Genomic DNA, 54380 nt, shown 5'->3' with positions numbered 1-54380 from the left:
CCGCGACCGGATGTCGCCCCGGTGAGCCCGCCTGCCCCCAGCGCGGGCAACGCCGGCGTGGGCCTGGAGCGTCGTCCCGACGAAGAGGTGCTGGAAGAGGAATACCAGCGCCGCCGCAAACGCCGCCAGCCCAGCGATGGCACGCCGGAGGGCGAGGCGCTGGAAGAGTTGGAGCAGGTCGAGGAGCTGGGCGAAGTGCGGGATGCTCCGCGCAAGGGCCTGTGGATCGATATCGAGGTCTGACGCCCCGGCCCGGGGTAAGCTGGACGAGTTCCCGATCACGCCGAGTCCCGCATGCTGTTCGACGATGCCCCCATTCACTTGCCCGATGCCGAGTTGCGCCTGCTGTCCGACTGGTGCCCGCCGCGGCGTGCTGCTCAGTGGTTCGAACAACTGGTCGCCGAGACGCCCTGGGAGCAGCCATGCGTGCGCCTGCACGGGCGCGACTACCCGGTGCCGCGGCTGGTCAACTGGTACGGCGATCCCGAGGCTTTCTATGCCTACTCCGGCCTGACCCACGTGCCGCTACCCTGGACGCCGCTGCTGACGGAGATCCGCGCACGGGTGGAAGAGGCGGCCGGGCAGCGCTTCAACGGCGTGCTGCTCAACTACTACCGCGACGGCCAGGATTCGATGGGCTGGCACAGCGACGACGAACCGGCACTGGGCCGCAACCCGGTGGTGGCGTCATTGAATCTCGGTGGCGCGCGGCGCTTCGACCTGCGGCGCAAGGGGCGACACACAATCGAACATTCCATCGAGCTGTCCGGCGGTTCGCTGCTGGTCATGTCCGGCGCGACGCAGCATTATTGGCAACATCAGGTCGCCAAGACGCGCCATGCGGTCGCGCCGCGCCTGAATCTGACTTTCCGCCTGGTGCATGCCCTGCCATGAGCAATGACGAAAAACTGATCGACTTCGCCTCCGAGCGCGACAAGCGCATCCACGACGTGCACGAAAAGCGTTTGCAGGACGTGCGCAAGGCCTTCGAGAACGCGCTGCCGCTGAGCAAGGCGCGCAAGAAGGGCAAGAGCAAGCCGAAGAAACGCTGATTTTTCCTGCCCCTACCCACCCCTTTTTCGTCAGAAACACCGTCTCGCGCGGCTTCCCGCCGCACCTACCCCTTTCGCTAAGTTGACCTGCGTCAGTGCTCCGGCCCTCGCCGGAAAGCGCCTTGTCGACCATTGATCCAGGTCAATTTGCCCTGTCCGGCCGCCGGTAATCTGCACACATCCCCAGACGATGTAGGCAAATAGGAGGCCAGCATCATGTTCATCGACGAAGTGGTTCTCGCAGGCATCGTTACCGTAGGACTCATGGTTCTGTTCTTCGGCGGGGTCGGATATTTCATCTGGAAGGACTCGCACAAGCGCGGTTGACCTTCCAGATACACAGAGCACGCAAGGCACTTCGGGCGACTTAGGTCGCCCGTTTTTTTTGCCTGCGCGAAAGTCGGAATGACATATTGTTAGCTTGCTAATAATATCCGGGCAGCGATAGTGCCATTCCCGTTGCGGGCTATCTTTAAGCGATAGATCCGAAGCCTTTCGAGAGACTGCGTGCGACCTACGCTACAGGCATTTCTTGCGCCGGATACGCTGGCGCTGAAGTTCGCGATCAAGACCCTCCTGGCTGGCGGCCTGGCGCTTTGGTGCGCCTTCCGTTTCGACCTCGAGCAGCCACAGTGGGCGCTGATGACGGTGTTCATCGTGTCCCAGCCGTTGTCGGGCATGGTAGTGGCCAAGGGGCTGTTCCGCCTGATCGGCACGCTGGCCGGCACCGCCATGTCGGTGGTCATCATGGCCTTGTTCGCCCAGACCCCCTGGCTTTTCCTGCTGGCCGTATCGGTGTGGCTCGGCCTGTGTACCGCCGCTTCGACGACCCTGCGCAACCACATGTCCTATGCCTTCGTGCTCTCGGGCTATACGGTGGCGATCATCGGCCTGCCGGCGATCAGCCATCCGCTGGGGGTGTTCGACCAGGCCGTGGCGCGTTCCACGGAAATCTGCCTGGGCATCCTCTGCGCCTCGGCGGTCAGCGCCATCCTCTGGCCGCGCCGGGTCGAGGCCAACCTGGACAAGCAGGCGCGGGCCACCTGGCTTGCCGGGATGCAGGCCGCACGCAGCGAAATCGACGCCGATGCGCGGGAAATCAGGGGCCTGCTGCAGGCGCTGGGCAAGATCGTCGAGGTGGACGTGCAGCGCGACCACGCCTGGTTCGAGGGGTATCGCGGGCGCATGCGGTCGCGGGCGCTGCGCATCCTGTCCCGCGATCTGCTCAGCCTGTTGCGCACTGCACGTGGCGTGGCCCGCCAGCGCAGCGTGCTGGACGAGGGCGACAAGGCGCGGCTGCAACCCTGGATCGATGAACTGCAAGCGCTGTTGCAGGACCCGCAGGTCGAGCCGATGAAGATGCTGGGCGCGCGGCTGGAGCAGGCGGGCACCGACGACACCCGGTCCAATGACCTGCGCTACTGCCTGACCCGCTGTGCCCTGTTGCTGCGCAAGGCCGTGGACGCCGAGCACACCATGCGCTCGGTTGCTTCGGGCGCGGTGGATGAGCGAACGACCGGTACGCTGTCCTGGCACCGCGATGGGCTGATGGCGCTGTTCTACGGATTGCGCAGTGCCCTGGCGCTGCTCGGCATGTCGGCCTTCTGGATGGCCACCGCATGGCCCGCCGCCACCGGTGGAATGCTGCTGGCGGCGGTGATCTGCAGCCTGTTCGCCAACCGCGACAACGCCGTTGCCATTGGCCTGGGCTTCCTGCGCGGCATTCTCTATGCGATACCCGCCGCCGCGGTGGTCACCCAGTGGCTGCTGCCGCAATGGAATGGCTTCCCCTTGCTCTGCATGGCCCTGGGCGTGCCGCTGTTCTTCGCCTTGCTGGGCATGGCCACGCCGGCATTGGCCGGCACCGCCACGTCGTTCTCGATCCACTTCATCACCCTGGTGGCGCCGAGCAATGTGATGAAGTACGACCTGGCCAGCCTGCTCAATTCCGCACAGGGCATCGTCATCGGCGTGGGCTTCGCGGTCGTGGTGTTCCGCCTGTTGACCCTGCCGGCGGACTGGCTGAACCGCCGCCTGATCCAGGCCACCTGTGTCGATCTCGGGCGGCTGACCCGGCGGCCGATCGCGGAGGCGGAGAACTGGTTCGGTGGCCGCATGGCCGACCGCCTGATTCGCCTCGCGCGGCACTACACCCTGCTGCCGAAAGCCGAGCAGCGGCGCTGGCAGGACGGCCTGCTGGCGCTGGACCTGGGCAACGAGCTGATCCACATGCGCGCCTGTCTCAATGGCGCCCAGGGTGTGCTGCGCAAGTCGCGCGACCAGTTCCTCGGCGCGCTTGCCAGCGTGCTGGAGCAAGGGCCGGGCATCGGCCGCGAGCAGCGCCTGGAATCGCTCTGCGAACCGCTGGAACAGGCCCTGGCGCGTGATCGCCAGGGCGACAGCGAACCCAATCGCCTGGCCCGCGCCGCCCTGGCGCAATTGCGCCACACTTGGCGGCAGTGGTGTCGACTGGAGGAATCGCATGGGCCTGCATGAGGTCGGCTGGGGCGGTGTCTACCTCAGCCCGCTGTTCATCTACGCCGTGCTGGCCCTGGGCCTGACCGTGGTACTGCGCCTGCTGCTGCAGGCTACGCCCTTCGGCCGCTGGATCTGGCACGAAGCGTTGTTCGATTGCTCGTTGTTCGTGTTGATTCTCTGCGGCGTCACCTGGGCGCTGAGTGGGATCCCTTGAGAGGAGACGTTGCATGCGCGGATTCCTTCGCGTAGCCATCACCCTGATTCTGGTCGCTGCCGCGGTGCTCGCCGGCACCTGGCTATGGCGTTACTACATGCTGTCGCCCTGGACCCGCGATGCGCGGGTACGCGCCGACGTGGTGGTGATCGCCCCGGACGTTTCCGGGTGGGTCACCGACCTTGCGGTGCAGGACAACCAGCAGGTGAAAGCCGGCGACCTGATCATGCGCATCGACCGCGAGCGCTACGCCGCCAACCTCGAGCAGGCCAAGGCACAGGCCGAAACCCGGCACCAGCAGTACCTGCTGCGCCAGAGCGAAGCGTCGCGGCGCAATCGTCTGGGTATCGCCGCGATCAGCGCCGAAGACAAGGAAACCGCGCAGATCAACGCCGCCATCGCCAAGAGCGAGTACGACGAGGCGCTGGCCCAGGTGCGCCTGGCCGAGCTGAACCTCACCCGCAGCGAGATGCGTGCCCCGCGCGACGGACAGGTGACCAACCTGCGCCTGGCCCAGGGCAACTATGCTCAGGCCGGCCAGCCGGCGATGGCGTTGGTGGACCAGAAGTCCTTCTACGTCACCGCCTACTTCGAGGAGACCAAGCTACCCGGCATCCGCGTCGGCCAGCCGGCGAAGGTCGTGCTGATGAGCGGCGACACCCCCATCGACGGCACCGTGCAAAGCATCAGCAGCGGCATCACCGACCGCAATGCCATTCCTGACAGCCAGTTGCTGGCCAACGTCGAGCCGACCTTCAACTGGGTACGCCTGGCCCAGCGCATTCCGGTGCGCATCCATCTCGACAGGGTTCCCGAAGGCGTGCACCTGAGCGCCGGGATGACCGCCAGCGTCACCGTGAAGGAACGCTGAGGGGCGCGTCGTCCGACTCGCGCTGCAGCCAGCAGGACAGCACGGCGCAGAGCACCGAGAGCGCCACCAGGCCGATACCGACCCAGGGCGTCCAAGCGATGCCCGCGAGGCTGATCACCGCGCCGCCCAGTGCAGCGCCGAGGGCTACGCCCAGGTGCATGGCCGAGGTGTTCAGCGCCACCCCGGCGCTGCCGCTGGCCGGGTCGCTGGCCAGCAGGTAGCTCTGCACCGCCGGCGAGATCATCCAACTGATGGTGCTCCAGACCATCAGCGCCGCCAGCAGCATCCAGGGGTGCCCGAGGCTCAGCGGGATCGCCAGCATCGCCAGGGCAAACAGGATCGGTACCACGATCAAGGCGCGGCGATGGCCGAGGCGGTCGCTCAGCCAGCCGCCGAGGTAGCCGCCGCCAATGGCCGCAAGGCCGATCAGCAAGAGGGTCAGGGCGATGCGCTGGCTGTCGGTGATCCCGGCCACCTGCTGGAACCAGGGCGTGATGTAGGCGAACAGGGTGAAGTGCCCGCCCAGCAGCAGGATCGACACCAGTTGCGCCAGGTTCAGCGAGGGGCTGCGCAGCTGGCGCTTGTACGCCGCGCCATTGGCCGGGCTGACGAGGGCGCGGCGGGGCAGGGCGAGACGCAGCAGTGCGGCCAGCGGCAGCGAATAGAGGGCGATGGCGGCGAAGATCCAGCGCCAGCCGAACCATTCATTCACCAGCACGCCGGCCGGCACGCCGAACACCAGCGAGCCGCTGATACCCATGAAGATCAGGCCGATGGCGCGCCCGCGCTGGGTCGGCGGCGCCAGCTCCACCGCCAGCAGGCTGGCCTGCATGATCAACAGCCCGCAACAGGCGGCCATACCGATGCGCATCAGCAGCAGAGGGACGTAACCGGGGCTGAGCGCCGCGCCGGCGTTGAAGGCGGCGAACACCAGCAGGGTGATCACCAGCAGGCGGCGGCAGTCGGCGCCACGGGTGAACCAGCCGAGCAGCGGCGCGGCGATGGCGAAGCTCAGGGAGAACAGGCTGGTGAGCTGGCCGGCCAGGCTGAGGGAAACGCCCAGGTCATCGGCGAGTGACGGCAGGATGCCGGTGAGGATGGCCTCGGCGAGGCCCGCGGCGAAGGTGCAGAGGGACAGCAACAGCAGTCGAAGGTCCATGATGGCTCCGATTCCCGGTAATGGGGTTTCGGGCGGAGGGCCTTCGGTTATCCCGGATGGATTGAAAAATGACCAGGGCAGGGTAGTTGAGGTGAAAACTGTATACAAGTTTCCGGGGCCGGCGGCCAGCCCCGGAGTCGATCTCGGAACCTGTTCAAGGTCTTGCCGGGCGCAGCATGAGCAAGCGCAGGCAGACGTTGAATAGATTCTCAGCCGATGGTGATCGGCGGCAGGGCAGGCAGTTCGATGTTGAGCTTCTCGGTGGGTGCCAGCACTTCGGCCTCGCCTTTGACCACGGCCTTGCCATCCTGGTTGAGCACCACGGTGCCGATGCGTACGCGGTTCTTCGGCAGCTTTTCCAGCACTTCCAGCTCTACCGTCAGTTCGTCACCGAGCTTCACCGGGCGGGTGAACGTCAGATTCTGGCCGAGGTAGATAGTGCCCGGGCCGGGCAGGGTGGTGGCGATCGCCGCGCTGATCAGCGCGCCAGTGAGCATGCCGTGGGCGATGCGTTCCTTGAACTGGGTGGTGGCGGCGTAGTCGGCGTCCAGGTGCACCGGGTTGCGGTCGCCGGAGACCTCGGCAAACAGCTGGATGTCGCGCTCGCCGACGTTGCGTCGGAAGTTGGCCTTCTGGCCGACTTCGAGTTCTTCATAGGGGACGTTCTGGACCTGGGTCATAGGGGCTCCTCGGATTTCTCGACTTGCGAGACGGGGCAGTGCGCCGCCAGCCAGTCGATCAGGTTGCGGGTGATCTCGTCGCGGTTGCTCTCGTTGAACAGCTCGTGACGAGCGTCGGGATAGATCTTCAGTTGGACGTCGCGTACCCCGGCCCGGGTTATCGCCTGGGCGAGGTCGCGCAGGCGCTTGCCCTGGCTGACCGGGTCGCGCTCGCCACCGATCACCAGTACCGGCAGGTCGCTGCGGATGCGCGACAGGTGCTCCAGCGGCGTGATGTCGGCCAGGCCGCCGAGCAGGTCCAGCCATAGCTGATTGCTGCAGCGGAAGCCGCAGAGCGGGTCGGCGACGTATTTGTCGACTTCGGCGGGATCGCGGCTGAGCCAGTCGAAGGCGGTACGGTTGGGTTTGAAGGCTTTGTTGAACGAGCCGAAGGAGAGGAAGTCGATCAGCGCGCTGCGCCCCAGAGGGCCCTGGCGCCAGCGCTCGAAGCGGGCGATCAGGCGGGCGCTCTTGTACAGCGCCACTGGCTGGTAATTGGAGCCGGACAGCACTGCCGCCTTCACGCTGGCGCTGTGCTGCATCAGGTAGGCGCTGCCGATGTAGCTGCCCATGCTGTGGCCGAGCAGGACGATGGGCAGGTCCGGATGCTCCTCGCGCACATGCTGGTTCAGCGTGTGCAGGTCGCCGATCACCTTGCCCCAGCCGCCGCGGTCGGCGTAGTGGCCGAGTTCGCTGTTCTCGGCGGTGCGGCCGTGGCCGCGCTGGTCGATGGCGTAGAGGTGATAGCCGGCGGCGTTCAGCGCCAGGGCCAGGCGCTCGTAGCGGCCGGCATGTTCGGCCATGCCGTGGGACAGCATCAGAGCCCCGCGGAACTGACCTTCCGGTGCCCAGTGGCGGGTGTACAGCGGTGTCTCGTCGCTGGCGGTCAGCCAGTAGGCGGCGTAAGGCATGGGTCCTTCCCGTTGTTGTACGAATTATCGTCGAGCGAAGGTGAGACACGGCGATCGTCGCCGAAGCTGCGCAGTGTACAGCGCCGTGCGCATCTGCCCAGGCGATTTTTGCCCAGGTTCGCCCGTGGACATCTTCTGTAAGGATTGTGTCGGCTGGCCTAGGCTTCCCGCGACGTCAGGTGCTCCGTGGTATCCCTGCGCGGCAGTAGGCGGTGGCGCAAGATTCATGCAGTCAATGACACTCGCCGGAGTCTTTGCGCTGACCGGGGGAACTGTTAGCTTCCGTCAAATGACCGCAATGGCGGTTTGGTTTCGCTCAGGTACGAGGATAAGAATAAATGCAACCTGATTTCTGGAACGACAAACGCCCGGCCGGCGTGCCCAGCGACATTGATCTGACGGCCTACAAGTCCGTGGTCGAAGTGTTCGAGCGCTCCTGCAAGAAGTTCGCCGACCGTCCGGCGTTCAGCAACCTGGGCGTGACCCTGACCTATGCCGAGCTGGACCGCCTGTCCGCTGCTTTCGGCGCGTACCTGCAGAAGCACACCGACCTCAAGCCCGGTGACCGCATCGCCGTGCAGATGCCCAACATCCTGCAATACCCGATCGCGGTGTTCGGCGCCCTGCGCGCCGGGCTGGTGGTGGTCAACACCAACCCGCTGTACACCGCGCGCGAGATGCGCCACCAGTTCAAGGACTCCGGCGCCCGCGCGCTGGTCTACGTGAACCTGTTCGGCAAGCTGGTGCAGGAAGTGCTGCCCGACACGGGGCTCGAATACCTGATCGAGGCGCGCATGGGCGACCTGCTGTCGCCGCTCAAGGGGCTCCTGGTCAACACCGTGGTCAAGCACGTGAAGAAGATGGTGCCGGAGTACAGCCTGCCCCAGGCCGTCTCCTTCAAGGACGCCCTGCGCCAGGGCCGTGGCCACGGGCTGCAGCCGGTCAAGGCCGGTCTCGACGACATCGCCGTGCTGCAATACACCGGCGGCACCACCGGCGTGGCCAAGGGCGCCATGCTCACCCACGGCAACCTGGTGGCGAACATGCAGCAGGTGCACGCCTGCCTGCAGCAGCACGGCCCGGACGGCAAGCCGCTGATGCAGGTCGGCAACGAGGTGATGATCGCGCCGCTGCCGCTGTACCACATCTATGCCTTCACCGCGAACTGCATGTGCATGATGGTCAACGGCAACCACAACGTACTGATCACCAACCCGCGCGACATCCCCGGCTTCATCAAGGAACTGAAGAAGTGGCGCTTCTCCGCGCTGCTGGGGCTGAACACCCTGTTCGTCGCCCTGATGGATCGCCCGGAGTTCAAGGAACTCGACTTCTCCAACCTGAAGGTCACCAACTCCGGCGGCACCGCGCTGGTCACCGCTACCGCCGAGCGCTGGAAGGCCATGACCGGTTGTTCCGTGGTCGAAGGCTACGGCCTCACCGAAACTTCCCCGGTGGTCAGCACCAACCCCTACGGCGACCAGGCGCGCCTGGGCACCGTCGGCATCCCGGTGCCGGGTACCGCGCTGAAGGTGATCGATGACAACGGCAATGACCTCGGCCTGGGCGAGCGGGGCGAGCTGTGCGTGAAGGGCCCGCAGGTGATGAAGGGCTACTGGCAGCGCCCGGAAGCCACCGCCGAGGTGCTGGACGCCGAAGGCTGGCTGCGTACTGGCGACATCGCGGTGATCGATCAGGACGGCTTCGTCCGTATTGTCGACCGCAAGAAGGACCTGATCATCGTCTCCGGCTTCAACGTCTACCCCAACGAGATCGAGGACGTGGTCATGGCCCACCCGAAGGTCGCCAACTGCGCGGCGGTCGGCGTGCCGGACGAGAAGTCCGGCGAGGCGGTGAAACTGTTCGTCGTGCCGCGCGAGGGCGGGGTGACGGTGGAGGAGCTCAAGGCCTACTGCAAGGAGAATTTCACCGGCTACAAGGTGCCCAAGCACATCGTGCTCAAGGACGCCCTGCCGATGACGCCGGTGGGCAAGATCCTGCGTCGGGAGCTGCGCGAAACGGCTTGAGGCGAGCGTGAACGAAAAGGGGGGCTGATCCAGAATCAGCCCCCTTTTTTATTGCCGGTTGTCAGCCAGAGCCGGTCAACCGCCACAGCCGCCACAGCAGCTATTCTTCTTGCGCAGGATCTCGTAGAGATCGTCCTTGAGCTGCAGCTTCTGTTTCTTCAGCGCCTCGATGGTGTCGTGCGAGGCAGGGGTGATGCCGGCTTCCATGTTCTTGATCTCCTGATCGAGATCGTTGTGGCTATGGAAGAGCTTGGCGAAATGCGGGTCTTCGGCTTTGAGGCGAGTAATCTTTTCACGGAATTCGGGAAACATGAGGGTTCTCCAGGCGAGTGCAAAAGTACTCTGCGTGATCTGCACCTGGCCGGTGTTGAGGTAGATCATTTCCGGAAGATGATTTCGCAAGTACCTGGCGGATGATTCGTTCACCGGCCCGCAAGCGCCGACGAATGTCCTTGCTCTTCACCCGGTGGGCAGGATCGGCATCGGGAACTGCGCGAAACCGCCTGGTCGGACTCCGCCGATCCACCTCCGTGACGGGACCGCTCTGGCGATCAGTCCCCGTTCTTTTTTCCGGTTTCATCTCCCTGAAACCTGCCTTGTCTGACAATCCAACAAGCCTGTAGCCCCTCTGGGGCGGGCTTTTCCGACGAGTGGGCGGTTAGTGACCGAAATGACTGCTTTTGGTCATTTTTCTGACTGACAAGGCCGTGTTTGGTGCTGGTCGCGTTTTCTCAAAGCTGCTAATCTCGGCCCGCTTTTCGCTCCCTGCCTCAAGGGAAGGCGACATAAACACAACAACGAACCGCACTGCGGTAAAGATAAGCTGTTGCTTAGGAGTGGGCTTCCATGACCGATAATTTCTGGAAGGACAAATACCCAGTGGGGATCGCTGCCGAGATCAACGCTGACCAGTACCCGAACATCCTCGCGGTGCTGAAAGAGTCCTGCCAACGCTTTGCAAACAAGCCCGCCTTCAGCAACCTGGGCAAGACCCTGACCTACGGCGAGATGTACAAGCTCTCCGGGGACTTCGCGGCCTATCTGCAACAGAACACCGATCTCAAGCCAGGCGATCGCATCGCCGTGCAACTGCCCAACGTGCTCCAGTACCCGGTCGTGGTCTTTGGCGCCATGCGCGCCGGCCTCATCGTGGTCAACACCAACCCGCTGTACACCGCGCGGGAAATGGAGCACCAGTTCAACGACTCCGGCGCCAAGGCGCTGGTGTGCCTGGCGAACATGGCGCACCTGGCCGAGGAAGTGCTGCCCAAGACCGGCATCCGCAACGTCATCGTCACCGAAGTGGGTGACATGCTGCCGCCGCTCAAGCGCTTCATCGTCAATTTCGTGGTCAGGAACATCAAGAAGATGGTTCCGGCCTTCAACCTGCCCAATGCGCAGAAGCTGACCGACGTCCTGGCCAAGGGCCGTGGCAAGGCGGTGGCGGAAGCCTCGCCCAAGAGCGACGACGTGGCCGTGCTGCAGTACACCGGCGGCACCACGGGTGTGGCCAAGGGTGCGATGCTGACCCACCGCAACCTGGTCGCCAACATGCTGCAGTGCAAGGCACTGATGGGCGCCAACCTCAACGAAGGCTGCGAGATCCTCATCGCGCCGCTGCCGCTGTACCACATCTACGCCTTCACCTTCCATTGCATGGCGATGATGCTCACCGGCAACCACAACATCCTGGTGACCAACCCGCGCGACCTGGCCAGCATGGTCAAGGAGCTGTCGCAGTGGAAGTTCACCGGCTTCGTCGGCCTGAACACCCTGTTCGTCGGCCTGTGCAACAACGAAGGCTTCCGCAAGCTGGACTTCTCCGCACTGAAGCTGACCCTCTCCGGCGGCATGGCTCTGCAACAGGCCGCAGCCGAGCGCTGGAAAGACGTTACCGGCTGCGCCATCTGCGAAGGCTACGGCATGACCGAGACCAGCCCGGTGGTTTCGGTGAACCCGTTCCAGAACATCCAGATCGGCACCATCGGCATTCCGGTTCCGTCGACCCTGTGCAAGGTCATCAGCGATGACGGCCAGGAGCTGCCGCTGGGCGAGCGTGGCGAGCTGTGCGTGAAGGGCCCGCAGGTGATGAAGGGCTACTGGCAGCGCCAGGAAGCCACCGACGAGATCCTCGACAAGGACGGCTGGCTGCGCACCGGCGACATCGCGATCATCCAGGAAGACGGCTACATGCGTATCGTCGACCGCAAGAAGGACATGATCCTGGTGTCGGGCTTCAACGTGTACCCCAACGAGCTGGAAGACGTGCTCGCCACCCTGCCGGGCGTGCTGCAGTGTGCCGCCATTGGCATCCCGGACGAGAAATCCGGCGAGTCGATCAAGGTCTTCGTGGTGTCCAAGCCGGGCGTCACCCTGACCAAGGAGCAAGTCATGCAGCACATGCACGACAACCTCACCGGCTACAAGCGGCCCAAGGCCGTGGAGTTCCGCGACAGCCTGCCGACCACCAACGTCGGCAAGATCCTGCGCCGAGAATTGCGCGACGAAGAGCTCAAGAAGATCAGGGCCTGAGCCGATAAACAAGGAACCCGCCGCGAGGCGGGTTTTTTGATGCCTGCACGGAAGCGGGTCCCTTATCTGCCTGAGGTCCATGCCGTGAATACCGTCCTTCGACTGCGCGCCAAGGTACTGCTCCTGGCCATCGCCCCGATCCTGCTCCTCACCGTTCTGTTGTGCGCCATCGCCACCGTTGCCCTCATGCAATTGTCGACCCAGCAGGAGGCGCAGATCCGCGAGAACCTCACGCATGACCGCGAGGCGCAGTTGAGGAACTTCGTCGATGTGGCCCTGGCTGCCGTTGGCCCGATCTACCAGGCTGCCGCCCAAGGGGATGCCCAGGCGCGCGAACAGGGCATCGCGATCCTCAAGCGCCTCGAATACGGCAAGGGTGGTTATTTCTGGGGCTATGACACGCGCTCCGTACGGGTCTTCCAGGGCACCAGCGACGAGCGCCTGGGCGAAGACTTCAGCGGCTATCGCGACCCCAATGGCGTCTATGCCATCCGCGAGTTGGTAGCGGCGGGCCAGAGTGGCCAGCACTATGTGCGCTACAGCTTCACCCTGCCGGGCGGCAATGCCATCGTGCCGAAGATCGGCTATGCGCATTTCCTGCCCAAGTGGAACCTGGTGTTCGGTACCTCGCTGAATCTCGATGACGTCGAGCGGGAGGCTCAGGAAGCCGGCGCTGCCTTTGACGCGAAGATCGACAACCTGCTGCTGTTGATGGGCGGCTCGGCGCTGGCACTGCTGCTGGTGATCGGCCTGCTTGCCGGGCTGTTCAGCCGCACCATCGTCCAGCCCATCGTGCAGGTGCGCGACAATCTCGACGACATGGCCGCCGGCGATGGAAACCTGACCCACCGTCTGAACCTGGGCCGCAGCGACGAACTGGGCGAACTGGCCGGCTCGTTCAATCGCTTCGTCGAAAAGATCCACGTGCTGGTGCAGCAAGTGGCCGGCACTACCCACCAACTGTCCGGGCTGGTCGGCGACGTGGCGCAGCAGGCGCAGCGCTCCGAGCGGGCGATGGACGGCCAGCGCCACGAGACCGACCAGGTCGCCACCGCCATCAACGAAATGACCGCCGCTGCGCAGGAAGTGGCGCGCAGCGCGCAACAGGCGGCCGACGCGGCGCAGCAGACCGACCGCGAGGGGCAGGCGGCCAAGCGCGAAGTGGACCTGTGCGTCGCGCAGATCAACGACCTCGTGGGCGAGGTGCGCAGCAGCAGCGACTCCCTCGACACCCTGCGCCAGGACGTGCAGGGCATCGTCGGCGTGCTCGAGGTGATCCGCTCCATCGCCGAGCAGACCAACCTGCTGGCGCTCAACGCCGCCATCGAAGCGGCCCGCGCCGGTGAGGCCGGGCGAGGCTTCGCCGTGGTCGCCGACGAAGTCCGCGCCCTGGCCAGCCGCACCCAGCAAAGCACCGGGGAAATCCAGCAGATGATCGACCGTCTGCGCGGTACCACGGAAGGCTCGGTAAGCGCCATGCAGCGCGCCAGCGACATGGCCGAACGCACCCGCGGCCAGGCCAACCAGGCCGGTCAGTCGCTGGACGCCATCGCCCAACTGATCGGCACCATCAACTCGATGAACGCGCAGATCGCCAGCGCCGCCGAGGAGCAGACCGCCGTCGCCGAGGAGATCAACCGCAGCGTGCACCAGATCGCCGGTGGCGTGGAAAGCGTGGCGGATGACGCCGCCAAGGGCGCACGCACCGCGACCGAACTGAACGGACTGGGAGAGCGCTTGCGCCAGCTGGTCGGCCAGTTCCGCATCTGAACCGGCGGGGCGCAATGCCCCGCCAATCCGGGCCGCCAAGCATTCGGCATGGCGGCCCGTGCCGGTCTTTTGCGACAATTCACGAATTGTCGCCACGACAGCCCATTCCAGGGACCGGCCCCGCACCAGCTCGCGCCGCTCCCGCCTGATGCCCGCGAAGCCGATGACCACAGACAGTACGCCGACTCCCGAACAGCTCCTGCAGCGTATGGATCACGCAATGATCCGCGACCGCCATCGCCTGCGCCGGCAGCTCCATGAACTGCGCAAGCACCCCGACGAAGCCAAGCTCGTCCAGTGGGCCGAGCGCTTCCAGGCCTCCTGCGCCAAGGCCGAGGCGCGCCGCGCGAGCATCCCGTCGATCCGTTACGACGACAGCCTGCCGATTGCCGCCAAGCGCGACGAGATCAAGGCTGCGCTGATGAAGAGCCAGGTGGTGGTGATCGCCGGCGAGACCGGCTCGGGCAAGACCACCCAGCTGCCGAAGATCTGCCTGGAGCTGGGCCGTGGCACCCACGGCCTGATCGGCCACACCCAGCCGCGCCGCTTGGCCGCGCGCAGCGTGGCCACCCGCGTCGCCGAGGAGATCGGCACGCCGCTGGGTTCACTGGTCGGCTACCAGGTGCGTTTCGAGGACCAGAGCGACGACAGCACGCTGATCAAGCTGATGACCGACGGCATCCTGCTGGCCGAGACCCAGCATGACCGTTACCTCGAGCGCTACGACACGATCATCGTCGACGAAGCCCACGAACGCAGCCTGAACATCGACTTCCTGCTCGGCTTCCTGAAGACCCTGCTGCACCGCCGGCCGGATCTGAAGCTGATCATCACTTCGGCGACCATCGACCTGGAACGCTTCTCCAGGCATTTCGGCGACGCGCCGATCGTCGAGGTCTCGGGGCGCACCTACCCGGTGGAAACCTGGTACCGCCCGCTGGCGGCGGAAGTGGACGAGGATGGCGAAGCGCTGTTCGACGACCTCTCCGTGGACCAGGGCATCCTCCGCGCGCTGGACGAGATCGCCGCCCATGAACGCGACGTCGGCAAGCGCCCCGGCGACGTGCTGGTGTTCCTCCCCGGTGAGCGCGAAATCCGTGATGCCGCCGACATGCTGCGCAAGGCGAACCTGCGCCACACCGAAGTGCTGCCGCTGTATGCGCGGCTGACGCCGGCCGAGCAGCAGAAAATCTTTGCGCCCATGCCGGGGCGCAAGATCGTGCTCGCCACCAACGTCGCGGAAACCTCGCTGACCGTACCGGGCATCCGCTACGTGATCGACAGCGGCACCGCGCGGATCAGCCGCTACAGCTACCGCGCCAAGGTCCAGCGCCTGCCCATCGAGGCCGTCTCGCAAGCCAGCGCCAACCAGCGCAAGGGCCGTTGCGGCCGGGTCGAGCCTGGCATCTGCGTGCGCCTGTACAGCGAGGAAGACTTCAACGGCCGTCCGGCCTTCACCGATCCGGAAATCCTGCGCACCAACCTGGCGGCGGTGATCCTGCAGATGCTGCACCTGCGCCTGGGCGACATCGAGGCCTTCCCCTTCATCGAGCCGCCGGACGGCAAGGCGATCAACGACGGTTTCACCCTGCTGCAGGAACTCTCGGCGGTGAACCGCGAGGGCCAGCTGACGCCGCTGGGCCGCCAGCTGGCGCGCCTGCCCATCGACCCGCGGCTGGGCCGCATGCTGCTGGAAGCGGCGCAACTGGGCAGCCTGCCGGAAGTGCTCACCGTGGCCAGCGCACTGTCCGTGCAGGACCCGCGCGAGCGGCCGATGGATCGCCAGCAGGCCGCCGACCAGGCCCACGCTCAGTGGAAGGACCCGGATTCGGACTTCGCCGCACTGATTAACCTCTGGCGCGGCTTCGAGGAGCAGCGCCAGGCGCTGGGTTCCAACCCGCTGCGCAATTGGTGCCGGAAGAACTTCCTGAACTATCTGCGTCTGCGCGAGTGGCGTGATGCGCACCGCCAGCTGACGCTGATCTGCCGTGAATTGCAGCTGCCCTTCGGCTCCAAGGCTTCTGGTAGGAGCGAGCTTGCTCGCGAACAGCCCCACACCGCGAAACCCCAGGACAACAAAGCCGCCGGCAAGGACTCGAAGAGCGTTCGCGAGCAAGCTCGCTCCTACAAAGGTGGCGAGCCGGATGCGAAGCAGCGCGACATCGACTACGCCGCCGTGCACAAGGCAATCCTCTCCGGCCTGCTGAGCCAGATCGGCCAGAAGGCGGAGGAGGGCGACTACCTCGGCGCGCGCCAGCGGCGTTTCTGGATTCACCCTTCCAGCGTGATCGGCCGCAAGAAACCGCAGTGGATCATGGCCGCCGAGCTGGTGGAGACCACCAAGCTGTTCGCCCGCATGGTCGCGAAGATCGAGCCGGACTGGCTGGAGCCGCTGGCCGGGCACCTGGTGAAGAAGAACTACCTGGAGCCGCACTGGGAAAAACGCCGGGGTCAGGTGGTGGCCTACGAGCAGGTCACGCTCTACGGCCTGATCATCATCGGCCGCCGCCCCGTGCACTACGGCCCCATCGATGCGCCGGTATCCCGCGAGATGTTCATCCGCGAGGCGCTGGTGCGTGGCGAGATCAACAGCCGCGCCAAGTGCCTGTCGGCCAACCGCCAGTTGCTGGAGAAGCTCGACGAGCTGGAAGCCAAGGCGCGCCGGCGCGACATCCTCGCCGACGAGGAAACCCTGTTCGCCTACTACGACGAGCGCCTGCCGGCGGACATCTACCAGTCCGCCAGCTTCGAGAAGTGGTACGAGCGCGAGCACAAGCAGCAGCCGGACCTGCTGATCATGCGCGAGGAGGACGTCCTCGCCCGTGACGCCAGCGAAGTCACTGCCGGCCTCTACCCGGACCGCCTGCGCCTGGGTGACCTGCAACTGCCGCTCACCTATCACTTCGAGCCCGGCCACGTGCGTGACGGCGTGACCGTGCGCGTGCCGGCGCCGCTGCTGCCGCAGTTGCCCGCCGAACGCCTGGAGTGGCTGGTGCCAGGCCTGCTGGAGGCCAAGTGCATCGAGCTGGTGCGCAGCCTGCCCAAGGCCATCCGCAAGAACTTCGTGCCGGTGCCGGACTTCGTTCGCGCTGCGCTGGGCAAGATGGTCTTCGCCGAAGGCGCGCTGTCCGAATCCCTCGGCCGCGAACTGCAGCGCATGACTGGCAGCCGCGTGCCCGAAGAGGCCTGGGCGGAGGCCGAAACCCAGGTGGAAAGCCACCTGCGGATGAACATCGAGGTGGTCGACGCCCGTGGCAAGTTCCTCGGCGAAGGCCGTGATCTGGCCGAGCTCACCGCACGCTTCGCCGAAGCCAGCCAGGCCGCGCTGGCGATCCCGCAGGCGGACAAACCGCAGAAACCAGTGGAAGCCAAAGGCTTCGGCGAAGTCGCCGAGAAGCTCCAGCAGAAGGTTGCCGGTCTGTCGATGACGGTTTACCCGGCGCTGGTGGAAGAGGCCGGCGTGGTGAAGGAAAACCGTTTCCCGACCCAGGCCGAGGCCGACTACCAGCACCGCCGCGCCCTGCAGCGCCTGCTGCTGCAACAGTTGGCCGAGCCGGCCAAGTTCCTGCGCGGCAAGCTGCCGGGGCAGACCGACATGGGCCTGCTCTACCGCGAGCTGGGCCGGGTCGAGTCGTTGGTGGAAGACATCCTGTTGGCCAGCCTGGACAGCGCCATTCTCGACGGCGAAAGCAGCCTGCCGCGCGATGGCGCCGGGCTCGCGTCACTGGCAGAGAAGAAGCGCGGCGCATGGACCGAGCACGCCGAGCGCACCGCCCGTCTGACCCTGGAAATCCTCAAGCTCTGGCACGGCCTGCAGAAGCGCTTCAAGGGCAAGGTCGACCTGGCGATGACCGTGCCGCTCAACGACGTGAAGGGGCAGTTGGCCAAGCTGGTCTACCCCGGTTTCGTCCGCGACACGCCGCTGGAGTGGCTGAAGGAAATCCCGCGCTACCTGAAAGCCGTGGAGCAGCGCCTGGACAAGGTCGCCGGCCAGGTCCAGCGTGATCGCGTGTGGAGCGGCGAGATGGCCGGCTACTGGGAGCAGTACTCGGCGCGCCTGGCCAAGCACGCCCAGGAAGGCAAGCGCGACCCGGAGCTGGCGTTGTACCGCTGGATGCTGGAGGAATACCGCGTCTCGCTGTTCGCCCAGCAACTGGGGACGAAGCTTCCGGTGTCGGACAAGCGCCTGTCGAAACAGTGGAGCCAGGTCGAGGCCTGAGGTTCAGACTCTTCGTAGGAGCGAGCTTGCTCGCGAACCCGCCCAGCGTCTGAGCTGCCGGAGAATTCGTTCGCGAGCAAGCTCGCTCCTACAGGTCTATGCCGCAGTCAGTCGCGCTTGGGAATATTCAGCCCACGCTGCACCGCCGGCCGCGCGAGGAAGCGCTCCAGCACGCGCTTCACGTTCTGGAAGTTGTCGAAGCCCACCAGTTCGCCCGCCTCATAAAAACCGACCAGGTTGCGAATCCACGGGAAGGTGGCGATGTCGGCGATGGTGTAGCGCTCGCCCATGATCCAGTCGCGGCCTTGCAGGCGCTGGTCGAGCACGCCCAGCAGGCGCTTGGCCTCGTCCACGTAGCGCTGCAGCGGGCGCTTGTCCTCGTAGTCCTTGCCGGCGAACTTGTTGAAGAAGCCGATCTGGCCGAACATCGGGCCGATTCCGCCCATCTGGAACATCAGCCACTGCAGGGTTTCGTAGCGGCCGGTCGGGCCGGGGACGATCAGCGAGTCGGTCTTGTCGGCGAGGTAGACCAGGATCGCGCCGGACTCGAACAGCGCCAGCGGCTTGCCGTCGGGACCGTTGGGATCGAGGATCGCCGGGATCTTGTTGTTCGGGTTCAGCGAGAGAAATTCCGGGGACATCTGGTCGTTGCGCTCGAAGCTGACCAGGTGCGGCTCGTAGGGCAGGCCAAGCTCTTCCAGCATGATCGATACCTTCACGCCGTTGGGCGTGGGCAGCGAGTACAGCTGCAGGCGGTCAGGGTGTTCGGCGGGCCATTTGCGGGTGATGGGGAACGCGGAAAGGTCTGACATGCATACTCCGGTCAGGTCACTGAAGAAAAGCAGCGAAAGGCCTCAGGATAGCCCTCCACGCGCCGCCGGTCATGACCCAGGCGCAACAAACCGGTATGGTGCGGCACCAGAGTCATGCACAAGGAACCGACCATGAGCCTGCACGGCACCTACGATCCACAGAACATCTTCGCCCAGATCATTCGAGGCGATGCGCCCTGCTACAAGCTGTACGAGGACGACGACGTCCTGGCCTTCCTCGATCTCTTCCCGCAGTCCTACGGCCACACGCTGGTGATCCCCAAGCGCAGCGCCGCGCGCAATATCCTGGAGGTCGATCCCGATGCGCTGGGCAAGGTGATGCGCGTGGTGCAGCGCCTGACCGGCGTGCTGGTGGAAGAGCTCAACCCCGACGGTGTGCAGGTCGCCCAGTTCAACGGTGCGCCGGCCGGGCAGACGGTATTCCATATCCATATGCACATCGTTCCGCGCTATGCCGGCGAGGGCCTGGGCATCCACGCGGCGAACAAGGCCGACGTGGGTGAGCTGGAGAAGCTGCAGGCGCGCCTCGTTGCGCGTTTGAATGGCTGAAGCGCGCCTGGGCGGTTGGGGTTCGCTCAGCGGGTGACCACCGGCTTGATGTCGAAGCCCGTGCGGTTGTCGCTGTTGATGCGGAAGCGGTTGTCGTTGCCAGGCTCCAGCGACACCAGCAACTCGCGGCGCAACATGGCCTTGCTGCACAGGCCGTCGCCATCCTTGTCGCCGATGATGCCCACCACGTGCTGGCCTGCCGGTACGTGGAAGCTGGCCGATTCGCCCGTGCCGATGCGCGCCGCCACCTCGCGGTCGATGGTGACGGCGACATAGCAGCCGCCGCCCAGGTAACCCGCATCACGCGTTACTTCCAGTTCCACGCTGTCCTTGCCCGGTTGCTGGTAGGCCAGCAGCCGGTCGGCGGGAACGGGATGGATCTCATCGCTCTGGTACGAGGCACAACCGGACAGCACCAGCAACGGCAGGACAGCAAGGATCGAACGCATAGACTTCCTCCACGGATGATGCAGCGAAGGCTAGTCCAGACGGACCGATCCTGCCGCTAATCGACCCGCGTGCCCCGAATGATTCGGTCGGATGGCTACGAAGTGTAGGAAATTGGAGTAGTCTTCTGAGGCGGGAACTGGCAGAACGATTGGATTTCGCCACGACGGCCGACCCGCTGACGGCCGAGCCAAGGAGCCAGGCTGATGCAGCGCAACAGCGATCCCGAACAATTGTACGAGCCCAGCACCGGGCCGACAGGGCTGGAAGAGGCGGATCACCGTCTGCTGATGCGGCTGATCTTTGCCTGCACCGGGGCGACCCTGGGGGTATTCGGCATTCTGCAGAGCCTGGCCGGCAACTACTGGCTGGCCATCACCGAGGCCGTCGCCTGCGGCATGCTGCTGTGGGCCGCGCACCGTCTCAAACGGGTACGCCGCCTGGTGCCCTGGATCATCGCCTACCTGCTGCCAACCTTCTGTTTCATCCTCTATATCATCGTCATGCCCAACGCGTCGGCCACGGCCTTTGTCTGGGTCTACCTGATGCCAGTCATGGCCTACCTGCTGCTGGGCAAGCTGCGCGGCTTCCTGCTGGCCGTGCCGTTCATGCTGCTGGCGACCCTGATGTACCTGTACATGAACCACCTGCGCCTGGATGCGCCAGGCCTGATCGACATCGGCAATGGCATCTTCTGCGGCGTGCTGGTGCTCGCCTTCATGCACGTCTACGAGGGGCGGCGTGCCGACGCCTACAGGCAACTGCGTCGCCTCGCGCTCACCGACACCCTGACCGGAGTGGCCAGTCGCGAGAGCTTCCAGCGTGCGTTGCAGCGCTGTATCCAGGAATCGGCTCGCTACGACGCGCGCCTGGTGCTGGTGGTGCTGGACGTCGACCATTTCAAGCTGATCAACGACCAGTGGGGGCACGACGCCGGTGACAAGGCCCTGCAGCACCTGTGCAAATCCCTGCGCCACCGCTTGCGCGCCACCGACCTGATCGGCCGCCTGGGCGGGGAGGAGTTCGGCATCCTGCTGCCGTACACCGACCGCTACGACGCCCAGCCGCTGGTGGAGTCGCTGCGTAAGGAAGTGTCGCGGTTACCGCTGGAGTACTCCGGCCAGCGGATTCCCCTGTCGGCCACCTTCGGCCTGGCCGAATGGCCCTCCGACGGCCTGGACGCCGACGAGCTCTACCGCTGCACCGATCGCCGCCTGTACCGGGGCAAGGCGGAAGGACGGGATCGGCTGGTCTGCAGCGACCCGGTCTGAGCGGCTCAGGTGGCGTCGAGCAGGGCGAGGGTGTCGGCGGCGTTCATCATCCGCGCGGCGGCCAGGGGCGTCAGGCCGCTGGCGTCCTGTGCCACGCGGTTGGCGCCGTGCTCCAGCAGGCAGCGGACGATTTCCGGGCGATTGAACATCGCCGCCATCATCAGGGCGGTCTTGCCATCGGCTGAAGCACCCTCGACGTCGGCGCCGTGCGCCAGCAGCAGGCGGACCATCCGCAGATCGCCCTTGAAGGCCGCACCGGCCAGCGGTGTCTGTCCGGCGTTGTTGCGCAGGTCCGGATCGGCGCCGTGGTTCAACAGCACCTGCACCGTATCGTGGTGGCCGTAGTAGCTGGCCAGCATTAGCAGGCTGTCGCCCTTGTGATTGCGCAGATTGGCCGGCAGCCCCTGGCGCAGCAGCTCGGCGAGGCGCTCGGTATCGCCCTGGCGGGCCAGGTCGATCACCTGATTGGCAAATTCCAGTGTCTGTTCGTCCATTTCCGGGCGGGGCATGTCACTCATCCTGTCAGTCTTCCTGGGCAATACGCCGAAGCATACGGGGCGCCACCGATTCCGGCGCGCCAGCGGTTGCTATGGTGCCCTTGCAGAATTTCAATCGATTGAGCCATGCCAGGGAGTACGAGGCTTTCTTACGGAAAGTGGCGGAATTACCACGCTTTACCGGCGACTTTTTGCCGAAAATTGCAGCATAATCAGCGGCCAGCGGTTGTACCAAGGTGCCACCGAGGACCGCCGGGCGGTGAAAGGTGCCGCTCGCGGGCGGGGGTGGCACACTGCCTTGTTACATCCCCCGGCATCCGCGTGATGCCGCGGAAACCCAGACTATCCAGTGCCGGCCAGCGTGCGGGCACCTTGATGCCTAACCTTGCCGCCCGGTCCGGCGGCCCGATACAGAAGAGGATTGACCGTGCATAAAGTCGTGATCAGCGGAACTGGCCTGTACACCCCGCCGTTCAGCATCTCCAACGATGAACTGGTGGAATCCTTCAACAGCTACGTCCGCAGTCACAACGAGCAACACGCCGACGCCATTGCCAAGGGTGAAATGGAGCCGCTGGCCGAATCCAGCTCGGCCTTCATCGAGAAGGCTTCCGGTATCAAGAGCCGCTTCGTGGTGGACAAGGAAGGTATCCTCGACCCGCAGCGCATGGCGCCGCGCATTCCGGAGCGCTCCAACGAAGACTGGGGCATCCTCTGCGAGATGGCCGTGCACGCGGCGAAGGAAGCCCTGCAGCGCGCCGGCCGTACCGCCGCGGACATCGACGGCGTGATCGTCGCCTGCTCCAACCTGCAGCGCGCCTACCCGGCGGTGGCCATCGAAGTGCAGGCCGCCCTTGGCATCCAGGGCTTCGGCTACGACATGAACGTCGCCTGCTCCTCGGCCACCTTCGGTCTTCAGGCCGCGGTGAACAGCGTGCAGCTCGGCCAGGCCCGCGCCATCCTGCTGGTCAACCCGGAAATCTGCACCGGTCACCTGAACTTCCGCGATCGCGACAGCCACTTCATCTTCGGCGATGCCGCCACCGCCGTGATCGTCGAGTGCGCCGACCAGGCCACCAGCCCGCACCAGTTCGACGTGGTGAGCACCAAACTGCTGACCCAGTTCTCCAACAATATCCGCAACAACTTCGGCTTCCTCAACCGCGCCGCGGAAGAGGGCATCGGTGCGCGCGACAAGCTGTTCGTGCAGGAAGGCCGCAAGGTGTTCAAGGACGTTTGCCCGATGGTGGCCGAGCTGATCGGCGAGCACCTGGCGCAGAACGACATCCCGGTCAGCGACGTGAAGCGCTTCTGGCTGCACCAGGCCAACCTGAACATGAACCTGCTGATCACCCGCAAGCTGATCGGCCGTGACGCCGAAGCCCACGAGGCGCCGGTGATCCTCGACACTTACGCCAACACCAGCTCGGCGGGTTCGGTCATTGCCTTCCACAAGCATCAGGACGATCTGCCCGCCGGCTCCATCGGCGTGCTGAGCTCCTTCGGCGCCGGCTACTCCATCGGCAGTGTGATCCTGCGCAAGCGCTGATCGTGCCCGCCGACGACAGCGAGTTGTTGTCGCGCCTGCTGGCCGGTGACCAGCAGGCCTTCCGCACCCTGGTAGCCGCCTATCAGGGTGCGATGCGCGCTGTCGCTATCGCCATCGTCGGTGCTGCCCATGCCGACGAGGTGGTGCAGGACGCCTGGCTCGCCGCCGTGCGCAACCTCGACGGCTTCCAGGGGCGTTCCAGCCTCAAGACCTGGCTGCTGACCATCACCGCCAATACCGCGAAATCCCGCCTGCGCAAGGTTCGTCGCGATGTGTCGCTGGACGACCTGCCCGCGCCCCACGGCAGCATCGACGACAGCCGTTTCGCTGCCGACGGCCATTGGAGCCCGGCGCCGCTGGCCTGGCACGAGGACTCGCCCGAAGCCCTGCTGGCCGGGGACGAACTGCGTGAATGCCTGGAAAAGACCCTTGCCAGCCTGTCCGAGCTGCAGCGCAGCGTCCTGCTGCTGCGTGAGCGCCAGGGGCTGGACTTGGAGGCGATCTGTAATCTTCTGGACGTTTCGCTCTCCAATGTCAGGGTGCTGCTGCACCGCGCGCGGCTGAAGGTGTTCGCCACGCTGGAGCACTTCGAGGAGACCGGGGAATGCTGACCTGCAAGGAACTGGTGGCACGCTCCAGCGACCTGCTGGATGAGCAACTGGGCTTTCGCGAGAAGCTGGCGCTGCGCCGACACCTGCTGCTGTGTCGCAATTGTCGGCGTTACCTGCGGCAGATGCGGCTGACCCAGGCTACTTTGCGCGCGCTGCCGGAGAAATCCGGCGCGGACACCGACCTGCTCGCCGCGCACCTCGCCGAGCTGCGACGGGACCATTCGCGGCGCTGACCCTGGGGAAGGCCCTTCGTGGGGGCGAGTTTGCTCGCGAGCCGATGTTTTCGGCGACTCCAGCATCAAGCGGGTTCGCGAGCAAGCTCGCTCCTACAAGAGCGGGATCGCCTGGCGTTCTTCCGTAGGAGCAACTGCCTACTTCTGGGCGATCTGTGCCAGCGCTTCCCCCTCACCCCAACCCTCTCCCTCAGGGAGAGAGGGCAGACCGTGCCGGCTGAGACCGAGATTTCCTCCTGCACCGAACGGCCCCCTCTCCCCCTGGGAGACGACTGCATGGATGCAGGAGGTAGAGCGACGCAGGATGCCAAAGCCGAGGCTGAGGGGCCCCCCCGAGCGCAGATATATCTCGTAGCGGACTCCGTCCGCGATCAGCCCGTCTACCAAGCGATTGGCGGATAAATCCCTAGCGCGGTCCCTGCGCGTGCCACGCATCCAGCCCGCCCGACAGCGCCCAGGCGCGCGGATGTCCCGAGGCCTGCAGGCGTTCGGCGAGCATGGCGGCAGAGAGTTCGTGGGGACAGGCGCAGTAGATCACCACGTCCTGGCCTTCCAGGCTGCCGTGCAACTGGTCCAGCGGCGTGTCGAGGCCGAACGGGATGGAGCCGGGGATCGCTTCGCCATCGAGCTGCGCACGTACGTCGAGGATCAAGGGCGGCTGGCCGGCGTCGAGGCGGGCGCGCAGCTCGCCGACGCTGATGCGCGGGATCCGCGAAGTGCGGCGCAGCAGGCTGAAGCGCTGCCAGAGTTTCCAGGTGATGAACAGGGCGAAGGCGCCGAACAGCAGTGCCGCGCCAAGGCTGGCGTATTGGGTGAGCCAGCCGAGCACATGGTCCACCGCGTCGCTGAAGATGCTGCCGATCATCAGGGCCGAGCCGGCCCACAGCGCGGCGCCGGCGCAGTCGTAGCCGAGAAAGCGCGGCGGCGGTGTGCGGGTCATCCCGGCCATCGTGGTGGTCAGCGCGCTGGCTCCGGGGAGAAAGCGCGAGATCAGCAGCGCGCGCGGACCGATGCGCAGGTACAAGCTCTGGCTCTGGCGGATGCAGCTGTCCGGCGACAGCGAAATCTTGCACGCGCTGCGCAGCATGAAGCCGCCGTAATGCCGGCCGGCGAAGTACCAGATGAAATCGGCGATCAGGCAGGCGACGACGGCCACCGCCAGCGCTTCGCCCAGTGGTACGCCGCTGCCTTGCAGGGCCAGCGCGCCGGCAACGATCAGGGCCGGGTAGGCCGGAATCGGCAGGCCGAGCTGCTCCAGCAGGACGTTGAGGAACAGCAGGGAGAGGCCGTGCTGCTGGATCAGGGGTTGCAATTCATGCATGGGGACGCCTGAAGGCAAGGTCGTTCAGTGGGAGGTGGAAGCATACCGCCAAAGCGCGATCGGAAAGAGCCCGGGACCCAGTCGGGCGTGGCTCAGGATTCTTATGACTCAAAGAAATCAAAAGTTCCTCTGTAATAAAAGTTTTATCTACGAGCAACTGATCTGAAATAACCCCTCGCCAAGATTCCCAGCAACACAAACGGGGGCCGCCAGACGGCCTGTGCGAGACCTTGGGGGCCGCGCAGCAGCCAGGCACTCGGCGTGTTCAACGCTAAATACCATTAAGGGGAATCTTCGATGATCCGTAAGCACTTCGCCGGTTACGCCGCCACTGCCCTGGCACTGGCCGTTTCCGCCCAGGCTTTCGCAGGCACAGTCACCACCGATGGCGCCGATATCGTTATCAAGACCAAGGGCGGCCTTGAGGTCGGCACCACCGACAAAGAATTCAGCTTCAAGCTGGGTGGCCGTCTGCAAGCGGATTACAGCCGTTTCGATGGTTTCTACACCAAGAATGGCAACGATGCCGACGCCGCGTATTTCCGCCGCGCCTACCTGGAACTGGGCGGCACCATGTACCGCGACTGGAAATACCAGATCAGCTATGACATGGCCCACAACTCGGGTAACTCGGACAACGGTTACTTCGATGAAGCGTCCTTCAGCTATATCGGCTTCGCCCCGGTCACCCTGAAGTTCGGCCGCTTCGACCCGGACTTCGGCCTGGAAAAAGCCACCAGCTCCAAGTGGGTTACCGCCACCGAGCGTAACTCGGCCTACGAACTGGCTGACTGGATCAACACCCACCAGGACGGCATGGGTGCCCAGGTTGGCGGCGTCGTCGCCAACATGGCCTACCTGGATGCCGGCGTGTACGCCAAGGACGCCGACGACACCGACGGCGACAGCGTCAAGCAGTTCAACTTCCGTGGTGTGTTCGCGCCGATGAACACCGACGGCAACGTCCTGCACCTGGGCGTGGACTACGCCTACCGCGATCTGGACGACACCGCCTTCGACTCCCGCATCCGTCCGCGTCTGGGCATGCGCGGCGTTTCCACCAACGGCGGTAACGATGCCGGCGAAAACGGCAACCGCGCGACCTTCGGCGGCGCCACCCTGAGCCCGGCCGGTTCCTACAAGGACGACTCCACCTGGGGTGCTGAATTTGCTTACGCCTTCGGCCCGTTCTCCGCTCAGGCCGAATACCTCAAGCGCAAGCTGAAGGCCGACGCCGATGCCTACCAGGACATCAAGGCTGACGGTTACTACGGCCAGTTGGCCTACACCATCACCGGCGAGTCCCGCGTGTACAAGCTCGATGGCGCCAAGTTCGACACCATCAAGCCAGCTGACAAGCAGCTCGGTGCCTGGGAAGTCTTCTACCGCTACGACCACATCAAGGTCGATGACCCGAACGTGACCGTGGCCACCGCTACCCGCGATGTTGGCGACACCAAGGCCAGCACCAACACCATCGGTGTGAACTGGTACGCCAACGAAGCGGTGAAAGTCTCCCTCGACTACGTTCACGTCACCACCGATGGCATTCGCAACGCCAACGGCGACGATGACGGCAACGGCGTCGTGACCCGTCTGCAGTACGTGTTCTAAGCAGCAATCGTTGTACCGTTGACTCCTTTGTGTGAACCCCCGCCTTGGCGGGGGTTTTTTATGGAAGTCGGAAAGCGTTTCCGCGCGGTTTGCCTCAGCGGAATCCGGGGCGCGCCGGCCGTCGTTGGAATTCGAATTCGAGCAGCTCATCGAACGGATTGCCCATTTCCAGGCGCGTCCAGCCCAGCTTGATGAGGAAAGCCAGCGCTGCCGGGTTGTCCGGCCTCACGCTGGCCCGCCACAAGGGGCTGCTCTGCAGTTCCGGTTGGCTCATCACCAGCGCCATCACTGCGCGTCCGACGCCTGAGCCGCGCAACTCCGGGCGTACCGCGAGGTCAGTGACGAAGTAGTACGGATGCGCCGGGGTAGGCAGGCAAACCCCTACCACCGCGATCAGCTGGCCGCCGCGCAGAATGCTGTACTGGGCCTTGTCCGCATCCTTCAGTACCTGTTCCAGCCAGTAGCGATCCATCGGACCGAGTTGCGCATCGAGCAGCGGATCGGCGAACCAGCTTTCGTACGGCGGGATGTCCTCTGCCTGGAAAGGACGAATCTGCATGCGGGTGCTCTCCGGTGCAGCCTTGGGAAGTTTCACCCTCGCATCCGCTGGGCGAATGCGTCAATCGACCCTGAGCGCTCGCGTCATTGAGGCCGCGCGCGGCCAGCACCTACCCTGCGGGCACTCAACCCACCGGGAGTCGACCATGCTGCGCAATCACTTCGAGACCGAGCACAACCTGTTCCGCGATGCGTTCCGAGCCTTCCTCGACCGGGAAGTGGTGCCTCACCAGGAAGAATGGGAAGAGGCCGGCGTGGTAGACCGCAGCGTCTGGCGCAAGGCGGGGGAGATGGGCTTCCTGCTGCCCTGGGCGGAAGAGGAGTACGGCGGAACCGGTCTGAAGGATTTCCGCTACGAACAGATCATGTGCGAGGAACTGGCCGCCATCAACGAGCCGGGCTTCATGATTCCGCTGCACTCGGCGCTATGCGGCCCCTACATCGCCGAGTACGGCAACGCCGAGCAGAAGGCCCGCTGGATGCCGGGGATCATTCGCGGCGAAAGCATCCTGGCGGTGGCGATGACCGAGCCGTCGGCCGGCTCCGACCTGGCCGGCATGCGCACCACGGCGGTGGACAAGGGCGACCACTTCGTCCTCAACGGTTCCAAGGTGTTCATCTCCAACGGCCTGCTGGCGGACCTGGTGATCGTCGCGGCCAAGACCGATCCGGCGAACAAGCACGCGATGGGTCTGTTCGTGGTCGAGCGCGGCATGGAAGGCTTCGAGCGTGGGCGCAACCTGAAGAAGCTGGGCATGAAGAGCCAGGACACCGCCGAGCTGTTCTTCAACAATGTGAAGGTGCCGAAAGAGAATCTGCTGGGCGACGCCAAGGGCGGCTTCTTCTACCTGATGAACATGCTGGCGCAGGAGCGCCTGACCAACGCCTGTGGCGCGGTAGCCGGTGCCGAGGCGGCGCTGAACGCGACCGTCGACTACGTGAAGGAACGCAAGGCCTTCGACCGCCCGGTGGCGCACTTCCAGAACACCCGCTTCAAGCTCGCCGAGATGCGTACGCAGATCGACGTCGCGCAGGTCTTCACCGACCGTTGCGTGATGGACCACAACCAGAAGAAGCTCACCCCCGAAGTGGCCGCCGAGGCCAAGCTGTTCACCACCGAGCTGTTGTGCAAGGTGGTCGACGAAGGCGTGCAACTGCACGGCGGCTGGGGTTACATGTGGGAGTATCCGATCTGCAGGATGTACGCGAATGCGCGTATCCAGCGCATCTTCGCCGGTACCTCGGAGATCATGAAAGAGATCATCAGCCGCGGCATGAAGCTCTGAGGCGCGGCGCCCACGCATCGATTGAGCGAAACAGGAGTGCCCATGAACGGCCCGCTCGCCTCCCTGAAGATTCTCGACTTCTCCACCCTGCTGCCGGGGCCGTTCGCCTCGTTGCTGCTGGCCGACATGGGCGCCCAGGTGCTGCGCGTGGAGTCGCCCACTCGCATGGACCTGGTGCGCGTACTGCCGCCTCACGTGGACGGCACCTCCGCCAGCCACGCCTACCTCAATCGCAACAAGCGCAGCATCGCGCTGGACCTGAAGCAAGCCGAGGCGGTGGAGGTGGTGAAACAACTGGTGCAGGAATACGACATCGTGCTGGAGCAGTTCCGCCCCGGCGTGATGGACAAGCTGGGCGTGGGCTACGAGGCGCTCAAGGCGATCAACCCGAAGCTGATCTACGTGTCGATCACCGGATACGGCCAGACCGGGCCGCTGCGCGACCGCGCCGGGCATGACATCAACTACCTGGCCCTGGCTGGCGTCGCCAGCTACACCGGTCGCCGCGAGAGCGGCCCGCTGCCGCTGGGTGTGCAGCTGGCGGATATCGGCGGCGGCTCGCTGCACGGTGTGATGGGCCTGCTTGCTGCGGTCATCCACCGGCAGCAGACGGGGGAGGGACAGCAGGTCGACGTGAGCATGACCGACTGCGCCTTCAGCCTGCATGGTATGGCGGGGGCGGGCTATCTCGCGGCGGGCGTGGAGCCGGAGATGGAAGGCCTCGCGCTCAACGGCGGCAGCTTCTACGACTACTACCGTACCCGCGATGGTCGCTGGTTCTCGGTGGGCAGCCTGGAGCCGCAGTTCATGCAACAGTTCTGCGCCGCCATCGGCCGCCCGGAGTTGGCCGCGCGCGGGCTTTCGCCCAAGCCGGAAGAGCAGCAGGCGCTCAAGCGCGAGATCGCCATCGAGTTCGAGAAGCAGGATTTCGAGGAGTGGCGTGAGCGTTTCGCGGCGCTGGATGCGTGCGTCGAGCCGATGCTGTCGCTGGCGGAGGCGGTGGAACACCCGCAGTTGCGCGAGCGCGGAGTGGTCACGCAGGTGCCCAATGGCCAGGGCGGCGCGCAGCGACAGGTGGCCTGTCCGATCCGCTTTTCCGCCGGCCTGCCCGAACCGCGCCATATCGGTACCGCACTGGGGGCGCACACGGCGGAGGTGATGGCGGAGCTGGGCTATTCGGCCGAACAGGTCGAGGCGTTGAAGGCGGCGAAGGTCATCGCCTGAGCGGTATCACTCGCGGCGGGTTTCGCCGGTGAACACCAGCGTCGCGCGGCAGCGCCGGCAATAGTAGCGGCGACCCTGGGCGACCAGATTGTGGCGCTGGGCGGAAAAGGGAAATTCGTTGCCCTCGCCGCAGTGGCAGCGGTACAGGTAGCGGGTAGCCCGGCGGCGCTTGATCTCGTAGGTGTGGCAGCGGTCCGGCGGCAGGCCGTAGATGCCGCGCATGATCAGCTGCCACTCCTCGCCATGCGGGCGAATGCGCGGGCCGAACATCTGGTGGGCGATCAGGTGGGCCACTTCATGGGCCACGGTCTGCTCAAGGAAGTGTTCGTGGTTTTCCCGGTACAACTGCGGGTTGAAGCGCAGCAGGTTTTCATCGAGGTGGGCGACGCCGGCCTTCTGGCCGCGTAGCCGGAAGCTCACTTCCGGGCGGGGAAAGCGCCGCTGGAAGAAGGCTTCGGCCTGCTGGTAGCAGGCTTCGACGCGAGCGTTGAGCTGTTCAGGCATACAGTGGTTCTCCGACGGGGGCAGATTATGCCGCAGTCGGAGCGCGGGTGGCGGATTTCTCGTGGCCGCTCGTCCGGGGTGCAGGTTCAGGCAAGCCGGGAAGCCTTTCAGGCAAGTGGCCTTCCCTGTAGAGCGGACTCTGTCCGCGAGGCTTCCTTGCTGGCCAGACGGCCGGATCGCGGACAGAGTCCGTTCCTACGAAAAGCAGTGGTGCAAAAGAAAACCGGGCCACTGGGACCCGGTTTTTCATTCAAGGATGGGAATCAGGTGTATTCCGGGCCGACACCGCTGCCCCAGAGGATTACCGACAGGGCGATCATCGCCACCAGCACCACCAGCCCCACCGCCAGCACGGAGCTGGAGAACAGGAAACCTTCATCCCTGGGAATGTTCATGAAGGTCGGGATGCCGACGTAGAGCAGGTACACGGTATAGCAGATCGCGGCGGTGCCGATGATCATGCCCAGCCACAGGTGCGGATAGAGCGCCGCCAGACCGCCGATGAACAGTGGGGTGGCGGTGTACGCGGCGAATACGATGCATTGGGTCAGCGACGGCGCCGCATCGTAGGTGCGTGCCATCCAGTGGATGAAGGCGCCCATCACGGCGACGCCGGCGAGCATGGCGATATAGGTCATGATGGTCAGCTGTATCGCACTGGCGGGCGTCAGCTTGACCGGTCCTGCGTTGCCCAAGACCCAGCCGACCTGTGTGGTGCCGATGTAGGCGGAAATGACCGGGATGGCCGCGAGGATCAGAACGTGGGTCAGGTACATGTGGCTGATGGATTCTTCCTCGCCACGGATGTCCTGCCATTCCTGATCGGGATGGGTGAAGAGCCCCCACACATGATGGATCATGTCAGCATTCTCCTCTTCTTATAGAAGGCCGCCCCCCAGCAAGACCCCCGGAGACGCGTAGCCAGCGTCATCCGGTGTCCGACCGACCTATGCGGCCTTATGACGCAGTATAGGGAGGGCTGGAGGGGGCGTCGTCCGTGGGGTTAGAGCAAATGGAAGTTTCACGGGCGGCTGTAATAGCGCTCCAGAATTTCCATCGCCTTGTTGATCGACTGCAGGCGCGTGGTGCTGCCGCCCCGATCGGGATGGTGCTGGCTGACCAACTGGCGGTAGCGCAGCTTGATCAGCGCATAGTCCACCGGGCCGTCTTCCAGCTCGAACAGGGCCAGCGCGGCGGCTTTTTCCTCGTTGCCCTGCATACGCGTCCAGAAGCTTTCCAGCAGCTTCTCCACGTCGCGCTCGGTGGTTTCCTTCAGGTGTCTTTCGTCGAGGTAGTAGGTGCGCAGGGTGTCTTGCTCGCCGAGCGCCTGCGCGCCGCTCATGTAGGGGGAGAGGCGGATCTGCAGCGGGCCGATCTCCAGGTGCGCGGCACTCTCCGCCCACAGGCGGTCGCGCAGCCGATAGAGCGCGTTGAACACCAGGAAGTGAGTGCGGAACAGCACCAGCTTGTCGGTCAGCGCCAGGTTCGGAACATGCGTGGAATGCCGCGCCTTCAACTGCTGGATGAGCTGAAATTCGGAGAGTCCGTCAGGCGCTTCCTGCAGTAGCTGCAGGAGCTGGTCCGTCAGGTCGAGGGAAGGATCGAGGTCGGGCGTCATGCTGTCAGATTAGCAGTAGCCCGATAGAGGGGCTGGGGTACGCGTCGCTTTGCGCGTAAAATGACCGGCTTTTCGTCTTGCCCTTCGGATTCCAGAACATCATGGCCAGCACCCTTTCGGTCAACCAGAACAAACTGCAGAAACGCCTGCGCCGCCAGGTTGGCGAAGCGGTCACCGACTTCAACATGATCGAGGACGGTGACAAGGTGATGGTCTGCCTGTCCGGCGGCAAGGACAGCTACACCCTGCTGGATATCTTGCTGTACCTGCAGAAGGTGGCGCCGATCCAGTTCGAGATCGTCGCGGTGAACATGGACCAGAAGCAGCCCGGCTTCCCCGAGCATGTGCTGCCGCAATACCTGGAATCCATCGGCGTGCAGTATCACATCATCGAGAAGGACACCTACTCGGTGGTGAAGGAGAAGATCCCGGAGGGCAAGACCACCTGCTCGCTGTGCTCGCGCCTGCGCCGTGGCACCCTCTACACCTACGCCGACGAGATCGGCGCGACCAAGATGGCGCTGGGGCACCACCGCGACGACATCCTGGAAACCTTCTTCCTTAATATGTTCTACGGCGGCACCCTCAAGGCCATGCCGCCCAAGCTGCTGTCCGACGACGGTCGCAACGTGGTGATCCGCCCGCTGGCGTACTGCAACGAGAAGGACATCGAGGCCTACTCGGTGCTCAAGGAATTCCCGATCATCCCGTGCAACCTCTGTGGCTCGCAGGAAAACCTGCAGCGCCAGGTGGTCAAGGAGATGCTGCTGGACTGGGAGCGCAAGTCGCCGGGCCGCACCGAGATCATGTTCCGCGCGCTGCAGAACGTGGTGCCGTCGCAACTGGCCGACCGCGACCTGTTCGACTTCAACAGCCTGCGCATCGACGAGGCGGCGACCCCGCGCTTCCTCGATGTGATGAACCTGTAAGAACGCCCCCGCAAGGACGCCCGATGCGCGATTACCCGTGGCTGTATGAGTATTGCCTGAACCGCTTCGGCTCGGTCGAAGCGCTGGAAGCCCGCCTGCCGCAAGCCAGGTCGCCGGCTGAACTGGCGGCGGTAGGCGATGACCGCTACCTGTCGCTGATCAGCCTGCGTATCTTCCGCGCGGGGCTCAAGCACAGCCTGGTGGACGCCAAGTGGCCGGCCTTCGAGGAGGTCTTCTTCGGTTTCGATCCGGAGAAGGTCGTGCTGATGGGCGGCGAGCGCCTGGAAAACCTGATGCAGGACACCCGGCTGATCCGTCACCTCGGCAAGCTCAAGAGCGTGCCGCGCAACGCCCAGATGGTCCTCGACATCGCCCGTGAGTACGGCAGTTTCGGCAAGCTGCTGGCGGACTGGCCAGTGAGCGATATCGTTGGGCTGTGGAAGCTGCTGGCCAAGCGCGGCAACCAGTTGGGCGGCATGTCGGCGCCGCGCTTCCTGCGCATGGCCGGCAAGGACACCTTCGTGCTCAGCGACGATGTGGTCGCGGCCCTCAAGGCCCAGGACATCGTCGACAAGGCGCCCACCAGCCTGAAGGACCTCGCCCAGGTGCAGGCCGCGTTCAATACCTGGCAGGAACAAAGCGGTCGCCCGCTGTGCCATATCTCGATGATGCTGTCGTACACGGTCAACCATTGACGCGCGGCCTGGCCGCGGAGGAGGGCGCATGGATTCGGCGATCGAACGCACCGGCGCGGCACTGGCCTGCGCCGAACGCATCCTGGTGATCACCGGCGCCGGCGTCTCCGCCGATTCCGGCATGCCCACCTACCGCGGCCTTGGGGGCCTCTACAACGGTCGCACGGAAGAAGGACTGCCCATCGAGGCGGCGCTTTCCGGGCCGATGCTGCGCGATAATCCGGCGCTGTGCTGGAAATACCTGGCGGAGCTGGGCAAGGCATGCATCAACGCGCGACCCAACGCTGGCCACGAAGCGATCGCCGAGCTGCAGCGGCTCAAGCCGGAGTGCTGGGTGCTGACGCAGAACATCGACGGTTTCCATCGCCGCGCGGGCTCGCCGGTGGAGCGCCTGATCGAGATACACGGCGAACTGGCACCGCTCTATTGCCAGTCCTGCGGCCAGGAAAGCGCCGAGCTGGCCGAGCACCTGCAACGTCCGCTGCCCCCGCGCTGCGAGCGCTGTGCAGGCGTGCTGCGCCCGTCGGTGGTACTGTTCGAGGAGATGCTGCCGGAAGCGGCGATCGACACGCTCTACGCGCAACTGCGCAAGGGATTCGATGCCGTATTGCTGGTGGGAACCACCGCGAGCTTCCCCTACGTCATCGAGCCGGTGATGCGGACGCGGGCCGCTGGAGGCTTCACCGCCGAGGTGAATCCGGGGCTGACCGACCTGAGTTCAGTGGTCGAGGAAAGAATGCAGGGTCGAGCCTTAGACATTATGCCGCGCCTGTTGAGTCACATTCCGCGATAAAAAACTTGCATTGGTCTCATTGAGCGGGCAAATTAGCCCGCTAACTAATGGAACTAATGAGACACGGTCGTGCCCATGCTTAAACGCTTCGCACCCCTCGTGCCCATGAGTTTCGTTCTGCTGCTGGCAGCTTGTGCCAGCCATTCGCCGGAATCGCAGCAAAGCCAGGTCGCCGCATCGTCGACCAGCCGCGCCGCTTTTCTCCAGATTGACCAGAATAAGGTCACGCAGGCGGATGAGTCGCAGGACGAGGGGGCCAAAAACTATAACGGCAGTTCGACCACGCACGTATCCGATATCCTGGATCGCGCGTTCTCGCTGATCGGTACACCGTACCGCTTCGGTGGGAAATCGGAACGGACTGGTTTCGATTGCAGCGGCTTCGTGGGCTATCTGTTCCGCGAAGAAGCAGGCATCAACCTGCCGCGCTCCACGCGCGAGTTGATCAATATGGACGTCCCGCTGGTCTCCAAGGAAGACCTGCAACCGGGCGACCTGATCTTCTTCAATAATCGTGGTCGCGGTCGGGTGAGCCATGCCGGCATCTATATCGGTGACGGCCAGTTCATCCACTCCGCCAGCCGCCGTAGCGGTGGGGTGCGGGTGGACAGCCTGGACGAGAGCTACTGGCGCCTGAGCTACATGGAAGCCAAGCGCGTACTCGAACCGGGTTACGAACCCAAGACGGTGAGTCGCTAAACTTAAAGTTTTACTTTAAGTATTGCGTTCAACTCACTGTCGGTGCAAAGTGATGGCATTCCTTCGCAGGGATGCCATCACATGCTTTCGCCACAGCGCATCATCCTTCTCGCGTTTCTCGCTTCCCTGGCCGCCTGTGCCAGTCGCACTCCGCCATCGCCGCCGCCCGTGGTGAATGCGCCTTCGCTCCCTGCCTACAATTCGCAAGCCGCCGATGACATTCTGATCCGCGCCATTGGCCTGGTCGGTACCCCTTATCGCTGGGGCGGCAACACGCCCGATGGCGGCTTCGATTGCAGCGGCCTGATCGGTTATGTCTACCGCGATGCCACCGGCCTGCAACTGCCGCGTTCGACACGCGAGATGATCACCCTGCGCGCTCCCACCATCGGCCGCGAATCCCTGCAGAGCGGCGATCTGGTGTTCTTCGCCACCAGCGGTGGACGTGGCGTGAGCCATGCGGGTATCTATGTCGGGGAAGGGCGCTTCGTCCATGCGCCCAGAACGGGTGGAACCGTACGCCTGGACAGCCTCGACAGCGCCTATTGGCAGAAAGCCTTCCTGGAAGCCAAGCGCGTCCTCGCCGTGCAGAGTATCGCCCTTCATCCCTGATCGTTTGCGGGAGGGGCCATGACGACACGCACACTGAACCTGGACGATACCCTCTACCAGTACCTTCTCGACGTGTCCCTGCGGGACTCCGCGATCAAGGCTCGCCTGCGCGCCGAGACCGCGGCGATGCCGACGGCGCGCTGGCAGGTTGCGCCTGAACAGGGGCAGTTCCTTGCGCTGCTGGTGAAACTGATCGGCGCCCGGCGCATCCTCGAAGTGGGCACTTTTACCGGCTACAGCGCACTGTGCATGGCCGAGGCGCTTCCCGCCGACGGACATCTGCTGTGCTGCGATCTGCCCGGTGACTACAACGAGATCGCCCGTACCCACTGGCGGGAGGCGGGTGTCGATTCCCGTATCGAACTGCGCCTGGGGCCGGCGTTGTCCACGCTGGAGAGCCTGATGGCCGGGGGCGAGAATGGTTGCTTCGATCTGGTCTTCATCGATGCCGACAAGGCGCGCTATCCCGCCTATTTCGAGTGCGCCCTGAGTCTGTTGCGCAGTGGCGGGCTGGTGGTCTTCGACAATGTGCTGTGGAGCGGCCGGGTGCTGGAGGTCGAGCCTGAGAGCGAAGATACGCGCGCCATCCAGCGGCTCAACCGGGCGTTGAAGGACGATGCCAGGGTCGATTACTCGCTGGTGCCGATCGGCGATGGCATGAGTCTTTGCCGCAAGCGGTGACATTGTCGATCAGAACGCAGCTCCGTATCGAATCGATAGTTCTGCCGGGAGAGATCCTCCTTCGGCCACCCGACGCAAAAAAGGCACGCCAGATGGCGTGCCTTTTTCGTTTCTGGTGCGTGCCGTCAGGCAACGTCGACCAGGATGACTTCGCTGTCTTCCAGCGCCGTCACCTTCACCACGGCTTCGTTGGCGATAGCCGCGCCGTCGCGAGCCTCCAGCTCCACGCCATTCACTTCCACCTTGCCGGTCGCCGGCACCAGGTAGGCGCGGCGCTCGCTGCCCAGTTCGTACTCGGCACTCTGGCCGGCCTTGATGGTCGCCGCGACCAGACGGCCATCGGCGCGGATGCGCAGGGCATCGACGTCGCTCTCATAACCGCTGGCCAGGGTGACGAAGCGTCCGGCGCGGTCGCCCTTCGGGAAGGGCTTGGCGCCCCAGGACGGCGTGCCGCCGCGTACCGAGGGGATGATCCAGATCTGGAAGATCCTGGTCAGGTCCTTCTCGAGGTTGTACTCGGAGTGCACGATGCCGGTCCCGGCGCTCATGACCTGCACGTCGCCGGCTTCGGTGCGGCCCTTGTTGCCCAGGCTGTCCTGGTGGGTGATCGCGCCCTGGCGGACGTAGGTGATGATTTCCATCTCGCGGTGCGGGTGCGGCGGGAAGCCGGTGCCGGCGGCGATTTCGTCATCGTTCCAGACGCGGAGGTTGCCCCAGTCCATGCGCTCGGTGTCGTAGTACTCGGCGAAGGAGAAGTGGTGCTTGGCGTTGAGCCAGCCGTGGTTGGCGCCGCCGAGTTGCTGGAAGGGTCTGCGTTCGATCATGGCGAAGTCCTCATGGGCACGGCCGGCGGAATCACCGGCCCGTGCGGTTCATGGGAGCTATGTTCCATCGCATTTGATAGATATAAAAGCGCAAATATCCGAGCTAATAGATCGAATGTTACGATTGTTTGCGGGATTCAGGAGCCGTCTCGGGTAAGGAATTTGCTAAGGAACTGCCGCGTGCGTTCCTCCCTCGGATTGGAGAACAGTGTCTTGGCATCGCCCTGCTCGACGATTACGCCCTTGTCGATGAAAATCGCCCGGTTGGCCACGTCGCGGGCGAAACTCATCTCGTGGGTGACGATGACCATCGTGCGTTTTTCCTGCGCCAGGCCGCGAATGGTCGCCAGCACCTCTCCGACCAGTTCAGGATCGAGCGCCGACGTCGGTTCGTCGAACAGGATCACGTCCGGCTGCATCGCCAGGGCGCGGGCGATGGCAACGCGCTGCTGCTGGCCGCCGGAAAGTCGCTTGGGATAGGCGTCTTCCTTGCCGGCCAGGCCGACCTTGGCGAGCAGGGCGCGGGCGCGTTGCTCGGCCTGGGCGCGGGGCTCCTTCTTGACGATCACCGGGCCTTCGATCACGTTCTCCAGCGCCGTGCGGTGCGGGAACAGGTTGAAGTTCTGGAACACGAAGCCCACGTGCTGGCGCAGCTTGCGGATCAGGCCCTGCTGCCCGCTGAGCGGACGCGAGGCGTCGATGCGGATCTCGCCGACCTGGATGGTGCCGCCGTTGGGGGTTTCCAGCAGGTTGAGGCAGCGCAGCAGGGTGGTCTTGCCGGAGCCGCTGGGGCCGATGATCGCAACCACTTCGCCGGGCTCGACGGTCAGGTCGATGCCCTTGAGCACCTCCTGGCCGCGGAACTGCTTGGTCAGCTGGCGTACTTCGATCATGCGTCGTGCTCCTGGTCATGACGGTTGACCCGGTCTTCCAGGCGGTTCTGCAGGTGCGACAGGATGCTGGCGAGGATCCAGTAGATCAGCGCGGCAGCGAGGTACATGGTGAACACCTCGAAGGTGCGAGCGGTAATCAGCTGGGCCTGGCGGAACAATTCCGGCACCTGGATGGTGGCGGCCAGGGCGGTGTCCTTGACCAGCGAGATGAAGCTGTTGCCCAGCGGCGGCAGGGCAGTGCGCGCGGCCTGCGGCAGGATCACCCGGCGCAGGGTCTCGGCGCGGGTCATGCCGATACTGGCGGCGGCTTCCCACTGGCCCTTGTCGATCGAGCCGATGGCGGCGCGGAGGATTTCGCAGACGTAGGCGGCCATGTTCAGCGAGAAGCCGATCAGCGCCGCCGGCAGCGGGTCGAGTTCGATACCGGCCTGGGGCAGGCCGTAATAGATCATGAAGAGCTGGACCAGCAACGGCGTGCCGCGGAAGAACGACACGTAGATGCGGGCAAGCCAGCTCAAGGCGATGAAACCGTACAGGCGCATGAGTGCCAGCACGAAACCCAGCAGCAGTCCGAAGAACATGCCGCCTACGCTGAGGACTACCGTGAAGACCGCGCCCTTGAGCAGGAAGGGCGCGGAATCCAGCGCAAGCTGCAGGCTTTCTTCGATCATTGGGTGACGTCAGCCTGGAACCACTTCTCCGACAGTTTTTTCAGCGTGCCGTCGGCCCGGAATTTCTCGATGGCCTTGTTCAGCGCCGCGAGCAATTCGGGGTTGCCCTTGCGCAGGGCGATGCCTGCTTCCTGGCGGGCGAAGGGGGCGCCGGTCAGCGCCATGGCACCCTTGGTCTTGTTGACCATGTCGAAGGCCGCCAGGCGGTCCACCAGGATTACGTCGATGCGCCCGCTACGCAGGTCCTGGAACTTGGTCGGGTCGTCTTCGTAGGTACGCACGTCAGCCTGCGGCACGTGTTCGCGCAGCCACTGTTCGTAGTTGGTGCCCAGGCCTACGCCGACTTTCACCCCGGCGAGTTTTTCGGGGGCGTCGTATTTGCCTTCGTCACCCTTGCGCACCAGCGCCTGGATGCCGGAAACGGTGTAGGCGTCGGAGAAGTCGTACTTCTTCTTGCGCTCCTCGGAGATGGTCACCTGGTTGATTACCAGGTCCAGGCGCTTGGATTCCAGCGCGGCGAGGATGCCGTCCCACTTGGTCGGCTGGAGCTTGGCGGTGACGCCCAGTTCCTTGGCGATCAGGTGGGAGAAGTCCACTTCGAAGCCGGCGAGTTTGCCGTTCTCGTCCTGGAAGCTGAAGGGCGGGTAGGTGCCCTCGAGACCGACGCGGACTTCGCCCTTGGACTTGATCTGGGCGAGCAGGTCGTCGGCGGCCTGGGCCTGGCCGAACAGGCTGGCGCCGAGGGTGAGGGTCAGGCCGGCAAGCAGGAAATGACGTCGCAGTGCGGAGAAGGTCATGGTGAGCCCCGTTTTTGGTGTTTTAAGCAGGTTAGTCAACGCGTGGCGACTATAGGGTCGTAGTTGTTATGCAATAAAATAATAAAAGATTACATACTTAGCTGGATTTGCTCGGATTCATCCTGCCGGGTGGTAAGCGAACAGCGCCGGCGAGCCTCCGGTGTGCAGGAACAGCAGGGGCCCCTGCTGGGCGAAACGCTGGCGGGCGACGCCATCGAGCAGGCCGGCCATTGCCTTGCCGGTGTAGACCGGGTCGAGCAGCAGTCCTTCGTGGCTCGCCAGCAGGCGCAGCGCATCCAGCGTGCCGGCGTTGGGCTCGCCGTAGCGCGGTGCGAAGTACTCATCCCAGAGTTCCACCTTCGGCGCCTTGGCCGTGTCCTGGCCAAGCAGTTCCAGCGTGCGCTGGATCAGGCCTTCCACTTTCGGCCGCTGCGCGGCGTCGGTGCGCGAGACGGTCACGCCGATCACCGGCAGTTCCGGCAGGGCATCGGCCAGTGCCACGGCCAGTCCGGCATGGGTGCCGGCGCTGCCGGAGGCCAGCACCACGGCGGCGAAGCGCTGGCCGCTGTGGCGGATCTGCTCGGCCAGCTCCAGCCCGGCGCGTACGTAGCCCAGCGCACCGAGGGCGTTGGAGCCGCCAATCGGTACGAGGTAGGGCTTGCGGCCTTCGCGCAACAGGCGCTCGCCGGTCTGCTGCAACAGTTCGTCGGCGGTGTCCAGGTTGGCGACCACTTCGACCTCGGTGCCGAACAGGTCGAGCAGCAGGCGGTTGCCGTTGCTCAGGTAGTTGTGGTCGGCGGTGCCGATGGGGTTTTCCAGCAGCGCCATGCAGCGCAGGCCCAGCTTGGCTGCCACCGCGGCTGTCTGGCGTACGTGGTTGGACTGGATCGCCCCCGCCGTCACCAGGGTGTCGGCGCCGGCGCGCAGAGCATCGGCGGCGAGAAACTCGAGCTTGCGCACCTTGTTGCCGCCCAGTGCGAAGGGCGTGGCGTCGTCGCGCTTCACGTGGATATCGCGGCCCAGCCGGGCGGAAAGCCGCTCCAGCTTTTCCAGCGGCGTCGGGCCGCCGGCCAGTTCGAGACGAGGGAAGCGGGAGAGCGATTCGCGCAGGGAGCTCATGTGGGAATCCCGGATCAATCCTGTGAAACGGTCACGATAGAGCGACAGACGCGCATCGGCAATGCACTGGTGGCGCGCATGACGCGGTGTCGCAGCGGAATGTCGCGTCTGGCTGGTGCAACGGGGTGGCGCAGGAATGCCGCGGGCTGTGAATCAATGTGCGGACAGCCGTGCGGCGAACCGCTACGCTCCATCTTCAGACCCGGAACGCCAGCGTTGAACCGGGCAGATGACGAGAACATTCATTCCAGGGGCGGGACATCCAATGACACCAGTTGTAATTCCGGTCGCCAGCAGCCGAGGTTCGCTGCGGCGCTTGTGCATCCTGTTGCTCGGCAGCGTTGCGCTGCTGCTGGGGGGCATGGCTCCGGCCCATGCCGACCGCATGCTGCCCTCGGGCATGATGGTGGGCTTCGTCGACAACGCGGTCTATCCGGTGATCACCCTTAAGCGCCCCAAGCCGAGTCTGCTGCGGCAGGTAATCACGCTCGGGTTCTACAAGAGGACCATCAGCTATCCGCTGTCGGTTTCCGTCCGCATCCGTGACGAGGACAACCGCTTCATGGTTCACGGGCTGTTGCCGAAGATCAACGGCAAGTTCGTCGGCCTCAAGCTCGGCCTGGACCAGCGGATCAACCAGATCTGGGTGATGACCTATGAGGAAGCGTCCGAGTACGTCACCCGCCCGGATACGCTCTTCCCGCCGACCGGAGGGGCGTGAACGGCATCGCCTGCAGCCGGAACGGGGCTGGATCGGCTATCATGTGTGCCGTTCCAGTCTCTTGTAGAACCCCAGACCCATGACTTCCTCTCAGCAGCCGCCCCGCGACGACAGCGCGGAATCCACTCAAGACGCTTCCACGCTGTCTCTGACCGACCTCGCCAAGGCCGCCCTGGCGGCACAGAAACAGGCGAGTACGGCCTACCAGCACCGCAAGCCGCACGACAAGGCTGAATTCCGGCCACCGCATCCGCGCGGCTCCCGCCGCTCGATGGGCAAGCGCTGAGACGACCTTCCGCCGGTAAGCCCTTCAGGCAAGGTATTTGTCGGGGGCTTGCAGGCTGAACTGCATCGCCGCGTTCGGGTCGAACTCCCACCGCCATGCACCGGCGGTCGTTCGAATCACCAGCCCGCTTTCGCGAAGCCGTCAGGGAATGACAGACGCGCCGCCCGTCCGGCGCATCGCGTAGCAAGGAGAAGCCATGAAATACCTGATCCCCGTACTGTCCCTGCTGGCCCTGGGTGGTTGCATCACCATGACCGGCAACTACGAAGTCAGCGCCCACGACGAGGCAGGCAACGCCCTGGGCAAGGGCAAGTTCCTCGCCCACGGCAGCGGCATCTATACCGTGCGCAACTCACTCTGCTCGGTGTACCCGAAGGCCATCGTGACCATCCGTGACGTGGACACGGACCAGGAGCTGGAGGGCGAGAGCCCGTACCATTGCCACAAGTAGCGGCAGGCTGGCCAAGGGGGCTTTGGCGTCCCCACTGGAGCGCTCGTGCGCGAGCAAGCTCGCTCCTACAGATAATCCGTGCCTTTGTGCAATAGACGGCTCGCGGGCGGCCCCTGCCGGTATCAATCAGCTCAGGCCACGGCTCAGTTGTCGGCTTGGGCTGGCTGCCCGAGCTTCTGCGCCTGCCCCTGCAGCAATGTCCACTCCACCACCTGCGCGGCGAGCTGGTCGGCGGCCTTGCCAAAGGCGGTGACCACTTCCGCCACCTGCTTGCCGTCCACCGCCTGACGAACCTCGAAGCTGCGCGAGGCGACGATGCGCTGGCCGAGCGTGCGCACCAGGCGCGCGTCGTAGCGGATGTGGATCACCGGTTTACCGTTCTGGTATTCGCTCTGGAAGGCGCGCAGTTCGCCGGTGAGGTCGAGGTCGGCCTGCAGGCTGTTTTCGTCGCTGCTCAAGGCTCGGATGCTGCCGTTGGCGGTGAAGGCGTCGAGCAGGCGATCGCGCAGCAGGCCGGGGGCTCGGTTGCTCCAGCGCGCGCCCTGGTAGCTGTTGAGCTGATTGCCCTGCGGGATCACGGCGATGCGGTTGCTGTCCAGTGCGAGGCTCGCACTGGGCGCGCTGACCCGCAGTGACCAGTCCACCGCCGCGTTGTCGCGCTGCGGTTGCTGGGCGGCCGGCAGCAGGTAGAAGTCCGGGGTTTCCGCTTCCGGAAGAATCGAGCAGGCGCTGAGCAGTCCGAGCAGGGCGGCGACACCGAGCAGGCGGGGAAGGGCGATCATGGCTGGAACTCCTTGTTGCGTTCGCGGCCGAGCAGGTAGCCAGCGGGGTTTTCCTGCAGGCGCCGGGTGACGCCGCGCAGGTCCTCCAGGGTGGCACGCAGTTCGCGCACGGCGGGGCCCATTTCGCCCAGTCCGCTGAGGCCGCCGTTCACCGCGTCGTAGTTGTTGTTGAGCAACTGCTCGATCCGCTCGCTGCTGACGCGCAGGGCGGCCAGGGTTTTCTGGGTGTCGTCGAGGATGACCGGGCCGCGGGCGCCGAGGGTCTGGTTGGCGCGTTCGAGCAGTTCGCTGGCGTTGGCCAGGGTGATGCGCGCCTGCTGGCTGGCGGCGGCCAGCTCCTTGACGGTCTGGCGGATGTCGCCGCGCTGCTCGGCGACCACGCTGGTGGCCTGGTCGATGTGGTCGAGGGTGCGGCTGATGTGGTCGACGTTCTCCTGGGAGAACAGGCGGCTGGCGTTGGTGAGCAGGTTGTTGACGTTGGTGGCGATGTCTTCGCCATTGGCCAGGAGTTTGGCCAGCGGCGAGGGGATGGTCTTGATCACCGGGATGCTGCCGTCCTGGCTGACCAGCGGCGGGCTGTCCTGGGCGGCGCTGGAGAGCTGGATGATGGCCTGGCCGGTGACGCCGGTGAGCGCCAGCTTGGCGCGGGTGTCTTCGCGGATCGGCGTACTGTCGTAGACGCGGATGCGCGCGCGGACCTTGCGCGGGTCGTTCGGGTCCAGGCGCAGGGACACCACGTCGCCCACGCGGATGCCGCTGTACTGCACGGTGCCGCCTTCGGAGAGGCCGGTCACCGCCTCGTTGAAGATCACGTCGTAGAACTTGAATTTCTGGTCGTTGCTCGACTGGGCGAGCCACAGCGCGAAGAGCAGCGCGCCGATCGAGACGATCAGGGTGAACAGGCCGATCAGCACGTGATGGGCGCGGGTTTCCATGTCAGTTTTCCTCCCGCAGGGGCTGTGTGGCCTGCTGTGCGGCACGGCCGCGCGGGCCGTGGAAGTAGTCCTGTACCCAGGCGTCGTTGGTCTGGGCGACTTCGCCGAGCGGGCCCACCACCAGCACGCGTTTCTGCGAGAGCACGGCGACGCGGTCGCAGATGGTGTAGAGGGTGTCCAGGTCGTGGGTGACCAGGAATACGGTGAGGCCGAAGGCGTCGCGCAGGGTCAGGATGAGTTGGTCGAAGGCCGCCGCGCCAATGGGATCGAGGCCGGCGGTGGGTTCGTCGAGGAACAGGATGTCCGGGTCCAGGGCCAGGGCGCGGGCCAGGGCGGCGCGCTTGACCATGCCGCCGGAGAGTTCGGCGGGGTACTTGGCGCCGGCATCCGGCGGCAGGCCGGCGAGGGAGATCTTCACCTTGGCCATGAACTCGGCGTCGGCGCGGGACAGGCCCGCATGCTCGATCAGCGGCAGGCAGATGTTCTCGCTCACGCTCAGCGAGGAGAACAGCGCGCCGTTCTGGAACAGGACGCCGAAGCGTCGCTCCAGCTTCGAGCGCTGCGCCGGCGGCAGTTCCAGCAGGTTCTGGCCGAACACCTGGACGCTGCCTTCGCTGGGCTGGCGCAGGCCGATGATGCTGCGCAGCAGCACCGACTTGCCGGTGCCCGAGCCGCCGACCACGCCGAGGATCTCGCCCTTCATCACATCCAGGTCGAGGTGCTCGTGCACGGCGTGGGTGCCGAAGCGGTTGGCCAGGTCGCGGACGACGATGATTGGTTCGCTCACCAGCCCATCTCCATGAAGAACAGCGCGAACATGGCGTCCAGCAGGATCACCACGAAGATCGACTGGACCACGGCGGAGGTGGTGTGTTCGCCCACCGACTGTGCGCTGCCGCTGACGCGGAAGCCTTCCAGGCAACCGATCACGGCGATGATGAAGGCGAACACCGGGGCTTTGACGATGCCCACCAGGAAGTGCTGCACGGCGATGTCGTTCTGCAGCATGTAGAGGAACATGCGCGGCGAGATGTCCAGGCTCAGGGCGCAGACCACGCCGCCGCCGAAGATGCCGGCGATCATCGCCAGGAAGGTCAGCAGCGGCAGGGCCAGCAGCAGTGCGAGCACCCTGGGCAGGACCAGCAGCTCCACCGGGTCCAGGCCCTGGGCCTGGATGGCGTCGATCTCCTGGTTGGCCTTCATCGAGCCGATCTGCGCGGTGAAGGCGCTGGCGGTGCGGCCCGCCAGGAGGATGGCGGTGAGCAGCACGCCGAATTCGCGAAGGAAGGAGAAGCCCACCAGGTCGACGGTGTAGATCGCCGCGCCGAACTTCTGCAGCACCGTGGCGCCGAGGAAGGCCACCACCGCGCCGACCATGAAGGTCAGCAGGGCGACGATGGGCACGGCGTCCAGGGCGGTCTGTTCCATGTGCGCGGCCAGCGAGGTGATGCGCCAGCGGCGAGGGCGCAGCAGGCTGCGCATCAGCGTCTGCAGGGTCAGGCCGATGAAGCCGAGAACGCCGACCAGGTGATCCCAGAAGGTGATGGTGGCGATGCCGATGCGTTCGAGTATGTCGACCAGCGCGTTGCCCGGTGGCGGTGCCTTTTCATCGAGCCGGCACTGGGTGATGGCGCCGCCCACGGTGCGCAGCAGCGCCTGGCGCTCGGGCGGCAGGTTGCGGGCGATCTGCTCGAGCTGGCTCATCCGCGCGCCGCCGATGACTTCGGCGAGCAGCGCGGCGCCGGCGGTGTCGAGGGCGCCGAGTTCGCTGAAGTCGAGGGTGGCGATGTTCTGTCGCTGCTCAGCCAGCCCGCGCATCTGTTGCTGCAGGCTGGTGAAATGGGCGAGCGTCCAGTCGCCGCTGACGTGCAGCAGTGTCTGGGTGGCGGATGAGTCCAGCCGGAGCTGGCCGGCTTGAGCGGGCGCGATCATGCAGGGAGTCTAGCGAAGTTCTTCGATGGAGCCATTCGTCGGGTGGGTCTGGTTCTCGTAACGGGATATTTCTGGACTTTGTTAGCAAGCTAACTAAAATTCGCCCGGTCGGTTTCCTGCCGGTGGTCTCGCCATGCCTGCTCTGCCTCCTTCGTTGTCTGCATTCGCCCAGGCCATCTTACGCCCCCGGGTGGTCGATCTGCAGTTCGCCATCAAGGCGGTGCTGGCGGGCGGGATCGCTCTCTACCTGGCGTTCGTCTTCCAGTTGCAGCAGCCGCAATGGGCGCTGGTCACGGTGTTCGTGGTCAGCCAGCCGTTGAGCGGCATGGTGCTGGCCAAGAGCGTGTTCCGCCTGCTTGGCACGCTGACGGGGGCGGCCATGTCGGTGGCCCTGGTCGCCTGGCTGGGGCAGGCGCCCTTGCCGTTCCTGCTGGCGATGGCGCTATGGCTGGCGTTCTGCACCGCCGGGGCGTCGATGCTGCGCAATTTCTCGTCCTACGGCTTCGTGCTGGCCGGCTATACCGCCGCGATCGTTGCCCTGCCAGCCTCGGCCGCGCCGCTGACGGTCTTCGACCAGGCCGTGGCCCGCTGTTCGGAGATCGGCCTGGGCATTGCCTGTGCTTCCCTGGTCAGCGTGCTGCTGTGGCCGCGCAGCACGGAGCAGCAGTTGCTCGAGCAGGCGCGCAAGGTCTGGTCGTCGACGCTGAAGGCGGCGTCCGCGGAAATGCTGGGCACCGATGAACACGCGGCGCTGATCGCTACCCTGGGCAGCATTCTGGAGCTGGATGGGCGGCAGGAGCAGGCGTGGTTCGAAGGTCCGACGGGGCGTCGGCGAGTGCCTGCGTTGCGTGGGCTCAATGCCGCCCTGCTCGGCCTGCTGCGCGCCGCGCGCCGGGTTGCGCGGGAAGGACGGTTGCTCGACGCCGCCGTCGAGCTGGCCGTGCGCCCCTGGCGCGAGCTGGTGCGCGAGTGCCTGGAGAATGCGCAACAGCCCGACTTCACCGCCTGCCGGGAGCATCTGCTCGGTGCGCTGGAGAACGCCGCAGGTGCACAGGAGCGCGATTACCTGGAATCTCTGCTGGCGGTGCTGGATCGGGGCCGGCAATCCCGGCGCAGCCTGGAAGCACTGCTTTACGGTGAAGCGACACGCGAGGCGCCGGCGCTGATCGTCTGGCACCGGGACGTCGAGCGCGGGCTGCTGTTCGGCCTGCGCAGCGCCCTGGCATTTCTCTGCGTGGCGGGGTTCTGGGTGGTCAGTGCCTGGCCCAGCGGCCTGGGCGCGGTTTCCATCACCGGTGTGGTGCTGAGCCTGTTCGCCAGCCGTGACGAGCCAGCCGGCGCGGGCCTGAACTTCCTGCGCGGCATCCTCCTCTCGATTCCCGTGGCGGCGGTTGCCGTGCTGGTGATCCTGCCGCGATGCGAAGGATTCACGGCGCTCTACAGCGTACTCGGCATACCGCTGTTCATCGCGGCGCTGTGCACGACGCGGCCGGCCATCGCCGCAATGGCATCGGCCTTCTGCATCTTCTTCGTGAAGAACGTGGGGCCGAGCAACCAGATGGTCTACGACCTCGACCACTTCCTCAATTCGGCGTTGGCGACGGTGCTGGGCGTGGGGTTCGCGGTGCTGGTGTTCAACCTGGTGGAGCTGCGGCCGGGGCGCCGCCACTACCGGCGAGTGCTCGGCGCACTGCTGGCCGACCTGGCACGGCTGACCCGTGGCCCGCTGCCCAGGCTGGAGGCCTGGTTCGACGGGCGCAGCGCCGACCGCCTGCTGCGCCTGGTGCAATACCAGGACGGCCTGCCGCGGGAACGCCGCGCCCAATGGCGGGGAGGGCTGTTCGGCCTGGCGTTGGCGGACGAACTGCTGTTCCTGCGCGACAGCCTGGGCACGGCGCGGGGGCCGCTGCGGCGCGCGCGGGACTCTTATCTGGCGCGGTTGCGGCAGTTGCTGCTCGACGGCGGGCCGCGTAACGACCGGGAGCATGCGCTGGATGGAGTCGAGGAGGCGCTGTCGGCTGCGTTGCAGGGCAATCGCTGGCTGGAGGAAGGCCAGCGCCGCCGGGCACGGGCCGCCGTCGGCCAATTGCGCTCGATCTGGTTGCGCTGGTGCCGGGAGGCTGCGGCCGACGCACCGGTGCGCTTCGTCACCCTGGGAGCGACAGGCCGCCGCAATTGACCGTGGCTGGCGACAGCCACTAAGCTGCGCGCCTGCTTCAGGTGCCCCCGGTGCAAGTCGGGGGTGAAACAGGGAAGCCGGTGAAGTCCGACCTCGCGGTCCGACCAGTCCGGCGCTGCCCCCGCAACGGTAAGCGAGCATCGAACCGCATTCCGCCACTGTGCCATCGGCATGGGAAGGCGCGGTTTCAGGAGCCTGTCACGGCCCACTCGCAAGCCCGGAGACCGGCCTGCTGCATGTCATGGCATCGCGGTGGGCGCTGTCGAGCGTTCCGGCTGATCGACCGCCGGGGCGCTACCGTCCTCCGCCTGCCTTTTTCGGTCAGAGCCGCGCGGGTGAGAGCGGCGGAGTGAGTTCACGTGAAGCATTTCCTCTATTGGCCGACAGCCCTGGCGCTGGGCGGCTTCTCCTGCATCGGCCTGGCGGCGGACGAAGCGCCGCTGGTGCTCGACGATCAACTGGTGACCGCCACGCGCACCGAGCGCCGCGCCGAGCAGACGCTCGCTTCGGTCAGCGTGCTGGACCGCGCCGACATCGAGCGCAGCCAGGCGCAATCGGTGCCCGACCTGCTGCGGCGGCTGCCGGGGATTTCCCTGGCCAGCAACGGCGGCCCCGGCAAGGCCACCAGCCTCTACCTGCGCGGCAGCGAATCCGACCATGTGCTGGTGCTGATCGACGGCATCAAGGCCGGCTCGGTTTCGTCCGGCGGTGCGTCCTTGCAGGACTTGCCGGTGGCGCTGATCGAGCGCATCGAAGTGGTGCGCGGGCCGCGTTCCAGTCTGTACGGTTCCGAGGCCATCGGCGGGGTGATCCAGATATTCACCCGACAGGCACTGGAGCCGGGCTTCAAGCCCTGGGCCTACGCCGGGGCGGGTAGCCAGAGCACCTACGAAGGCAGCGCCGGAGCCTCGGCCGGCAACGGTCGCGGCTGGTTCGCCCTCGGCGTATCGAGCCTGGATACCGCCGGCATCGACGCCAAGGCCAACGGTGCCAGCGGCCATGAGCCGGACCGCGACGGCTACCGCAACCTGTCCGGTTCGCTGCGTGCCGGCTACCGTTTCGACAACGGTCTGGAGCTGGACGGCAGCCTGCTGCAAACCGATTCGCACAACGACTTCGACACGGTGAACAGCCGCCGCACCCAGGGCTTCGATGCCTACAACGATGGCGTGCAGCGGGTGATCGGCGGCCGCGTGCGCTTCGCGCCGCTGGAGCCCTGGCGGGTGAGCCTGTCCGCCGGGCGCAGCGAGGACAAGTCCGATGCCTACCAGGACGGTGCCTTCTACTCGCGCTTCGACAGCCGTCGCGACACCGCGTCCTGGCAGAACGACCTGGACCTCGCGCCCGGCCACACCCTGACCCTGGGCTACGACTGGCAGCAGGATGAACTAAGCAGTTCCACAGACTATGCACTGACCTCCCGCGACAACCGCGGCACCTTCGCCCAGTACCTGGGCAGCGCGGGGCGGCATGACTGGCAACTGAGCCTGCGCCACGACGACAACCAGCAGTTCGGCAGCCGCAACACCGGCAACCTCGCCTGGGGCTACGCGCTGACCGACGCCGTACGGGCCTTCGCCAGCTACGGTACGGCGTTCAAGGCGCCGACCTTCAACGAACTCTATTACCCTGGCTACGGCAACCCCGACCTGGATGCGGAAACCTCGCGCAGCGTCGAAGTCGGCGTGGACGGTCGCCACGGCTGGGGCCACTGGGCGGTGAACCTGTACCGCACGGCGATCGACGACCTGATCGCTTACGACTCGGCATTGCGTGCGCCGGACAATATCGACCAGGCGCGCATCCGCGGTGTCGAACTGCAGCTGGGCAGCCAGTGGCGGGACTGGGTGTGGAACGCCAACGCCAGCCTGCTCGACCCGGAAAGCCGCGCCAGCGGCAACCGTGGCAACGACCTGCCGCGCCGCGCCCGGCAGTTGTTCAACCTGGACCTCGACCGGCGCTTCGACGCGCTGAGCCTGGGCGCCAGCCTGCACGCCGAAGGCCACCGCTACGATGACCTGGCCAACCGCAATCGCCTGGGCGGCTTCGCTACCCTGGACCTGCGCGGCGAGTATCGACTGAACCCGGAGTGGCGTCTGCAGGCGCGCCTGAGCAACCTGTTCGACGCCGATTACCAGACCACCCTGGGCTATGAGCAGCCCGGCCGCGCCGTACTCTTCGGCGTGCGCTACCAGGCCCTTTGAGAGGAGAGAGACCGATGAGCGAATCCCCGGAAAAGGACGAACGCCACCGTTCGCGCATGCAGCGCAAGAAAACCGTGGTCGACGAGAAGATCGCCCAGGCCCAGGGCGAGCGTGGTGTGTTCCTGGTCCACAGCGGCAACGGCAAGGGCAAGAGCAGCTCGGCCTTCGGCATGGTCGCCCGCGCCTTGGGCCACGGCATGAAGGTGGGCGTGGTGCAGTTCATCAAGGGCGCCGCCACCACCGGCGAGGAGACCTTCTTCCGGCGTTTCCCCGAAGAGGTCAGCTACCACGTGATGGGCGAGGGCTTCACCTGGGAGACCCAGGACCGCCAGCGCGACATCGCCAAGGCCCGCGAGGCCTGGGACGTCGCCCGCCAGTTGCTGGGCGATCCGCAGATCGGCCTGGTGGTGCTGGACGAGGTGAACATCGCCCTCAAGCATGGTTACCTGGCGCTGGACAGCGTGCTCGCCGACATCGCCGCCCGTCCACCGATGCAGCATGTGGTCGCCACCGGGCGCGGCGTGCTGCCGGCGATGGTCGAGACGGCCGACACCGTGACCGAGATGGGCCTGGTGAAGCACGCCTTCAAGGCGGGCATCAAGGCGCAGAAAGGGGTGGAGTTCTGATGGCTGCCGTCGTGCCGGAACGCACCTGATGTCCGACTCCCGTCAGTGCCCCGCACTCCTGATCGCCGCCCCGGCCTCCGGCCAGGGCAAGACCACCGTGACCGCCGCCTTGGCACGCCTGCACACGCGCCTCGGACGCCAGGTGCGGGTGTTCAAGTGCGGCCCGGACTTCCTCGACCCGATGATCCTGGCCCGAGCCAGCGGCGCGCCGGTGTACCAGCTGGACCTGTGGATGGTTGGCGAGGCCGAGAGCCGCCGCCTGCTCTGGGAAGCCGCCGAGGAGGCCGACCTGATCCTGATCGAAGGCGTGATGGGACTGTTCGACGGTTCGCCCTCGGCGGCCGATCTCGCCCGCCGCTTCGGCGTGCCGGTGATGGCGGTGATCAACGGCCAGTCGATGGCCCAGACCTTCGGCGCGCTGGCGGTCGGCATGGCTACCTACCAGAGCGACCTGCCGTTCTCCGGCGTACTCGCCAACCGCATCGGCAGCCAGCGCCACCGCGACCTGGTGCGCGACAGCCTGCCGGAATGGATCCGCTGGTATGGCGCGCTGCCGCGCGACACCGAGGTGGAACTGCCCAGCCGTCACCTGGGCCTGGTGCAGGCCGACGAACTGGCCGACCTCGACGCCCGCCTGGACGCCGCCGCCGATGCCCTGGCCGCCAGCGCCAGTACCGAGCTGCCGGTGCCGGTGCGCTTCGCGGCAGCCGGGCCGCGCGCCGCGCTCGGTCGTCTCGACGGCGTGCGGATCGGCGTGGCGCGGGACAACGCCTTCGCCTTCCTCTACCAGGCGAACCTCGATCTGCTGCGCGCACTGGGGGCCGAGCTGGTGTTCTTCTCGCCATTGTGCGACAAGGCGCTGCCTGCGGTGGACAGCCTCTACCTGCCCGGCGGCTACCCGGAATTGCACCTGCGCGCTCTGGCGGAAAACCTCTCCATGTCCCAGGCGATCCGTGCTCACCATGACGCGGGAAAGCCTATCCTCGCCGAGTGCGGAGGCATGCTCTATCTGCTCGACGCGCTGGCCGACGTGGATGGCGTACGCGCCGAACTGCTCGGCCTGCTGCCCGGCGAGGCACGCCTGCAGAAGCGCCTGGCGGCACTGGCGCTGCAGGCCGTGGTGTTGCCCGAAGGCACGCTGCGCGGCCACACCTTCCACCATTCGCTGCTGGACAGCCCGGAACCACCGCTGGCCCGTGGCGTCTGTCCGAACGACAAACCGGTGGCCGAGGCGGTGTTCCGTCGTGGCCGGCTTACCGCGTCCTACATCCACTTCTACCTGCCGTCCGCTCCGGACGCCGCGGTGGCCCTGTTTCGACCATGACCGACCATGACTCAGCACGCCTACAGCCTTGAGGAACGCGCCGCGCTCTACCGCGCCATTGCCGAGCGCCGCGACATGCGCCACTTCAGCGGCGGCGAGGTGGCGCCCGAGCTGCTTGCCCGTCTGCTGGAGGCCGCCCACCAGGCGCCCAGCGTCGGCCTGATGCAGCCGTGGCGGTTCATCCGTATCACCGCCAGGGCGTTGCGCCAGTCGATCCACCAACTGGTGGAGGACGAACGTGTGCGCACCGCCGAGGCGTTGGGCGAGCGCTCCGCCGAATTCATGCGGCTGAAGGTGGAGGGGGTGCTCGACTGCGCCGAAGTGCTGGTCGCCGCGCTGATGGACGGCCGCGAGGCGCATGTGTTCGGCCGCCGCACGCTGCCGCAGATGGACCTGGCCTCGCTGGCCTGCGCCCTCCAGAACCTCTGGCTCGCCTCCCGCGCGGAGGGCCTGGGCATGGGTTGGGTGTCGCTGTTCGACCCGGCCGCCTTGGGCGAACTGCTCGGCCTGCCCGTCGGGGCCGAAGCGGTGGCGGTGATCTGCCTCGGGCCGGTGAGCGAGTTCTACCCGGCGCCGATGCTGGCCCTGGAGGGCTGGCGGCAGCCGCGCCCGCTCGGCGAGCTGCTGTTCGAGAACCACTGGGGGGAGCAGCCATGAGCCTGGCGCTGTTGAGTGTGCTCGGGGTGGCGCTGGACGCGCTGCTGGGCGAGCCGAAGCGCTGGCACCCGCTGGTGGCCTTCGGGCGCTTCGCCGATCGACTGGAGCGGCGCTTCAATCGATCGCGCACGGATGCGGCGGCCGACACGCCCGGTCTGGGCTGGCGCAGTCATGGCGTTACCGCCTGGGTGCTCGCGGTCATTCCGCTGACCTTGATCGCAGGGTTGCTGAGCCTGCTGCCCCAGGTCGGCTGGCTGGTCCAGGCGCTCGCCCTGTATGCCGCGCTGGGCCTGCGCAGCCTGGGTGAGCACGCCGAACCGGTGGCCCTGGCATTGCGCGGCGGCGACCTGAACGAAGCGCGTCTGCGCGTGGGTTGCATGGTCAGCCGCGAAACCTCCGCGCTGGACGAGACCGCCGTGGCCCGCGCGGCCACCGAGTCGGTGCTGGAGAACGGCAGCGACGCGGTGTTCGCCGCGCTGTTCTGGTTCGCCGTGGCCGGCGCTCCGGGCGTGGTGCTGTATCGGCTGAGCAATACCCTCGATGCGATGTGGGGTTATCGCAACGCGCGCTTCGAACGCTTCGGCTGGGCGGCGGCGAAGATCGACGATGTGCTCAATTACATCCCGGCGCGACTGGTGGCGCTGACCTACGCGCTGCTCGGGCGGACCCGCCTGGCGCTGCGCTGCTGGCGCATGCAGGCGCCGCAATGGGACAGCCCCAACGCCGGCCCGGTGATGGCCGCCGGTGCCGGCGCCCTGGGTGTCGCGCTGGGCGGTGCGGCGCGCTACCACGGCGCGCTGCATGAACGTCCGCAACTGGGCGAAGGCCCGGCGCCGAGCGCGGCGGACATCTGGCGCGCGCTGGCCCTGGTGCGCCAGGGCGTGCTGCTGTGGCTGGCGCTCATTCTGATTCCGGGAGTGCTCTGAATGCTCGAACATGGTGGCCGGTTGCGCCGGGCGGCGCAGCACTATGGCATCCCGCTGGCGGAGTGGCTGGACCTGTCCACCGGCATCTCGCCCTGGCCCTGGAGCCTGCCGAACATCCCGGCCAGCGCCTGGATGCGCCTGCCGGAAGACGGCGATGGCCTGGAAGCCGCCGCGCGCCGCTACTATGGCGCCGAGACGCTGCTGCCGCTGTCCGGCAGCCAGGCGGCCATCCAGTTGCTGCCGAGGCTGCGCCGGCCGGGCAGGGTCGGCGTGGTCTCGCCCTGTTATGCCGAGCATGCCCATGCCTGGCGCAGCGCCGGGCACATCCTGCGGGAAGTCGGCGATCACGAAGTGACGCACCACCTGGAGCGTTTCGATGTGCTGGTGGTGGTCAACCCGAACAATCCCACCGGCCGACGCATCGATCCCGGCGTTCTGCTGGAGTGGCACGCGCGGTTGCACGAGCGCGGCGGCTGGCTGGTGGTGGACGAAGCCTTCATGGACTGTACCCCGGAGCAGAGCCTGGCCCCCCGTTGCGCAACCCGGCCGGGGCTGGTGGTGCTGCGATCCTTCGGCA

At 65.7% G+C, this 54380-nt stretch carries 56 protein-coding genes, 1 pseudogene and 1 riboswitch (2 of these 58 cut by a window edge); of the genes and pseudogenes, 36 read left to right on the top strand and 21 right to left on the bottom strand.

The annotated features are described in order from the left end of the window. From ACYCAX_RS12465 to ACYCAX_RS12435, 7 genes are all read left to right on the top strand, one after another. A protein-coding gene (locus tag ACYCAX_RS12465; protein WP_015478373.1) for a hypothetical protein crosses the window boundary here: on the top strand, positions 1-243 show its 3' portion. 60 nt of this gene lie to the left of the window's left edge; the window shows 243 of its 303 coding nt (coding positions 61-303); its start codon lies beyond the left edge, outside the window; its stop codon occupies positions 241-243. A gap of 51 nt (positions 244-294) precedes the next feature. Then, positions 295-894, top strand: a complete 600-nt coding sequence (locus ACYCAX_RS12460; RefSeq protein ID WP_015478372.1) for an alpha-ketoglutarate-dependent dioxygenase AlkB family protein — start codon at positions 295-297, stop codon at positions 892-894. After that, entirely contained in the window at positions 891-1052 is a 162-nt protein-coding gene (locus ACYCAX_RS12455; protein ID WP_015478371.1) for a hypothetical protein, read from the top strand. The genes ACYCAX_RS12460 and ACYCAX_RS12455 overlap by 4 nt, the downstream gene beginning before the upstream one ends. Before the next feature lie 216 nt (positions 1053-1268). Next, positions 1269-1379 (top strand): cytochrome c oxidase subunit CcoM, encoded by a 111-nt coding sequence (gene ccoM, locus ACYCAX_RS12450; RefSeq protein ID WP_015478370.1) that lies wholly within the window; start codon positions 1269-1271, stop codon positions 1377-1379. A 180-nt stretch (positions 1380-1559) separates the two neighbouring features. Continuing rightward, positions 1560-3548, top strand: coding sequence for an FUSC family protein (locus ACYCAX_RS12445; RefSeq protein ID WP_294978959.1), 1989 nt, complete (start codon positions 1560-1562; stop codon positions 3546-3548). Beyond that, positions 3535-3744 carry a DUF1656 domain-containing protein gene (locus ACYCAX_RS12440; protein WP_015478368.1) on the top strand — a complete coding sequence of 70 codons (210 nt, stop codon included), beginning with the start codon at positions 3535-3537 and terminating at the stop codon, positions 3742-3744. The genes ACYCAX_RS12445 and ACYCAX_RS12440 overlap by 14 nt, the downstream gene beginning before the upstream one ends. Before the next feature lie 13 nt (positions 3745-3757). Continuing rightward, entirely contained in the window at positions 3758-4615 is an 858-nt protein-coding gene (locus ACYCAX_RS12435; RefSeq protein WP_015478367.1) for an efflux RND transporter periplasmic adaptor subunit, read from the top strand. Here the strand turns inward: ACYCAX_RS12435 and ACYCAX_RS12430 are convergent. From ACYCAX_RS12430 to ACYCAX_RS12420, 3 genes are all read right to left on the bottom strand, one after another. Beyond that, a complete protein-coding gene (locus ACYCAX_RS12430) occupies positions 4596-5774 on the bottom strand; it encodes an MFS transporter (RefSeq protein WP_460248140.1) in 1179 nt (392 codons plus the stop codon). The genes ACYCAX_RS12435 and ACYCAX_RS12430 overlap by 20 nt on opposite strands. A gap of 209 nt (positions 5775-5983) precedes the next feature. After that, positions 5984-6454 carry a MaoC family dehydratase gene (locus tag ACYCAX_RS12425; protein WP_015478365.1) on the bottom strand — a complete coding sequence of 157 codons (471 nt, stop codon included), beginning with the start codon at positions 6452-6454 and terminating at the stop codon, positions 5984-5986. Continuing rightward, complete coding sequence (locus ACYCAX_RS12420) at positions 6451-7404, bottom strand: alpha/beta hydrolase (RefSeq protein ID WP_294978971.1); 954 nt, start codon at positions 7402-7404, stop codon at positions 6451-6453. The genes ACYCAX_RS12425 and ACYCAX_RS12420 overlap by 4 nt, the downstream gene beginning before the upstream one ends. A 338-nt stretch (positions 7405-7742) precedes the next feature. On the opposite strand from ACYCAX_RS12420, the gene fadD2 reads away from it, so the two are divergent. Further along, positions 7743-9431 (top strand): long-chain-fatty-acid--CoA ligase FadD2, encoded by a 1689-nt coding sequence (fadD2, locus tag ACYCAX_RS12415; RefSeq protein WP_015478363.1) that lies wholly within the window; start codon positions 7743-7745, stop codon positions 9429-9431. A 75-nt stretch (positions 9432-9506) separates the two neighbouring features. Here fadD2 and ACYCAX_RS12410 read toward each other — a convergent pair whose 3' ends face one another. Continuing rightward, positions 9507-9743: a YdcH family protein gene (locus ACYCAX_RS12410; protein WP_041712686.1), complete on the bottom strand. Its 237-nt coding sequence runs from the start codon at positions 9741-9743 to the stop codon at positions 9507-9509. Positions 9744-10277: 534 nt separating this feature from the next. On the opposite strand from ACYCAX_RS12410, the gene fadD1 reads away from it, so the two are divergent. The 4 genes and pseudogenes from fadD1 (at position 10278) to hrpA (ending at position 17952) form a co-directional block, all read left to right on the top strand. Beyond that, a complete protein-coding gene (gene fadD1, locus ACYCAX_RS12405) occupies positions 10278-11963 on the top strand; it encodes a long-chain-fatty-acid--CoA ligase FadD1 (RefSeq protein ID WP_015478361.1) in 1686 nt (561 codons plus the stop codon). A gap of 39 nt (positions 11964-12002) precedes the next feature. Further along, positions 12003-12875: pseudogene (locus ACYCAX_RS12400) on the top strand (cache domain-containing protein); the annotation flags it as partial. Positions 12876-12977: 102 nt separating this feature from the next. After that, positions 12978-13733 (top strand): methyl-accepting chemotaxis protein, encoded by a 756-nt coding sequence (locus ACYCAX_RS12395; RefSeq protein ID WP_460248171.1) that lies wholly within the window; start codon positions 12978-12980, stop codon positions 13731-13733. 163 nt (positions 13734-13896) lie between these two features. Next, positions 13897-17952 (top strand): ATP-dependent RNA helicase HrpA, encoded by a 4056-nt coding sequence (hrpA, locus tag ACYCAX_RS12390; protein ID WP_460248139.1) that lies wholly within the window; start codon positions 13897-13899, stop codon positions 17950-17952. A 107-nt stretch (positions 17953-18059) separates the two neighbouring features. Here the strand turns inward: hrpA and ACYCAX_RS12385 are convergent, their stop codons facing one another. Next, on the bottom strand, positions 18060-18764 hold the full coding sequence (locus ACYCAX_RS12385; protein WP_460248138.1) for a glutathione binding-like protein: 705 nt from the start codon (positions 18762-18764) through the stop codon (positions 18060-18062). A 132-nt stretch (positions 18765-18896) separates the two neighbouring features. Here ACYCAX_RS12385 and ACYCAX_RS12380 point away from each other — a divergent pair, with 132 nt between their 5' ends. Beyond that, positions 18897-19334 (top strand): HIT family protein, encoded by a 438-nt coding sequence (locus ACYCAX_RS12380; RefSeq protein WP_460248137.1) that lies wholly within the window; start codon positions 18897-18899, stop codon positions 19332-19334. Between the two features lie 26 nt (positions 19335-19360). Here ACYCAX_RS12380 and ACYCAX_RS12375 read toward each other — a convergent pair whose 3' ends face one another. Further along, a complete protein-coding gene (locus tag ACYCAX_RS12375; RefSeq protein ID WP_015478356.1) occupies positions 19361-19783 on the bottom strand; it encodes a hypothetical protein in 423 nt (140 codons plus the stop codon). A gap of 204 nt (positions 19784-19987) precedes the next feature. On the opposite strand from ACYCAX_RS12375, the gene ACYCAX_RS12370 reads away from it, so the two are divergent. Then, a complete protein-coding gene (locus tag ACYCAX_RS12370) occupies positions 19988-21052 on the top strand; it encodes a GGDEF domain-containing protein (RefSeq protein WP_460248136.1) in 1065 nt (354 codons plus the stop codon). Positions 21053-21057: 5 nt separating this feature from the next. Here ACYCAX_RS12370 and ACYCAX_RS12365 read toward each other — a convergent pair whose 3' ends face one another. Beyond that, a complete protein-coding gene (locus ACYCAX_RS12365; RefSeq protein WP_041712137.1) occupies positions 21058-21570 on the bottom strand; it encodes an ankyrin repeat domain-containing protein in 513 nt (170 codons plus the stop codon). Positions 21571-21976: 406 nt separating this feature from the next. Here ACYCAX_RS12365 and ACYCAX_RS12360 point away from each other — a divergent pair, with 406 nt between their 5' ends. Genes ACYCAX_RS12360 through ACYCAX_RS12350 form a run of 3 tightly spaced genes read left to right on the top strand, consistent with a single transcriptional unit; the run spans position 21977 to position 23942 of the window. Continuing rightward, positions 21977-23098 carry a beta-ketoacyl-ACP synthase III gene (locus ACYCAX_RS12360; protein WP_460248135.1) on the top strand — a complete coding sequence of 374 codons (1122 nt, stop codon included), beginning with the start codon at positions 21977-21979 and terminating at the stop codon, positions 23096-23098. After that, positions 23098-23709, top strand: a complete 612-nt coding sequence (locus tag ACYCAX_RS12355; protein ID WP_460248170.1) for an RNA polymerase sigma factor — start codon at positions 23098-23100, stop codon at positions 23707-23709. Before ACYCAX_RS12360 ends, ACYCAX_RS12355 begins: the two co-directional genes overlap by 1 nt. Then, on the top strand, positions 23703-23942 hold the full coding sequence (locus tag ACYCAX_RS12350; RefSeq protein WP_015478351.1) for an anti-sigma factor family protein: 240 nt from the start codon (positions 23703-23705) through the stop codon (positions 23940-23942). Before ACYCAX_RS12355 ends, ACYCAX_RS12350 begins: the two co-directional genes overlap by 7 nt. Before the next feature lie 406 nt (positions 23943-24348). On the opposite strand, the gene ACYCAX_RS12345 is transcribed toward ACYCAX_RS12350, so the two are convergent. Then, on the bottom strand, positions 24349-25263 hold the full coding sequence (locus tag ACYCAX_RS12345; RefSeq protein WP_015478350.1) for a VTT domain-containing protein: 915 nt from the start codon (positions 25261-25263) through the stop codon (positions 24349-24351). 297 nt (positions 25264-25560) lie between these two features. Between ACYCAX_RS12345 and ACYCAX_RS12340 the strand changes: the two genes are divergently transcribed. Further along, positions 25561-26877 carry an OprO/OprP family phosphate-selective porin gene (locus ACYCAX_RS12340; protein ID WP_460248134.1) on the top strand — a complete coding sequence of 439 codons (1317 nt, stop codon included), beginning with the start codon at positions 25561-25563 and terminating at the stop codon, positions 26875-26877. Between the two features lie 94 nt (positions 26878-26971). Here ACYCAX_RS12340 and ACYCAX_RS12335 read toward each other — a convergent pair whose 3' ends face one another. Next, a complete protein-coding gene (locus tag ACYCAX_RS12335) occupies positions 26972-27436 on the bottom strand; it encodes a GNAT family N-acetyltransferase (RefSeq protein WP_460248133.1) in 465 nt (154 codons plus the stop codon). A 145-nt stretch (positions 27437-27581) separates the two neighbouring features. On the opposite strand from ACYCAX_RS12335, the gene ACYCAX_RS12330 reads away from it, so the two are divergent. After that, a complete protein-coding gene (locus ACYCAX_RS12330; protein ID WP_460248132.1) occupies positions 27582-28721 on the top strand; it encodes an acyl-CoA dehydrogenase family protein in 1140 nt (379 codons plus the stop codon). A gap of 42 nt (positions 28722-28763) precedes the next feature. Continuing rightward, positions 28764-29945: a CaiB/BaiF CoA transferase family protein gene (locus ACYCAX_RS12325; protein WP_460248131.1), complete on the top strand. Its 1182-nt coding sequence runs from the start codon at positions 28764-28766 to the stop codon at positions 29943-29945. A 6-nt stretch (positions 29946-29951) separates the two neighbouring features. On the opposite strand, the gene ACYCAX_RS12320 is transcribed toward ACYCAX_RS12325, so the two are convergent. The 3 genes from ACYCAX_RS12320 to ACYCAX_RS12310 form a co-directional block, all read right to left on the bottom strand. Continuing rightward, positions 29952-30449 carry a SprT family zinc-dependent metalloprotease gene (locus ACYCAX_RS12320; protein WP_015478345.1) on the bottom strand — a complete coding sequence of 166 codons (498 nt, stop codon included), beginning with the start codon at positions 30447-30449 and terminating at the stop codon, positions 29952-29954. Between the two features lie 263 nt (positions 30450-30712). Then, entirely contained in the window at positions 30713-31309 is a 597-nt protein-coding gene (locus tag ACYCAX_RS12315) for a Yip1 family protein (RefSeq protein ID WP_015478344.1), read from the bottom strand. Positions 31310-31470: 161 nt separating this feature from the next. Beyond that, positions 31471-32067, bottom strand: coding sequence for a DNA-J related domain-containing protein (locus tag ACYCAX_RS12310; RefSeq protein WP_015478343.1), 597 nt, complete (start codon positions 32065-32067; stop codon positions 31471-31473). Positions 32068-32168: 101 nt separating this feature from the next. Between ACYCAX_RS12310 and ttcA the strand changes: the two genes are divergently transcribed. The 6 genes from ttcA (at position 32169) to ACYCAX_RS12280 (ending at position 36476) form a co-directional block, all read left to right on the top strand. Beyond that, entirely contained in the window at positions 32169-32996 is an 828-nt protein-coding gene (ttcA, locus tag ACYCAX_RS12305; RefSeq protein ID WP_015478342.1) for a tRNA 2-thiocytidine(32) synthetase TtcA, read from the top strand. Between the two features lie 23 nt (positions 32997-33019). Beyond that, positions 33020-33691 carry a DNA-3-methyladenine glycosylase I gene (locus ACYCAX_RS12300; RefSeq protein WP_460248130.1) on the top strand — a complete coding sequence of 224 codons (672 nt, stop codon included), beginning with the start codon at positions 33020-33022 and terminating at the stop codon, positions 33689-33691. Positions 33692-33719: 28 nt separating this feature from the next. Further along, positions 33720-34484, top strand: coding sequence for an NAD-dependent deacylase (locus tag ACYCAX_RS12295; RefSeq protein ID WP_460248129.1), 765 nt, complete (start codon positions 33720-33722; stop codon positions 34482-34484). Between the two features lie 75 nt (positions 34485-34559). Continuing rightward, positions 34560-35183 carry a C40 family peptidase gene (locus tag ACYCAX_RS12290; protein ID WP_015478339.1) on the top strand — a complete coding sequence of 208 codons (624 nt, stop codon included), beginning with the start codon at positions 34560-34562 and terminating at the stop codon, positions 35181-35183. An 81-nt stretch (positions 35184-35264) separates the two neighbouring features. Continuing rightward, on the top strand, positions 35265-35795 hold the full coding sequence (locus ACYCAX_RS12285; RefSeq protein ID WP_460248128.1) for a C40 family peptidase: 531 nt from the start codon (positions 35265-35267) through the stop codon (positions 35793-35795). Positions 35796-35813: 18 nt separating this feature from the next. Further along, positions 35814-36476, top strand: coding sequence for an O-methyltransferase (locus ACYCAX_RS12280; RefSeq protein WP_460248127.1), 663 nt, complete (start codon positions 35814-35816; stop codon positions 36474-36476). A 125-nt stretch (positions 36477-36601) separates the two neighbouring features. Here the strand turns inward: ACYCAX_RS12280 and ACYCAX_RS12275 are convergent, their stop codons facing one another. From ACYCAX_RS12275 to ACYCAX_RS12255, 5 genes are all read right to left on the bottom strand, one after another. Further along, positions 36602-37300: a pirin family protein gene (locus ACYCAX_RS12275; protein ID WP_460248126.1), complete on the bottom strand. Its 699-nt coding sequence runs from the start codon at positions 37298-37300 to the stop codon at positions 36602-36604. A gap of 137 nt (positions 37301-37437) precedes the next feature. Further along, positions 37438-38193 (bottom strand): L-cystine ABC transporter ATP-binding protein TcyN, encoded by a 756-nt coding sequence (tcyN, locus tag ACYCAX_RS12270; RefSeq protein ID WP_015478335.1) that lies wholly within the window; start codon positions 38191-38193, stop codon positions 37438-37440. Continuing rightward, the gene (gene tcyL, locus ACYCAX_RS12265; RefSeq protein ID WP_460248169.1) at positions 38190-38861 is read right to left on the bottom strand and encodes a cystine ABC transporter permease; all 672 of its coding nucleotides are present in this window, start codon (positions 38859-38861) and stop codon (positions 38190-38192) included. The genes tcyN and tcyL overlap by 4 nt, the downstream gene beginning before the upstream one ends. After that, positions 38861-39661: a cystine ABC transporter substrate-binding protein gene (tcyJ, locus tag ACYCAX_RS12260; protein WP_460248125.1), complete on the bottom strand. Its 801-nt coding sequence runs from the start codon at positions 39659-39661 to the stop codon at positions 38861-38863. Before tcyJ ends, tcyL begins: the two co-directional genes overlap by 1 nt. 117 nt (positions 39662-39778) lie before the next feature. Further along, positions 39779-40780 carry a D-cysteine desulfhydrase gene (locus ACYCAX_RS12255; protein WP_294977049.1) on the bottom strand — a complete coding sequence of 334 codons (1002 nt, stop codon included), beginning with the start codon at positions 40778-40780 and terminating at the stop codon, positions 39779-39781. Between the two features lie 265 nt (positions 40781-41045). Here ACYCAX_RS12255 and ACYCAX_RS12250 point away from each other — a divergent pair, with 265 nt between their 5' ends. The 3 genes from ACYCAX_RS12250 to ACYCAX_RS12240 all read left to right on the top strand — a co-directional run bounded on the left by ACYCAX_RS12250 (position 41046) and on the right by ACYCAX_RS12240 (position 42238). Then, positions 41046-41501 (top strand): hypothetical protein, encoded by a 456-nt coding sequence (locus ACYCAX_RS12250; protein WP_460248124.1) that lies wholly within the window; start codon positions 41046-41048, stop codon positions 41499-41501. A gap of 79 nt (positions 41502-41580) precedes the next feature. Next, positions 41581-41787: a hypothetical protein gene (locus ACYCAX_RS12245; RefSeq protein ID WP_015478330.1), complete on the top strand. Its 207-nt coding sequence runs from the start codon at positions 41581-41583 to the stop codon at positions 41785-41787. A gap of 196 nt (positions 41788-41983) precedes the next feature. Beyond that, entirely contained in the window at positions 41984-42238 is a 255-nt protein-coding gene (locus tag ACYCAX_RS12240) for a hypothetical protein (protein ID WP_015478329.1), read from the top strand. Positions 42239-42381: 143 nt separating this feature from the next. Here ACYCAX_RS12240 and ACYCAX_RS12235 read toward each other — a convergent pair whose 3' ends face one another. From ACYCAX_RS12235 to ACYCAX_RS12220, 4 genes are read right to left on the bottom strand one after another with little or no spacing between them, the layout of a single operon-like run. Further along, complete coding sequence (locus tag ACYCAX_RS12235) at positions 42382-43020, bottom strand: ABC-type transport auxiliary lipoprotein family protein (protein ID WP_460248123.1); 639 nt, start codon at positions 43018-43020, stop codon at positions 42382-42384. Then, on the bottom strand, positions 43017-43955 hold the full coding sequence (locus ACYCAX_RS12230) for an MlaD family protein (protein ID WP_460248122.1): 939 nt from the start codon (positions 43953-43955) through the stop codon (positions 43017-43019). Before ACYCAX_RS12230 ends, ACYCAX_RS12235 begins: the two co-directional genes overlap by 4 nt. Position 43956: 1 nt before the next feature. Further along, positions 43957-44742, bottom strand: a complete 786-nt coding sequence (locus tag ACYCAX_RS12225; RefSeq protein WP_460248121.1) for an ABC transporter ATP-binding protein — start codon at positions 44740-44742, stop codon at positions 43957-43959. After that, on the bottom strand, positions 44739-45887 hold the full coding sequence (locus ACYCAX_RS12220) for an ABC transporter permease (RefSeq protein ID WP_460248120.1): 1149 nt from the start codon (positions 45885-45887) through the stop codon (positions 44739-44741). Before ACYCAX_RS12220 ends, ACYCAX_RS12225 begins: the two co-directional genes overlap by 4 nt. Before the next feature lie 133 nt (positions 45888-46020). Here ACYCAX_RS12220 and ACYCAX_RS12215 point away from each other — a divergent pair, with 133 nt between their 5' ends. From ACYCAX_RS12215 to cobD, 7 genes are all read left to right on the top strand, one after another. Next, complete coding sequence (locus ACYCAX_RS12215; RefSeq protein ID WP_460248119.1) at positions 46021-48066, top strand: FUSC family protein; 2046 nt, start codon at positions 46021-46023, stop codon at positions 48064-48066. 22 nt (positions 48067-48088) lie between these two features. After that, a riboswitch (cobalamin riboswitch) is annotated at positions 48089-48313 on the top strand. Between the two features lie 112 nt (positions 48314-48425). Beyond that, positions 48426-50270 carry a TonB-dependent vitamin B12 receptor gene (btuB, locus tag ACYCAX_RS12210; RefSeq protein ID WP_460248118.1) on the top strand — a complete coding sequence of 615 codons (1845 nt, stop codon included), beginning with the start codon at positions 48426-48428 and terminating at the stop codon, positions 50268-50270. Between the two features lie 14 nt (positions 50271-50284). After that, positions 50285-50896, top strand: a complete 612-nt coding sequence (gene cobO / locus ACYCAX_RS12205; protein WP_294977033.1) for a cob(I)yrinic acid a,c-diamide adenosyltransferase — start codon at positions 50285-50287, stop codon at positions 50894-50896. A 28-nt stretch (positions 50897-50924) separates the two neighbouring features. Then, positions 50925-52220 carry a cobyrinate a,c-diamide synthase gene (locus tag ACYCAX_RS12200; protein WP_460248117.1) on the top strand — a complete coding sequence of 432 codons (1296 nt, stop codon included), beginning with the start codon at positions 50925-50927 and terminating at the stop codon, positions 52218-52220. A 6-nt stretch (positions 52221-52226) separates the two neighbouring features. After that, complete coding sequence (gene bluB, locus ACYCAX_RS12195) at positions 52227-52877, top strand: 5,6-dimethylbenzimidazole synthase (protein WP_015478320.1); 651 nt, start codon at positions 52227-52229, stop codon at positions 52875-52877. Beyond that, positions 52874-53803, top strand: coding sequence for an adenosylcobinamide-phosphate synthase CbiB (gene cbiB / locus ACYCAX_RS12190; RefSeq protein WP_294977028.1), 930 nt, complete (start codon positions 52874-52876; stop codon positions 53801-53803). The genes bluB and cbiB overlap by 4 nt, the downstream gene beginning before the upstream one ends. After that, positions 53804-54380, top strand: partial view of a threonine-phosphate decarboxylase CobD gene (gene cobD / locus ACYCAX_RS12185; protein WP_294977026.1) — the 5' portion only. The gene runs 425 nt beyond the window's last position; the window shows 577 of its 1002 coding nt (coding positions 1-577); it begins with the start codon at positions 53804-53806; its stop codon lies off the right edge, out of view.

The organism is Pseudomonas sp. MT3 (assembly GCF_054720805.1).
The sequence above is the reverse complement of the archived record's forward strand: the minus strand, read 5'-3'. Positions and strand labels throughout refer to the sequence as shown.

What these genes read in the sequence shown, in the direction of transcription:
- ACYCAX_RS12295 (WP_460248129.1), top strand. Translation starts at nt 33,720, where the DNA reads ATGGATTCGGCGATCGAACGCACCGGCGCGGCACTGGCCTGCGCCGAA.
- ACYCAX_RS12280 (WP_460248127.1), top strand. Translation starts at nt 35,814, where the DNA reads ATGACGACACGCACACTGAACCTGGACGATACCCTCTACCAGTACCTT.
- ACYCAX_RS12375 (WP_015478356.1), bottom strand. Translation starts at nt 19,783, where the DNA reads ATGCGTTCGATCCTTGCTGTCCTGCCGTTGCTGGTGCTGTCCGGTTGT.
- ACYCAX_RS12235 (WP_460248123.1), bottom strand. Translation starts at nt 43,020, where the DNA reads ATGATCGCCCTTCCCCGCCTGCTCGGTGTCGCCGCCCTGCTCGGACTG.
- ACYCAX_RS12365 (WP_041712137.1), bottom strand. Translation starts at nt 21,570, where the DNA reads ATGAGTGACATGCCCCGCCCGGAAATGGACGAACAGACACTGGAATTT.
- ACYCAX_RS12410 (WP_041712686.1), bottom strand. Translation starts at nt 9,743, where the DNA reads ATGTTTCCCGAATTCCGTGAAAAGATTACTCGCCTCAAAGCCGAAGAC.
- ACYCAX_RS12425 (WP_015478365.1), bottom strand. Translation starts at nt 6,454, where the DNA reads ATGACCCAGGTCCAGAACGTCCCCTATGAAGAACTCGAAGTCGGCCAG.
- ACYCAX_RS12300 (WP_460248130.1), top strand. Translation starts at nt 33,020, where the DNA reads ATGCGCGATTACCCGTGGCTGTATGAGTATTGCCTGAACCGCTTCGGC.
- ACYCAX_RS12395 (WP_460248171.1), top strand. Translation starts at nt 12,978, where the DNA reads ATGGACGGCCAGCGCCACGAGACCGACCAGGTCGCCACCGCCATCAAC.
- ACYCAX_RS12370 (WP_460248136.1), top strand. Translation starts at nt 19,988, where the DNA reads ATGCAGCGCAACAGCGATCCCGAACAATTGTACGAGCCCAGCACCGGG.
- ACYCAX_RS12285 (WP_460248128.1), top strand. Translation starts at nt 35,265, where the DNA reads ATGCTTTCGCCACAGCGCATCATCCTTCTCGCGTTTCTCGCTTCCCTG.
- bluB (WP_015478320.1), top strand. Translation starts at nt 52,227, where the DNA reads ATGACTCAGCACGCCTACAGCCTTGAGGAACGCGCCGCGCTCTACCGC.
- cobO (WP_294977033.1), top strand. Translation starts at nt 50,285, where the DNA reads ATGAGCGAATCCCCGGAAAAGGACGAACGCCACCGTTCGCGCATGCAG.
- ACYCAX_RS12310 (WP_015478343.1), bottom strand. Translation starts at nt 32,067, where the DNA reads ATGACGCCCGACCTCGATCCTTCCCTCGACCTGACGGACCAGCTCCTG.
- fadD1 (WP_015478361.1), top strand. Translation starts at nt 10,278, where the DNA reads ATGACCGATAATTTCTGGAAGGACAAATACCCAGTGGGGATCGCTGCC.
- ACYCAX_RS12245 (WP_015478330.1), top strand. Translation starts at nt 41,581, where the DNA reads ATGACTTCCTCTCAGCAGCCGCCCCGCGACGACAGCGCGGAATCCACT.
- tcyN (WP_015478335.1), bottom strand. Translation starts at nt 38,193, where the DNA reads ATGATCGAAGTACGCCAGCTGACCAAGCAGTTCCGCGGCCAGGAGGTG.
- ACYCAX_RS12325 (WP_460248131.1), top strand. Translation starts at nt 28,764, where the DNA reads ATGAACGGCCCGCTCGCCTCCCTGAAGATTCTCGACTTCTCCACCCTG.
- hrpA (WP_460248139.1), top strand. Translation starts at nt 13,897, where the DNA reads ATGACCACAGACAGTACGCCGACTCCCGAACAGCTCCTGCAGCGTATG.
- fadD2 (WP_015478363.1), top strand. Translation starts at nt 7,743, where the DNA reads ATGCAACCTGATTTCTGGAACGACAAACGCCCGGCCGGCGTGCCCAGC.
- ccoM (WP_015478370.1), top strand. Translation starts at nt 1,269, where the DNA reads ATGTTCATCGACGAAGTGGTTCTCGCAGGCATCGTTACCGTAGGACTC.
- ACYCAX_RS12440 (WP_015478368.1), top strand. Translation starts at nt 3,535, where the DNA reads ATGGGCCTGCATGAGGTCGGCTGGGGCGGTGTCTACCTCAGCCCGCTG.
- ACYCAX_RS12380 (WP_460248137.1), top strand. Translation starts at nt 18,897, where the DNA reads ATGAGCCTGCACGGCACCTACGATCCACAGAACATCTTCGCCCAGATC.
- ACYCAX_RS12215 (WP_460248119.1), top strand. Translation starts at nt 46,021, where the DNA reads ATGCCTGCTCTGCCTCCTTCGTTGTCTGCATTCGCCCAGGCCATCTTA.
- tcyJ (WP_460248125.1), bottom strand. Translation starts at nt 39,661, where the DNA reads ATGACCTTCTCCGCACTGCGACGTCATTTCCTGCTTGCCGGCCTGACC.
- ACYCAX_RS12350 (WP_015478351.1), top strand. Translation starts at nt 23,703, where the DNA reads ATGCTGACCTGCAAGGAACTGGTGGCACGCTCCAGCGACCTGCTGGAT.
- ACYCAX_RS12420 (WP_294978971.1), bottom strand. Translation starts at nt 7,404, where the DNA reads ATGCCTTACGCCGCCTACTGGCTGACCGCCAGCGACGAGACACCGCTG.
- ACYCAX_RS12345 (WP_015478350.1), bottom strand. Translation starts at nt 25,263, where the DNA reads ATGCATGAATTGCAACCCCTGATCCAGCAGCACGGCCTCTCCCTGCTG.
- ACYCAX_RS12275 (WP_460248126.1), bottom strand. Translation starts at nt 37,300, where the DNA reads ATGATCGAACGCAGACCCTTCCAGCAACTCGGCGGCGCCAACCACGGC.
- ACYCAX_RS12230 (WP_460248122.1), bottom strand. Translation starts at nt 43,955, where the DNA reads ATGGAAACCCGCGCCCATCACGTGCTGATCGGCCTGTTCACCCTGATC.
- ACYCAX_RS12385 (WP_460248138.1), bottom strand. Translation starts at nt 18,764, where the DNA reads ATGTCAGACCTTTCCGCGTTCCCCATCACCCGCAAATGGCCCGCCGAA.
- ACYCAX_RS12240 (WP_015478329.1), top strand. Translation starts at nt 41,984, where the DNA reads ATGAAATACCTGATCCCCGTACTGTCCCTGCTGGCCCTGGGTGGTTGC.
- ACYCAX_RS12200 (WP_460248117.1), top strand. Translation starts at nt 50,925, where the DNA reads ATGTCCGACTCCCGTCAGTGCCCCGCACTCCTGATCGCCGCCCCGGCC.
- ACYCAX_RS12290 (WP_015478339.1), top strand. Translation starts at nt 34,560, where the DNA reads ATGCTTAAACGCTTCGCACCCCTCGTGCCCATGAGTTTCGTTCTGCTG.
- ACYCAX_RS12255 (WP_294977049.1), bottom strand. Translation starts at nt 40,780, where the DNA reads ATGAGCTCCCTGCGCGAATCGCTCTCCCGCTTCCCTCGTCTCGAACTG.
- ACYCAX_RS12435 (WP_015478367.1), top strand. Translation starts at nt 3,758, where the DNA reads ATGCGCGGATTCCTTCGCGTAGCCATCACCCTGATTCTGGTCGCTGCC.
- ACYCAX_RS12430 (WP_460248140.1), bottom strand. Translation starts at nt 5,774, where the DNA reads ATGGACCTTCGACTGCTGTTGCTGTCCCTCTGCACCTTCGCCGCGGGC.
- ACYCAX_RS12455 (WP_015478371.1), top strand. Translation starts at nt 891, where the DNA reads ATGAGCAATGACGAAAAACTGATCGACTTCGCCTCCGAGCGCGACAAG.
- ACYCAX_RS12340 (WP_460248134.1), top strand. Translation starts at nt 25,561, where the DNA reads ATGATCCGTAAGCACTTCGCCGGTTACGCCGCCACTGCCCTGGCACTG.
- ACYCAX_RS12315 (WP_015478344.1), bottom strand. Translation starts at nt 31,309, where the DNA reads ATGATCCATCATGTGTGGGGGCTCTTCACCCATCCCGATCAGGAATGG.
- ACYCAX_RS12335 (WP_460248133.1), bottom strand. Translation starts at nt 27,436, where the DNA reads ATGCAGATTCGTCCTTTCCAGGCAGAGGACATCCCGCCGTACGAAAGC.
- ttcA (WP_015478342.1), top strand. Translation starts at nt 32,169, where the DNA reads ATGGCCAGCACCCTTTCGGTCAACCAGAACAAACTGCAGAAACGCCTG.
- ACYCAX_RS12220 (WP_460248120.1), bottom strand. Translation starts at nt 45,887, where the DNA reads ATGATCGCGCCCGCTCAAGCCGGCCAGCTCCGGCTGGACTCATCCGCC.
- cbiB (WP_294977028.1), top strand. Translation starts at nt 52,874, where the DNA reads ATGAGCCTGGCGCTGTTGAGTGTGCTCGGGGTGGCGCTGGACGCGCTG.
- ACYCAX_RS12460 (WP_015478372.1), top strand. Translation starts at nt 295, where the DNA reads ATGCTGTTCGACGATGCCCCCATTCACTTGCCCGATGCCGAGTTGCGC.
- ACYCAX_RS12250 (WP_460248124.1), top strand. Translation starts at nt 41,046, where the DNA reads ATGACACCAGTTGTAATTCCGGTCGCCAGCAGCCGAGGTTCGCTGCGG.
- ACYCAX_RS12330 (WP_460248132.1), top strand. Translation starts at nt 27,582, where the DNA reads ATGCTGCGCAATCACTTCGAGACCGAGCACAACCTGTTCCGCGATGCG.
- ACYCAX_RS12320 (WP_015478345.1), bottom strand. Translation starts at nt 30,449, where the DNA reads ATGCCTGAACAGCTCAACGCTCGCGTCGAAGCCTGCTACCAGCAGGCC.